This window comes from Oenococcus sp., assembly GCF_047725585.1.
GTDB lineage: Bacteria > Bacillota > Bacilli > Lactobacillales > Lactobacillaceae > Oenococcus > Oenococcus kitaharae_A.
Genome location: NZ_JBDNNF010000005.1, coordinates 57,266 through 108,372 on the forward strand (window position 1 = coordinate 57,266; position 51,107 = coordinate 108,372).

Consider the following 51,107-nt stretch of genomic DNA (forward strand, 5'->3'; position numbering starts at 1 on the left):
CGTGCTGGTCAGTACGGTCGCTGATTGTTATGCTGCTTTAGGCGCTATTCATGCCAAGTGGAAGCCGCTTCCGGGACGTTTCAAAGACTATATTGCGCTGCCCAAGCCTAACGGCTATCAATCTCTGCATACGACGATTATTGGGCCAAACGGCCACCCCTTGGAGGTTCAGATCAGAACCTTTGAGATGCACCGCGTTGCCGAATTCGGAGTTGCCGCGCACTGGGCCTATAAAGAGAATAAAGGTTCCGACAAACGTGCCAAGGTTGCTGATTCCGATCAGCAGCATTTAAACGCTATCCAGGGTATTTTGGAATTACAGGAAGGCACCACGAACGCTGAGCAATTTGTTGATTCGGTCAAGGGCGATTTATTCTCTGATCGTGTCTACGCTTTTACGCCTAAAGGGGATGTTTTTGAGCTGCCGGTCGGGTCCAAACCGATTGATATGGCCTTTGCGATTCACTCTGATGTTGGCCTGCATACGGTCGGCGCTAAAGTGAATGGCAAAATAGTTCCTCTGGATTATGAAATCAATACAGGCGATATTGTTGAAATCATTACAGCGCAGACACCGAAAGTCTCACGTGACTGGCTGAGCTTGGTTGCCAGCCGTCGTGCCCGCAACAAGATTCGTGCCTACTTCAGACAGCAGGATCGTGCTAGCAATATCGAGGGCGGCCGGCAGATGCTGGAGAAATATCTTCAGGACAAGCAATTGCCTGTTGAAGAAGCTATGACCGATGAAAACTTGACCTTAGCTGCATCAAAAATGCATCTTTTTTCCGGCGAGGATCTATTGGCTATGATCGGCTATGGCGAAGTTTCTCTGCAGCAAGCTGGCAATCGGCTGACAGAAGATATTCGTAAGAAAATAGCTGAGAAGAAAGCCGAAGAAGTTCAAGAGGCGTTGCTGGCCGGCAAAGAAGATGCTGCTAAAGGCCTGATCCGCAAGGGCAGTGCACCCGCTAAAAAGAACCGGCCCGAAGAAGATATTACGATTGCCGGAATTGATTCTTTGCTGATCCATCTGTCTAAATGCTGTACACCGATTCCAGGGGATGAGATTACGGGTTATATTACGCGTGGCCGAGGCGTGACAGTGCATCGCGCAAACTGTCCAAATATCAAAAAGACTCTGGAACAGAATGATCGTATTATTGCCATCGATTGGAATAATCCTGATGGTAATCGGCCAAATTATGATGCTGATTTGATTGTGACCGGTTCAGACAGGCCGGGTATTCTCAATGACGTGATTCGTTCGGTCAACGCCAATACTCATTATTTAAATGCTGTTTCGGCTCGCAATGAAAAAGATGGCGCTGTGATTATCAGCCTGACTGTCGGCGTGAAGAATGTTGATCAGCTGCAGCATATTATCGATGCCATTGTTGGTGTCCACGATGTTTACGAAGCAGCTCGCGCATTTCATTAAAAAAGCGATTTCTCTTAGGGGAAGTCGCTTTTTTTACTCGGTTTTCTTCAATTTTGGCTGAACATTATTGAACCAATCTTCTAAGGCAGCTCTCAGATCATTAGCCACTGTTTGCCGGTAGCTGTCGGACTGGATGTACTGGAAATCGCTAGTATTATTTAAGTAACCCATTTCCAATAAGACTGAAGGCAGATAACTTTCTCGAATCACATAGAAATCGCCAAATTGTGCACCGCGATTAGCAATTGGCAAATTGGTCAAATGGTTTTTAATGGTGTTGGCTAATTCATAGGAATTACTTGTATCCCGATGATAGTAATATTCTGTAACACCTGATGCCGCATTTGCCACTTCAAAGTTATCATAATGGATACTGATAAAAGCGTCAGCGTGATATCTTTTAGAGATATCTGTGATTTTGGATAAAGGCCAGAGCAAACGGTCACTGTCGCGTGTCAAAATAACACGAGCACCTGTGGATGCTAGGGCATCTCTAATTTGACGGACGGTTTTTAAAGTATATGTTTTCTCAAAATATCTGGGATCTGTTGTGCCGTCGACAGCCAAAGATCCTGGATCGGATCCGCCATGCCCGGCATCTAGTACAATGGTCGCCTCTGCCATTCGATCAGGTGTGCCACTGGTGTTCTCATTATTTAGGTGCCAGCCAGCGATCCAACCTTTGTCACCTCGGGCGCCAATTCGAACCTGCAGCCAGCCGTGTGCCCGTTGGAGGACCGTCAGCCGCTGATTACGAGGCAGAACGGCCAGCTGATCGTACATGGGTCCAGGGCCGCTTCTTAAGATAGTACGGGTGGCTCGCAAACGGATTGTGTTGGCACTAGAAAAAATTTTAAGGGCTGGCGAATCAGTCGCATACAATGACATGATTAGCAGTGCACAAGCAAAAACGAAGCCGGCAGAGATGAATAATGGCACTGGTTTTTTTAAAATTTGTTTCAGCACATGCAAATTATATCTCAAGCCACCTTTGGCAAATATTATCGCAGTGTTAAAATTCAATATGTATGTCTGAGAAACTTTTTCAAAAACCTAAAGGGACGGCGGACCTGCTTCCGTCTATCCAGCCAGTTTGGCAAAAAATTACAGCTGTTGCACAAGAAATTTTCGAACACCGATATAATTTCGGCCGTATTGATACGCCTTTATTTGAGAATTACGATATTTTTGCGCGAACTTCTGGTGATTCATCTGATGTTGTCAGTAAGGAAATGTATGATTTTTACGATAAGGGCAAACGGCACATGGCTTTGCGCCCGGAAGGGACGGCCGGTGTTGTCCGTGCTTACGTCGAAAATAAATTGTACGGGCCTGAATATGAGAAACCGGTCAATCTATATTATCTGGAATCGATGTTTCGTTATGAACGGCCGCAAGCTGGGAGAATGCGGGAATTTCATCAACTCGGAGCAGAAAGTTTTGGATCGGATTCACCTTTTTTGGATGCACAAGTGATTCAAATGGCGATTGATTTCTTCAAGGCTTTTAAGCTGAATAATTTGCTCGTGAAGATTAATTCGCTGGGGAACGATGCCTCACGTGCAGCTTTTCGCCAAGCATTAGTTGATTATTTAAGTCAATACGAGGAACAGCTGAGCCGGGATTCAAAAATTCGTTTGAAGACCAATCCGCTGAGGATTTTGGACTCAAAGGATGCTAATGATCAAAAGCTGCTCGTTGGCGCGCCAAAGATCTTGGACTATCTGGATCAGGATTCTAAAAACCGTTTCAAACAAGTCACGGATGCGCTGGATGCCTTTGGCGCTAATTATGAAATTGACGAGAAGCTGGTTCGCGGTCTGGATTATTACAACAACACGATTTTTGAGATCGAAACGCAGGATCCAAAACTTAAGTCAGCAGCTACGATTTGCGGCGGTGGCCGTTATTCAGGGATGGTTGAAGAATTTGGCGGACCGGATACACCGGCAATTGGCTTTGGCATTGGTCTGGAACGTTTGATTACTTTAATTGGTGAAGTCAAAGAGCGAGATCAGGTGGATGTTTATATCGTACAGACAGATTCCTCTGTGAGTGCTTTTGCTAATTTATTGGCAAAACATTTGCGTGAGGTTTTCCATTTTTCTGTTTTGCTGGATTATACGAATCGCTCGATGAAATCGCAATTCCGGTCTGCCGATCGGACGCAAGCGCGTTATTCGATTGTGATTGGCGATCAAGAAGTGAAAAGCAAAGAATTGACATTGAAAAAGATGACTGATGGCAGTCAGAGAAAAGTATTATTGGATAATTTAAGAATTGAGGATTTTTCATGACGACAAAACAAAGAACAATTTATGCCGGGCTGGTGGACGAGACGCTTGCTGGCCAGCAGGTCACATTAAAGGGATGGGTACAAAAGCGCCGTGATCTAGGTGGTTTAATTTTCGTCGATTTGCGCGATCGTGAAGGGATTGTTCAACTTACTTTTTCTGATGAATTTTCGGCTCAAGCTCGGCAAACAGCTGAGAAAATCCGCAGCGAATTTGTGATCGCTGTCACTGGTACAGTTTCATTGAGAGCTGATTCGGCTATTAATCCTAAGATGAAGACTGGCAAGATTGAGGTTCTGGTTCACGAGGCAACAATTCTGGCCGAGTCGAAAACACCACCTTTCGATATTGAAGATGGCGTCGATGTGAATGAAGAATTGAAATTGAAATATCGTTATTTGGATTTGCGCCGTCCTGAGATGCAAAAAGGGCTCGTACTTCGTTCGAAGATCATGCTGTCGACGATGCGTTTTATGGAAACAAATGGTTTTTTGAACATCGAGACGCCCTATTTGGCTAAAAGTACGCCCGAAGGTGCCAGAGACTACCTGGTGCCATCTCGTGTGTATCCGGGCAGCTTTTATGCGCTTCCGCAATCTCCACAATTGTTTAAGCAGCTTTTGATGGGTGCTGGTTTTGATCGTTACTTCCAAATTGCACGCTGTTTTCGTGATGAGGATCTGCGTGGTGATCGTCAGCCAGAGTTTACACAGCTGGACATGGAAACCTCTTTCATGAACCAAAGTGAGATCAGGGATTTGGTCAATCGTTGGGTCGCACAGGTCATGTCAGATGTGATTGGCGCCAAAGTTGATCCAACTCAGTTCCCAATCCTTCATTGGCAGGAAGCAATGGACCGTTTTGGGTCTGACAAGCCTGATCTGCGTTTTGGCATTGAATTGCACGATCTTTCCGGCATTATGAAGCAGACTGATTTCTCTGTCTTTACTTCTGCCATCGAACAAGATGGTTTTGTTAAAGCAATTGTGGCACCAAATGGTTCCCAGCATTTTACGCGGAAAATGATCGACGCGCAGACGGATTACATCAAACGATTTAAAGCCAAGGGTTTGGCTTGGGTCAAATATAATAATGGTGAACTGACTGGACCGATTGCTAAATTCCTTACAGCCGTCAAAGATCAGTTGGTGGCTGCATTGTCTCTGAAAGACGGTGATATGGTTTTCTTTGCTGCCGGTACTTGTTCCGTTGTTTCTGATACTTTGGGTTATTTACGTAAGTATGTGGCTGAAGAGCTGCATTTAATCGATGAAAATAAATGGGATTTTGCTTGGATTGTCGATTGGCCGCTATTTGAATATTCAGAAGATTTTGGCCGTTGGATTGCTGCACATCATCCTTTCACAATGCCTAATGAGGAAGACCTTCACTATTTGGACGATGGTGAAGATCCACATAAAGCTCATGCCCAGTCTTATGATTTGGTGCTAAACGGCTACGAGTTAGGGTCGGGATCCATTCGTATTCATACAATGGATATACAAGAAAAGATGTTAAAAGCATTAGGCTTCACGCCTGAAAAAGCCGAACAGGCATTTGGTTTTCTGCTTGAAGCTATGGAGTACGGCTTTCCACCGATGGGGGGCATTGCGTTAGGTTTGGATCGTTTGAGTATGCTGCTGGCGAAAAAAGATAATATTCGTGAAGTCATCGCTTTTCCGAAGAATTCGAATGCGACTGAGCCTATGACAAAAGCACCGTCTCGCGTTTCTGAGAAACAGCTTCAAGAATTAGGCCTGCGTGTTCCGGATTAATTGTTATGTATGTCACATTTGGTTAATAATTGATACTGTTTTGTAAAATTAATGTAATATTAGAATGGTGAGCAGAGAAACAAACAAGACAAGTTTTATTCCTGGAATTGAGGGTCTTCGGACACTTTCTGTTCTTGGGGTAATTCTTTTTCATTTATGGCCGAAAATTTTTGCTGGCGGTTTTTCAGGTGTAACGGTCTTTTTTGTGGTCTCTGGTTTTTTGATGACCAGCATTGTCTTAAAAGATCTTGCAGCATTTGGGCATTTGCGTTTGAAACGCTTTTATTTACGCCGTTTTTGGCGTTTATATCCGGCTTTTATTGTGATGATTTTCTTGACAACGGCGCTTTTATTTTTCTTTTTTCCGGCAGGATTATTCGGTATTCGCGGAACACTGATTAGTAATTTATTTTATGTGAATAATTGGTATCAAATTCTTCATCAAGTCTCATACTTCGCTGCCGGTGCTCACTGGTCTGTTTTCACTCATTTGTGGTCTCTGTCTGTTGAAGCTCAGTTTTATGTGATTTGGCCTCTGTTGGTGACGGCGATTCTCTATCTTGCTGATAAAAAATGGCAGCTCTCTTTGTTGATACCAGCGATTTTGGCGTTAATCTCATCATTTCTCTTGGCCGTGCTGTATTCTCCGGTTTCAACTAATCGTGCTTACTATGGAACGGATTCACGTGTTTTTTCGTTCATCATAGGCGGTATGGTGGCGATTTTAATCACATTGCTTCGTTCTCAAGCCTGCCCTAAAATTCTGAGACGTTTTCAGCAGTTGCTTGCTGAGTACTCGGTGTGGATTATATCAGCAAGTTTTAGCGGTGCATTAATATTGTTCGTGATTGCAAATGGCGTGCAGGCGTGGGTCTATGATTTCGGTATGCTCTTGCTGAGTATTTTTACGGCTTTATTAATTTACTATTTTGTGATGGTACCGGAAAACCATTTTAATCTCATTATGGGAAACCATTTCTTTAGATATATCGGATCTCGTTCGTACTCGATTTATCTCTATCAATTGCCGGTATTTGTCATCTTAGAAGAAATCTTTCGTAATTTTTCGCCTTTGGTTCATTTTTGGGTCTCGCTCTTCAGCATATTACTGATTATGCTTTTAGCCGATTTGTCTTATCGTTGGGTTGAGATGCCATTTCGTCACGGCATGATTCATATGACGCGGCAGTCGTTTATGAGTGTGAAGACTGTGCTTACTTCGCTTTTAATCGTATTGACCTTAACAGGTACCTTTCTCGGCTTTATTTCTAAAGATGCCACACGTTCAAAATCGGCTGACCAGCTGCGTCGGCATTTGCAAAGTGAATCTCAAAAAATTTCGCGGCAAAACAGCCAGGCCGTATCAGCTCGCCAAAGCGCGGTATCCAGCCAATCTGCTAAATCCTCGCAATCTAGTGCGGCTTCAGGTGCCAATCAGCAGTTGGCAGGCATTTTCCAGACGAGTCCTGAGAATATTGCCAAAGTGCGTCAGCTTAGTGTTACAGCAATAGGCGATTCTGTTTTATTGGATGTGGGCCCAGATCTACAGATGGCGATGCCAAAAGCAATTGTTAATGCTAGAATTGGCCGGCATACGCAAGAGGCTATCGACTCTTTGCAGGCTTTGAAAGATGAGAAGAAGTTAGATCCGATTATTTTGATGGTCATTGGCACTAACGGCGAGATTTCCGCTGATAATATCCAGCAGGTACGGCGCATCGCTGGAAACCGCCAAGTTTTCTGGGTTAATTCTTTTTCTGGTGGGAAGCCTTGGGAAGGACCGAATAATAATCTCTTAAGCAGTTTCGACAAACAGGATTCGAACCTGCATGTGATTGATTGGTATAGCGGCGCACATGCGCACCCAGAGTGGTTTGAACCCGATGGGGTGCACCCCCAGCGAGCGGGAAATCGAGCGATGACCACCATGATTATTAATTCAATTGCATCCGGTGTTAAATAAATGTTTACATTTTTATCACAAAAAAGACTGCTGAGCCTTGTTAATTAATTCTTTTGATTTCCTTTTTGTATTCTGCAATTTTACAAAATTATTGCATTGAAATCAGAATAGATTTTTTTTGAAATAATTAAGCAAAGATTAAAAGCCACAATTTGGTTTATATGAGGGAAGCTCGGCGGTTAAAGAGAAAAAGGCAAAGGTGCATTAAAGCACTTTGTGTTCTAGCTTTTTTTGGTTTGATTACCTTCTTTTCACCATCTACGGTGGGATCCGCAGAAAAAAGGTCGCCAGCGGCGGCGCTTTCAGCTGCCAGAGGGTTGGCTCGATCTATTGAACAAACATCCACTACTTTCGCTGCGGAACCGATCCAGCCAGTTAAAGATAAAAAAATATTACTTGATCAGGACTTTACCAAAACTGCCCTCAGCTCCTCTGTACCCGTCAACAGTTCTTCAACGGTGCCTGCTAGCTCGGCCAGCGTTAGTTCGGCTGTATCTGCCAGCGCACCAATTAATACTACTTCTGTTAGTTCTTCAGCCCTTGTATCGAGTTCCCAATCTCAGATTTCAAAAATTCAGACGCCTGCACCTGCTAGGGCGTCCGTACCAGCTAAAGTTTCGGTGCCGGTAAAACCGTCTGGATCAATACAATCATCAGCTGCGAGTCAAAGAAGTACATCTGCCGTTTCTGCTATAACTGATATTAATTGGCTGATTCAGAAAGAATCTTCTGGGAATCCTGATGCTGAAAATGGTAACTATAAAGGTATTGGTCAGTTATCGGAAGCAGCTTATCAGAAGTATTTAAATCGGACCTGGGCACAAGTCAAGGGTAACTATGACTTGCAGCTGCAGGCAATGCAGGCTTACATTCAGGACCGTTATGGTTCTGTAGCACAGGCCATTGTTTTTTGGCAGCAGAATGGCTGGTATTAATTACATATCAAAAAAGTCATGAAAGTCCTTGCCCTGCAGGGGCTTTTACTGTACTATATACAGGTATGCCTTTTACGTTTTAAGGTTTAATACGGCCAAAAACGCCGGTATATCAAGGTTTAGTGATGATATTCAAGGTTGCGACACGCTCGGCACCGTTGCCATGGCGTCAAGATGTCGGTTTTTGAATGGAGCGAGCTGATTTTGAAAATCAACGAAAGGATAAATTATGGCAGAAAGAAAAATTCGAATCCGGTTAAAGGCTTACGAGCATCGTACAATCGATGTCTCAGCAGCCAAGATTGTCGAGACAGCAAAGCGCACTGGCGCACAAGTTGTTGGACCAATTCCTTTGCCAACAGAACGCACACTCTACACGATTCTGCGTTCGCCGCATAAGCATAAGGATTCGCGTGAACAATTCGAAATGCGTACACATAAGCGTTTGATTGATGTTGTTAACCCTACTGATAAGACAGTTGACTCTTTGAGAAAACTTGATCTTCCAGCTGGTGTCGCAATCGAAATCAAATTGTAATTTATAAAAGGAGAAAGTCATGACAAAAGGTATCTTAGGCCGAAAAATCGGTATGACTCAGGTTTTCACCAGCAAAGGTGAATTAGTTCCTGTAACTGTCATTGAAGTCCTGCCTAACACAGTTCTTCAAGTCAAGACTCCAGAGACGGATGGCTATTCAGCTATTCAACTCGGTGTTTTCGACAAGCGCAAGATTGCTGCAAACAAACCTGAACAAGGTCACGCAAAAAAAGCTAACGCGACCCCTAAGCGCTACATTCGCGAAATTCGTGACGCGGAAGGCGATTACAAACAGGGAGATCAAGTTGAAGTCAGCATTTTTGATGCTGGTGAATATGTTGATGTCCAAGGAATTACAAAAGGACATGGTTTCCAAGGGTCTATTAAGCGTTTAGGACAGTCCCGTGGACCTATGGCTCACGGCTCTCGTTATCACCGTCGTCCTGGCTCTATGGGTGCGATTATTAACAAAGTTTTCAAGGGCAAGCTGCTTCCTGGACAGATGGGTGGCGACATTCGTACCGCTCAGAAACTATTAGTTGTTGCTATTGATAAAAGCAGTAACTTAATTTTGATCAAGGGCAATGTTCCTGGTGCTAACAAGAGCTTTGTCACAATTAAGTCCACAGTCAAAGCCTACAAAGCAAGCGATATTAAATTGGCTGGTACTGTTGGCCAAGAGATCAAAGCCAAAGAGGCTGATACACAAAATACTCAAGCAGATGCTAATAATGGCGCTGCTTCCGCGAAATGAGAAAGGAGAACCAAATGACTAAAGTTGCTTTATTTAAACAAGATGGTGCTAAAGCTGGCGAAGTCGAATTAAACGATGCTGTTTTTGCGATCGAGCCTAATGAAGCTGTTGTGACAGATGCCGTTTTGATGCAGCGTGCTTCAATGCGTCAAGGTACTCACTCAGTCAAAAATCGTTCTGCTGTTTCTGGTGGTGGAAGAAAGCCATGGCGTCAGAAGGGGACCGGTAATGCCCGTCAGGGATCTATCCGTGCTCCTCAGTGGCGTGGCGGTGGTATTTCGATGGGCCCTACGCCTCGTTCTTATTCTTATAAGATCAATCGCAAAGCTTATCGCCTCGCACTTAAAAGTGCCTTGTCTGATAAGGTCGCACAACAGAATTTTATCGTTGTTGATAAATTCGATTTCGACGAGCCGTCTACGAAACTTTTCGCAGAGAATTTGTCTAAATTGAATTCGACAAAAAAGACTTTGCTAGTCATTGATCCAGCAGATGAGAATGTCAAATTGTCAGCGAGAAATCTGCCAAACGTGCAGGTTGTGACTGCCCAAGGCGTTAACGTTTATGACTTGGTCCGCGCACAAAAAGTGGTTATCGCAGAATCAGCCGCAAAGCAGGTTGAGGAGGGATTGAGTTAATGCAAGCACGCGATGTTATTTTACGGCCAATTATCACTGAAGCTTCTATGAGCGGTGCTGATAAAAAGGTTTATGTTTTCGAAGTAAACCGCAAAGCAACTAAGACAGATGTTAAAGCTGCTATTGCTGAAATCTTCAATGTCACAGTGAAAAAAGTTAATATTGCCAACGTTCGTGGAAAAAACAAGCGCATGGGACGATATGAAGGACTGACTCGTAACCGCAAAAAAGCTACCGTTAGTTTAACAGCAGATTCACAAGCTATCGAAGTATTTCAAAATAAAGAAGAAAAAAAATAAGAAAGGAGTAACGCATGGCTATCAAGACTTATAAACCAACAACCAACGGTCGTCGTAATATGAGCGGATTTGATTTTTCCGTTATTACAAAGAAGACTCCGGAAAAAAGTTTGTTGGCAAAGAAATCAAAGACCGGAGCGAGAAATGCTGAAGGTCGAATGACCGTTCGCCATCATGGCGGCGGGCATAAGCAGCAATACAGAGTTATTGATTTTAAACGGACCAAAGACAATTCGACTGCCTTAGTTAAAGCGATTGAATATGATCCAAATCGTACCTCTAATATTGCTTTGCTTGTTTATGAAGACGGTGTGAAGAGTTACATCTTGGCGCCTAAGGGTCTAGAAGTTGGCACTAAAATCCAATCTGGTCCCGATGCCGACATTAAGGTCGGTAATGCGTTGCCGTTGAGCAACATTCCCGAAGGAACTTTGATTCACAATATTGAATTAAAGCCTGGAAAAGGAGGCCAGTTAGCTCGTTCTGCTGGTACTTCTGCACAAATCCTTGGTAAAGATGATGCCGGTAAGTATGTGATTGTCCGTTTGTCTTCCGGCGAAGTACGTATGATCTTAGCTACTGCACGAGCTACTATTGGTGAAGTTGGTAATGCCGAACATTCATTGATTAGTTGGGGAAAAGCAGGTCGTTCGCGTTGGCGTGGCAAGACACCGCATGTTCGTGGTTCGGTTATGAACCCGAATGACCATCCACATGGTGGTGGTGAAGGTAAAGCTCCTGTTGGTCATCCAAGTCCTATGAGCCCGTGGGGCAAAAAGTCTTATGGAAATAAGACGCGTGATAAGAAGAAGCCATCTACTAAGTTCATTGTTCGTGGACGGAAGGGTAAGTAATCGGAGGTTTAGATGAGTCGTAGTTTGAAAAAAGGACCTTTTGCTGATCCGTCATTATTAAAAAAGATTGATCAGTTTTCAGGCCAAAATAAAAAACCAGTCATCCGTACTTGGTCACGTCGTTCAACGATTTTTCCAAGCTTTATTGGATTTACAATTGCTGTTTATGACGGGCGTAAGCACGTTCCGGTTTATATCCAAGACGATATGGTTGGCCACAAGCTTGGTGAGTTTGTCCCAACACGTACCTTCCGCGGTCATGCCGGTAGTGATGATAAGAAGACAGGAAAGTAAGGAGTAAGTAATGGCTGATAATGTTACATCTGCAAAAGCCACCGCTTATCAGGTTCGAATCGCAGCTCGCAAAGCGCGATTGGTTCTCGATACAGTTCGTGGAAAGAGTGTCAACGAAGCTTATGCGATCCTGAAATTCCTGCCAAATACAGGAACTGAGCCAGTCTATAAGGTGCTCAATTCAGCGGTTGCTAATGCTGAGAATAACTTTGCCCTTGACCGGGCAGACCTTATTGTGAAAGAAGCTTATGCTAACGAAGGACCAACTTTGAAGCGTTTTCGTCCTCGCGCTAAGGGTGTTGCTTCCAAAATCAATAAACGCACAAGTCATATTACAATCATCGTTGCTGAGAACGATAAGAAAGGAGCTTAAGGATGGGCCAAAAGATTAATCCTATTGGATTCCGTGTTGGAATCATTCGTGATTGGGATGCCAAATGGTATGCCGATAGAAAAGAATATGTTCCAACTTTGCAAGAAGATCTGCGTATTCGCAAGTATCTTGAAAAGAATTTAAAAGATGCTGCTGTTGATCGTGTGATGATCGAACGTACTGAGCCGACTCGCATCAACTTAACGATCCATACTGCAAAACCTGGTATTGTTATTGGTCGCGGCGGTGCAGATGTTGAGCGTCTGCGTAGTGAACTATCAAAGTTGACGACACCTTATAAAGGACAGCCAAAGCGTGTCAATATTAATATTGTTGAGATTCGCAAGCCTGACTTAAATGCTCATCTTGTTGGACAGCAGATTGCTGCTGATTTGGAGCGCCGAGTTGCTTTTCGCCGTGCTATGCGCGGTGCCATTCAAAGAGCACAAAGGGCTGGCGCTAAGGGTATTCGTACCATGGTTTCTGGCCGTTTGAATGGTGCGGACATTGCTCGTAAGGAGCAATATACCGAAGGTACTGTTCCGCTTCATACTCTGCGTGCAGATATTGATTATTCGTGGGATGAGGCTATGACTTCATACGGTAATTTAGGAATTAAGACCTGGATTTATCGTGGTGATGCCGAACATGGCCAGTTTATCAAAGATGAAGATGCAGAAGCTTCGGCCAATAGTCGTGGTTCTCGCAGTGGATCTCGTGGGCGTGGCAATGCAGGTGGCCGCCAAGGCAACCGTCCTCGCCGTCCTCGTTCTGAGCAGTCTACTCAAGCAAGAACACAAGGAGGTAATAACTAATGTTAGTTCCTAAACGTGTTAAATACCGTCGTGTTCACCGTGGTCATATGCGGGGTGAAGCTAAAGGCGGACGTACGGTTGCTTTCGGTGATTATGGTTTGCAGGCAACTGAAAATAATTGGATTACAAATCGCCAAATTGAAGCTGCCCGTGTTGCCATGACTCGTTACATGAAGCGTGGCGGTAAAGTTTGGATCAAGATTTTCCCACAGAAATCTTACACTTCAAAGGGTGTGGGTGTTCGTATGGGTAACGGAAAAGGTGCTCCAGAAGGCTGGGTTGCGCCAACTAAACGGGGAACAATTATGTTCGAAGTTGGTGGTGTGAACGAAGCCACTGCTAAGGAAGCTTTGCGTTTGGCAATGCACAAATTGCCAGTTAAAGCTAAGATCGTTAGCAAAGCTGAAGCAGCAGAGGAGGTAAGCGCATAATGAAAGCTTCAGAACTTAAAGGTCTGTCTCGCGATGATTTGTTGAAGCGTGAAAAAGATGCAAAAACTGAGCTCTTCAATTTGCGTTTCCAACAAGCTGCCGGACAGTTAGAGAACACTGCTCGTCTTTCAACAGTTAAAAAAGACATTGCAAGAATCAAGACAGAGCTTCGTGCTCAAGAAATCGCGGCTGAAAAGGCCAAGGCATAAGGAGGTTATTATGAGTGAAGAACGTAATGCACGTAAAGTTTACCGTGGACGCGTCGTTTCCGATAAGATGGATAAGACGATTTCCGTCGCAGTTGAAACTTATAAGAATCATCCTGTATACGGCAAGCGAGTTAAGTACACGAAAAAGCTTAAGGCACATGATGAGAACAATACCGCTAAGTTGAATGATATTGTTGAAATCATGGAGACCCGTCCACTATCCGCTACTAAACGTTTTCGTTTGGTTCGCGTAGTTGAAGAAGCAGTGATCTTATAATAATTTGAAAGGAGCGGAACTATGATTCAGCAAGAAAGTCGCCTAAAAGTTGCAGATAACTCGGGCGCTCGTGAAATTTTAACAATTAAAGTTCTTGGTGGTTCCGGTAGGAAATTTGCCAACATCGGAGACATGATTGTCGCTACAGTTAAGCAAGCTATTCCGGGCGGTACTGTCAAGAAAGGCGATGTCGTTAAAGCTGTTATTGTTCGTACGGTACGTGGCATTCATCGTATTGACGGATCATATATCAAGTTTGACGAAAATGCCGCGGTCATTGTCAGAGATGACAAGACACCGGTTGGCACACGTATCTTCGGACCAGTAGCTCGTGAACTACGTGATAATGAATACATGCGTATCGTTAGTCTTGCGCCGGAAGTTCTATAAAGGAGGATCACATGAATATTAAAACCGGAGATAAAGTCCGCGTGATCGCTGGCAAGGACAAAGGCAAAGAAGGCACGGTTACCAAGGTTATTTTGAAAACTGATCGTGTTATTGTCGAGGGCGTGAACAAGGTAAAAAAGCACCAAAAGCCGACTCAGGCAGAACCTAAGGGCGGTATTGTTGAGAAAGAAGCCGCTTTGCATGTTTCTAATGTGAAACTGTTAGATGCCTCATCTCAAAAGAATCATCGTGTTAACAAAAACGATGAGGTTAAAAAATAATCGGGAGAAATCATTTTCATGGCAAATGCATTAAAAGAAAAATATGTTAATGAAGTTCAACCGGCTTTGATTTCTAAGTTTAGTTATCGATCATCAATGCAAGCACCAAAACTCGAGAAAATTGTCTTGAATATGGGTGTTGGTGATGCTGTTACTAATTCAAACAACTTAGACGAAGCTGTTTCTGAACTCAGATTAATTGCTGGTCAGCAACCAGTTATCACAAAGGCTAAGAAATCAATTGCTGGTTTTCGCCTTCGTGAAGGTATGAGTATTGGAAGCAAAGTAACATTGCGTGGTGACCGCATGTATGATTTTCTGGATAAACTGATCAACGTTGCATTGCCTCGTGTACGTGATTTTCGTGGAACATCAAAGAAGTCTTTCGATGGTCGTGGGAACTACACGTTAGGTATCAAAGAGCAGCTCATTTTTCCAGAAATTAACTATGATGATGTCAATCGCGTGCGTGGTCTAGATATTGTTATTGTTACCACGGCCAACACTGACGAAGAGGGCTTGGCTTTGCTGAGTCAGCTTGGTTTGCCGTTTGCAAAATAATCATTATGAACAGAAACAAAGTACCGCTATTGGGCAAGAGTGCTTTTTAGATAGATTATCCAAGGATGTTTTGTCTAAAAAGTTATTTGCTACGCGACAACTGTAGGAAGGATAAAAATTATGACAATGACTGATCCCATCGCAGATTTTCTGACTCGTATTCGTAATGCGAACATGGTTCGTCACGAAAACGTTGAAGTACCTGCTTCAAAGATCAAAGCTAGTATGGCTCAAATCCTCAAGGACGAAGGCTTTATTAATGATTACCAAATCGTTGATACACCAAACAAGCAAGGCTTGATTTCGTTAAACTTAAAATATGGTCCCAATCGTGAACGCGTTATCACGGGATTGAAGCGTATTTCGAAACCTGGTCTTCGTTCTTATGTCTCTTCAGATGCTGTTCCTAAAGTTTTAAATGGTCTGGGAATTGCAATCTTATCAACATCGGAAGGTGTTTTAACTGATAAGGCAGCTCGTGCAAAGAAAATTGGCGGCGAAGTTATCGCTTTCGTCTGGTAATTTAATACATGGTTCATTTATCTAGAAAAGGAGAAAACCATGAGTCGTATTGGAAATAAAGAAATCACCGTTCCTGCCGGTGTTGAAGTTAAGCAGGATCAAGAGATTGTAACTGTGAAGGGACCGAAAGGTGAAATTTCTCGGCCGATCGCGAGTGAAATCTCGATGACAATTAATGGCAATGAAATTAAGTTCAGCCGCCCTGATGATTCAAATCGCAACAAGGCTTTGCATGGAACAACTCGAGCAAATGTTGCTAATATGATTGAGGGTGTCTCTAACGGCTTCAAAAAGAATCTTGAGCTTGTTGGTGTGGGATATCGTGCTTCTAAGCAAGGCGACAAACTTGTTTTAACAGTCGGATTCTCGCATCCAGTTGAATTTGCCGCACGTGAGGGATTAACCGTTAACGTGCCTGATTCAGTTCACATTTCAATTGAAGGTATCTCTAAACAAAGAGTAGGAGATTTTGCCGCTGAGATTCGCGGTGTTCGCCCTCCTGAACCCTATAAAGGCAAGGGAATTCGTTACGAAGGTGAAGTTGTACGCCGCAAGGAAGGTAAGACTGGTAAATAACCAGTCTTAAAAATGAAAAGGAAGCATTGCTATGATCACAAAACCAGATAAAAATAAGACGCGTCAAAGGCGTCACGCGCGTGTGCGCGGAAAGATTTCTGGTACTGCACAGCGCCCCCGTTTGAGCGTATTCCGTTCGAATTCAAACATCTACGCACAAGTAATTGATGACGTAGCGGGTGTGACGCTAGCAAGTGCCTCTACTTTGGATCAAGAAAACCAAGGTGGAACAAAATCTGAACAAGCTGCAAAAGTTGGCGAATCCGTCGCTAAAGCAGCTACGAAAAAAAATATCACGGAAGTTGTTTTTGACCGTAGTGGATATCTCTACCATGGTCGCGTTGAAGCATTAGCTGATGGCGCTCGTGAAGCAGGCTTGAAATTCTAAAGGGGAGGAGGATAAGTTATGGCAGAATATATTAACCCAAATGCACTCGGTGATCTTGAAGAGAATGTTGTTTCGATCAACCGTGTTACAAAAGTTGTTAAAGGTGGCCGGCGTTTGCGTTTTGCTGCGCTAGTTATCGTTGGCGATAAAAATGGTCATGTTGGTTATGGCACAGGTAAAGCACAAGAAGTTCCCGAAGCAATTCGAAAAGCAGTTGAAGATGCTAAGCGTCATCTAGTTGAGGTTCCAACTGTTGGAACAACGATTCCTCACGATGTCCTTGGGGTCGACGGTGGCGGAAAAGTGCTCTTAAAGCCAGCCTCTGAAGGTTCTGGAGTTGCTGCAGGTGGCTCTACTCGTCCAATTATGGAGTTAGCCGGTGTTGCTGATGTTACGGCTAAGTCACTTGGTTCATCTACAGCTGTCAACGTTGTTCGCGCAACTTTTGATGCTTTGACCAATTTGAAGGAAGCCAAGGTCGTCGCTGCATTACGCGGTGTTGATCTTGGAGAATAATGGAGGAGAGATGGCTGATTTAAAAATTACTTTAATTAAAAGTATTGCACACCGTGAGCCTAGACAAAGAGTGATCGCAAAGTCCCTTGGCTTGGGTCGCGTGCACTCCTCTGTTGTCCGCCCTGACAATGCCGCAACTCGTGGCATTATTTTCAAGATCGCTCATCTTGTGACGGTTGAGGAGGTTAACTAAATGGATTTATCAACTTTAAAACCAGTAGTTGGTTCAAGAAAAGCAGCTACTCGTAAAGCCCGTGGTTTTGGCGGCAAAGGTAAGACTGCTGGCCGTGGACAAAAGGGTCAAAAGGCTCGTGAAGGTAAGAAACTTCGTTTGAGTTTTGAAGGTGGCCAAATGCCTTTGATGAGGCGTATGCCTAAACGAGGTTTCAATAATTTTTCTCGTAAAGAGTTTGCAATTGTCAACTTGGATATGTTGAATAAGTTTGACGATGGTGACACAGTTTCAGCTGCTTCTTTGGTTGATGCAGGCCTAATTAAAAAAGAGTTGTCAGGCGTAAAAGTTTTGGCGTCTGGTAAACTAGAGAAGAAGCTTACAATTCAGGTAAGTAAAGCCTCTAAGGCTGCTCAAGCTGCCATTGCACAAGCAGGCAGTACACTTGTATTAACAAGTGCTCAGGATGATTCAGAAAACTAACTACATGTTTAATTTATTATCAAAAGCCCTTAAACAAAAGGAAATTCGTGTTCGAATCTATTGGACCTTGTTTATTTTATTCGTCTATAGATTTGGCGCCTACATAACGGTTCCAGGAGTCAATGCAAGTGCCTTGACCAGGTTAATGGATCAAACGTCTTTGCTGTCTATTCTGAATTTGTTTTCAGGTGGCGGTTTGTCGGCGTATTCTTTGTTTGCCCTGGGTGTTAGTCCTTACGTTACAGCTCAAATTGTTATTCAACTGTTACAAATGGATATTGTACCGAAATTGGTTGAGTGGTCGAAGCAAGGTGAAACAGGCAGACGCAAGACAAATCAGATTACAAGGTATTTAACGATCGTTTTGGCCTTTTTTCAATCGATTGGTATAACCGCTGGTTTGAATGCTCTTGGACAGCCCATTGGTGTAACATTGCTGAAGGATAGTTCGTTTAATTCCTATTTCGTGATCGCTATTATCATGACTATTGGTTCGATGTTTTCGGTATGGCTTGGTGAGCAGATCCAAGATAAGGGTATTGGTAACGGCGTATCCATGATCATCTTCGCCGGAATTGTCGCTCAGCTTTTTCCTAGTCTGTGGCAGCTTTTCCAAGCTGACGTGATAGAGGGCCCAGGCATAAATGGATGGATCAGTTTTGGTGTTCTTTTCCTGGCTCTATTGATTGTGATTACATTGGTTACATGGTTTTATGGTGCTGTTCGCCGTCTGCCAATGCAATATACGCGATCTGAACGAGACTATGGTGATGAAAGTTATTTGCCGTTGCGCGTTAATGTTTCTGGCGTTATTCCCGTTATTTTTGCTTCGTCCCTAATCACGACTCCTCAAACGATTTTGCAGGCTTTTGTTGGGTCATGGGGCAATCAGCCTTGGTATCGTGTTGCATCCAATATTTTTAGTTTGCAAACTTGGCAGGGTACGTTTGCATACGGTATTATGATTGTTCTATTTACCTTCTTCTATGCTTTTGTCCAGGTTAACCCGGAAAAAGTGTCTGAGAATTTACAGAAGCAGGGTTCATATATCATTGGTGTCCGACCGGGTGAGGAGACCAAAAAGTTCTTAAGTCGTTTGTTGAATCGTTTATCTGGCCCAGGCTCTGTATTCCTCGCTGTTGTCGCTGTTGTGCCGTTGCTTGCACAGAACTTTGGATTTTTGGATGCAAACTCTGGCATTGGTCTTGGCGGTACCAGCCTTTTGATTGTTATCGGGGTGGCCGTTGATCTGATGCGTCAGATCGAAGGACTTACCGAAAAGAAAAATTATATTGGTTTAATCCGTTCTCATCCTTATTTTGATAAGGAAATTTCGGAAGGAAGAATTTGAGATGTCAAAGAATATTGTAATGCTGGGCCTCCCTGGGGTTGGTAAAGGAACTAATGCCGAAGTATTGGCGAAAGACTTTAAACTGCCACATATCTCCACGGGCGATATTTTTCGTGCAGCTATGTCCCAGCATACTGAATTAGGTGATAAAGCTAAGTCTTTCATCGATGCAGGCAATCTGGTTCCTGATGATGTGACTAACGGCATCGTTAACCAACGCTTAGACGAAGCTGATGTCTTGTCTGCTTCAGGCTTTATTCTTGATGGCTACCCTCGGAATCCCGAACAGGCTGATTCGCTGGCAGCTTTTTTGAAAAAAAAGAATCAAGAGGTTGATGCGGTTATTTATCTTCAGGCATCACAGGAACTTGTGACTGCAAGGATGCTTGCCCGTGGACGGGCAGACGACTTGCCTGAAGTTATTGCGCATCGCATTGAGGTCGCTAAATCGGAAACTATGCCTCTTGTTGACTATTATCGCCATCAGGGTAACTTGTTTGTTGTAGAAGCAGCTGGTGAAGTTAAGGACGTTTATGCTAAAGTAGAAGAAGTTGTTTCAAATCTATAAAAGGTTTGATTTTTTTTCTGTTCGCTGATATAATTTGAAGGTTGACCGTATAAAATTTGGAGGTAAGAGTGGCAGGTAACGATGTTATTGAGATTGAAGGAGTAATTAAGGAGACGAAGCCGAATGCTAACTTCATTGTTGAGTTGGAGAACGGTGCACAAATACAGGCCGGGGTTTCTGGCAAGATTCGAAAGAATTACATCCGTATTCTCGTTGGAGATCGTGTTACGGTTGAAATGTCGCCATATGATTTGACTAAGGGTCGAATCACTTATCGTCACAAATAAGACGAGACAACAATCAGTTAACCGAATAGGAGGAATAGATTGTGAAAGTACGTCCATCTGTAAAGCCGATGTGTGACCAGTGCCGTGTCATTAAGCGGAATGGTCGTGTTATGGTCATTTGTTCAGCAAATCCAAAGCACAAGCAGCGCCAAGGCAAGTAATTTTTTTTGGCAGGCCGGTGGCATAAAGAACCGACATACATAGAAAGGAGGAATTGTTATGGCTCGTATTGCAGGAATAGATTTACCACGTGATAAAAGACTCGTGATTGGTCTTACTTATATATATGGAATCGGTAATACAACTGCTGAGAAAATTTTAGCAGAAGCTGGTGTCAGTGAAGATGTTCGTGTACGCGACCTTAGCCCTGAAGATGAGGATAAGGTTCGTGCCACGGTTGACAAGCTTAACTTGACATTAGAGGGCGATCTTCGTAGAGAAGTCAGTTTGAATATCAAAGGACTTCAAGAAATCGCTTCATACCGAGGCATTCGTCATCGTCGTGGCTTGCCCGTTCGCGGACAGCATACGAAGAATAATGCGCGTACACGCAAAGGCCCAGCTAAAGCAATTGCTGGCAAGAAGAAGTAACTAATTAAGAAAGGAGATTTTTCAATATGGCAAGTCGTACAAGTCGTACAAGTAGTCGTAAGCGCCGTGTTAAAAAGAATATCGAAAAGGGTGTTGCACATATCCATTCGACTTTTAATAACACGATCGTTATGATTACTGATGAAGTTGGAAACGCCGTTTCCTGGTCATCAGCCGGTTCGCTGGGCTTTAAGGGTTCTCGTAAGTCTACTCCTTTTGCTGCTCAACTTGCTGGTGAAGCTGCTGCAAAGGCTGCAATCGAACAAAATATGCATAGCGTTGCAATCAGTGTGAAGGGACCTGGTCCCGGACGTGAATCTGCAATTCGTGCCGTTGCTGCTGCTGGTCTTGAAATAACTGCGATCAGTGACGTAACCCCAGTTCCTCATAACGGTTCTCGTCCACCGAAACAGCGTCGAGCATAATAAATATATAGGAGAGGCAAATATATGATCGAATTTCAAAAGCCAACAATTTCGACCGTCGAAGAATCAGAAAAATATGGGAAGTTTGTTGCCGAACCTCTTGAGCGTGGCTATGGTACGACTCTCGGTAATTCTTTGAGAAGAGTTTTGCTTTCCAGCCTCCCGGGTGCAGCAATTAATTCCGTACAGATCGATGGCGTACTTCATGAATTCACAACGATTGATGGTGTAACTGAAGATGTTACGCAAATCATTTTGAATCTTAAGAAGGTCGCTTTAAGGATTGATTCTGATGAACAGAAGACGCTTGAAGTTGACTTTAGTGGCGCTGGAGATTTAACTGCCGGTGATATCAAGGGTGATGGTGACGTTGAAATTCTGAATCCTGACTTGCATCTAGCAACTGTTTCGGCCGGTAAAAGTCTGCATATGACTTTGACTGCCGTTCGTGGCCGTGGATATGATTCGGCGGAAGAAAACAAGGCCAAAATGGAACTTGGTATTGGTGTGCTCGCAATTGATTCTATTTACACGCCAATTTCTAAGGTTAACTACACTGTCGAGAAGACACGTGTTGGTCATCGTGATGATTATGATAAGCTTACTCTAGAGGTTTGGACTGATGGGTCTGTTACGCCTAGTGAAGCTTTGAGTCTTGGATCCAAGATCTTGACAGAACATCTTTCTCTGTTCATTGACCTTAGTAATGCTGGGCAAAAAGAGATGATGTTAGATCCTGACGCGGTTGAGACCGTTATGGAGAAAAAGGAACCGATTGAAGAGCTTGAACTCTCAGTTCGTTCTTTCAATTGCCTAAAGCGTGCTGGAATTAATACGATCGAGGATCTGACGAACAAGACCCTTCACGATATGGGCGAAGTTCGAAACTTGGGCCGTAAATCTCTTGAAGAGATCATTCAAAAGCTCGCCGAACGGGGACATTCATTTAAGCAGGATGTTGAAAACCAATAATTGAAGTAGTTCAGAAAGGAGTAATCATGGGATATCGTAAATTACAAAGAACCAAATCTCAGCGAAAAGCACTTTTACGTGATTTGACGACTAATTTAATTCTTAATGGACGAATTCAGACAACTGAAGCTCGTGCTAAAGAAGTTCGTCGTCAAGCTGAAAAAATGATTACGCTTGGAAAACGTGGCGATCTTGCTGCTCGACGTTTAGCTGCAGCATATCTTCGCGATGTTGAAGATGAAAATAAAATCAAGAATGCGACTAGCGCAGAAGATGTCGTTGAACAAAAAGCTGTAAAAACTTTGTTCGGCGATGTTGCGCCCCGTTTCCAGAGCAGAAATGGTGGTTACACTAGGATTTATAAGCTCGGACAGCGTCGCGGTGATGCTGCTCCAATGGCTTTATTGGAATTGGTTGATTAAAATCATAAGCGTAATTCAAAAGGCTTCTAAATGGAGGCCTTTTTATTACGCCATTTTTGTTTTTTTACGCTGGGCTTTGTTAAAATTCTAGTGATGGCCTCAGCAATTGCAATTTATAATTTATCTTTTACATTTGAAGATGGGTTGCCACTCTTCCGCAACCTCTCACTGACAATTAAAAAAGGTGAATGGCTTTCGGTTGTAGGCAGAAATGGTTCTGGGAAAACAACGCTGATGCGTTTGATCTTAGGACTGGAAACGGCTCAGGCGGGAACGATTGAAATTAATGGCAGGCTGGGTGCCGTTTTTCAGAATCCGGATGATCAATTTATTGGAGCGACAGTCGAGGATGAATTAGCATTTGGATTGGAAAACCAAGAACTGAATCCGGATTTGATGCCCGAGAAAATTAAGCGTGTTTTAAATGAAGTTGGTATGCCGGGATATGATAAAAGCTTGCCGGATCAATTATCTGGTGGCCAAAAACAAAGAATTGCAATTGGATCAGCTCTAATTATTAATGCCGATATTTTAATCTTCGATGAAGCGACTAGCATGCTAGATCCCGTAGGCAGAAAGTCTATTCTGCATTTGTTGTCTGATTTGCATAGGCAAAATCCAAATCTCACCATCATTAATATTACCCACGATGCAGATGAAATCGTTTCAGGCAAACGTATTTTGGTACTTGAAGACGGGAAAATTATTGCAGATAGACCCACAGCTGCCTTGATGACTGATAGACCCTTTTTAAGGGAACATCACTTGGCTGAGACGTTTGCCTCAAAATTGGCAGAGCGGCTAAACGAAAATCGACCGAATCAAACCCAAATTCCAAAGAATGTGATTTCAAACGATCAATTAATCTCATGGCTATTGAATTCCAACAAGTAAATTACCATTACAGAACGCTTCCGCAAGAGAAGGTTTTTTCGTTAGAAAAATTATCTCTGCGCATTAATGAGGGTGATTTTATTCTTGTTGCCGGTTCAACCGGTTCTGGCAAAACAACTTTCTTGAAATTATTGGATACGTTAATTCTACCCAGCGAGGGTCAAATTATTTTTCAAGATCAGGTCATCAATCATAGAAGCCCTGAGAAAGCTTTGATGAAAATTCGCCGTCTTTTTGCCTTCGTTTTGCAGTTTCCCCAACGCCAACTTTTTGCAAATACGGTTTTAGAAGATGTTGCCTTCTCTTCTCTTAATTTTGGGGATAGCAAAGTGGTCGCTGAAAAAAAAGCTGCTGAAATCTTAGAACGAGTTGGATTAGAACAAGCACTTTGGCAACGGCCAGTCTTTAATTTATCAGTGGGACAGATGCGCAAAGCTGCTATTGCAGGTTCTTTAGTAAATCACCCACAATATTTATTATTAGATGAGCCGACTGCTGGAATGGATGAATACGCTAAAAAGGATTTGCTGGAACTTTTGGAACAGCTTCATAAAGATGGTTCGACCATTATTGTTGTGAGCCACGACTTGGATATTTTTGTGCCTTTTGCTAACAGGATGTTGTTCTTTTCTGATGGTCAATTGCTTTTCGACCAAAGCCCTGCGCAGCTATATTCCCAAAAAAATATTCAAGGTCTTCAATTGCCGACTGCTGTTTATTATGCGCGCCGGCTGGGATTAAAAAAAACACCTTTGTCATTGAAGGAGTTAGCTGAGGCGATTAATGAATAGCTTGTTTGGACGCTTTATTCCAACTGATTCTTTTATTGCCCGCCTAGATCCTCGGACAAAAATTATTATTGACTTTTTCTTCGTGCTTATTTTATTTTTAACCCAGTCTTGGTTAGACTATGGCGTATTAGCTTTATTTGTTATCTGCGCGATTATTTTTTCCAAAATTCCCCTCAAAATTTTTTTGTCGGGCTTAAAATCTATTATTTTTCTAGTTACGTTTATGATTTTGGTTCAATTTTTGTTGACACCAGCGATTAATCAGGCAGACATTCTTTTTAGCTTTGGCTGGTTTAAAATTTCATTATCTGCCTTAAGCAATGCGGTCATATTCGCACTGAGATTCTTTTTTATGATTTTGGTAACAACATTGATGACAGCTACCACTGCGCCAACGGCCATCGCTGATGGTATTGCGAGTCTCTTAAAACCACTTGGTAAATTAGGATTGGATACAAAAACGTTTGCACTTTTAATTTCCATGTCTTTGAGGTTTGTACCGATTTTATCTGACGAATTTGCGACCATTGTCGATGCGCAGCGTTCTCGAGGCCTTAGTCTTCGAGCAGGCGGGCTTATTAAAAGAGTTAAAGCACTTATCCCTATGATAATCCCCTTGATCAGTGTTGCTTTTAACAAAGCTCTGGCTCTAGCCGATACAATGGAGGTACGTGGCTTTGTCAATGCAAAAAATCGAACCAGTTTTCATCATTTGCATTTTCAGAGTTTGGATTGGTTAATTTTAGTCATTTTCTTCGTTATTGTTCTTTGGATCGTCATTTAATGCAATGCAAAATTATAAGGTTACAATTTCATATGATGGGCATGCTTTTGAAGGCTTTCAAAGTCAGAATCGTCCTGGTAGTCGGACTGTTCAGGATGAATTGAATAAAGTTGTGTCCAAAATGGCCAAACGGTCAATGAAAGTTATTGGTGCCAGCCGAACTGATGCTGGTGTGCATGCCAATGGTCAAGTAATTAACTTTATTTTTCCCTTCAACTTAAGTGAGCAGGCAATACTAATGGGGATGAACAGTCAATTGCCGACGGACATTCTTGTTCGGAAGGTTGAATATGCACCGCTAACCTTTAATGCTCGCCGGAGCAGCCACGAAAAACGTTACCTCTACCGTGTATCAACGAGTAAATTCATTGATCCCTTCAAAAGATTTTATACTGGCCACTATTTTTGGCATTTGGATCTAGATAGAATTAATCAAGCGCTTCCTGATCTATTGGGTGAACATGATTTCGCTTCCTTTGCAGCTTCGGGCAACCAAACCGCGACGACGATTAGGCGGATAACATCTGCTCGTTTGCAAGCCGCTCCAGATCGAGATGAGCTATTATTTATCTTCCAAGGAAATGCATTTTTGTATAACCAAATTAGAATTATGGTCGGTGTATTATTAGAAATTGGTAATAAAACGCGTCCGGTCCATGATATTCGACGTTTAATCGAAGTAAAAGACCGCCAACAAGCGCGTTTTACCGCTCCGGCATCTGGGTTATACTTAGATGAGGTTTACTATGAGCCAATGGATTAAAACAATCGAATATTTTGTTGGTCAAGACGATCAAACGCCTAATATTGCTGTTATCGAGATTAATCATCCTGAAGATGATCCCGATGGTCGCCAACTTGATAAGTTGCTGGAAGACTCACAATTATTTTCACCTTTCAATGACGAAACAAAAAAATATGATCGCTTTTTGACCATGACAATGGCGGAAGATTTTTTTGCACAAGTAGGTTTAGAAGTATTTAGCCGTTTGAGTTCCGACCCCGTTTACGATGTTGTCATATTTTTCGATACGACAATTAAAGGTTTCTTGCCTGTACCCACAGCACAATTAGCACAATTTGTCCAGCAGGCCATGGCAAAGGATCAAGAAAATTCGGATTTAACTGTTCAGCAGCCCAGTCATGAAGCCTTGAATCGTTTTTACAAACTGCAGACCAAGGATACTGAAAAAATTGAAAATCCAGCCTTGCAAACAACACTAGATGCTGATCAATTGGATGACACAAATATTAATAGTCTTCTTTCAAATGCTGTTTTCCTGATGCCGACACGTATCAAAAAAAGAAGAATCCGACAGGAAAAAATAGACTTTTTCTTATTGTCACAGCAAGATCAGCCTCAGGTCAGTTATCTGCCGATTTTTTCTGATTGGGATCATTTAGCACAGTGGTATTTCTCTGCAAGTGCCAATGGTTACAACGAAGATGATAATGCCGAAATTATTGCAGTTCCTGCTGAGGGTTTGAAGGAAATTCGTGGTAACATAGGAGATGCTGTTTCGAATATCGTTTTGAATCCGACAACGAACGATTTTATTTTGGATTTGTCTGATTCGAATCAGAAGGATGACGCCTGAGGCTTGACATTAGGGGACAAAGACTAGTATCATATTTATCGGTCTTATTTACTCCAAGCCCTGGTACGGATGTAGTGAAAAGGATAAAAAATTATGCGTAGTACATTTTTAGCAAAACCACAAGAAATTAAACGCGATTGGTATATCGTTGACGCTACTGACGTGCCTTTGGGTCGCCTGAGCAGTGTTGTTGCGACCGTTCTTCGCGGCAAGAACAAACCCACTTTTACGCCTTCGGTTGATACCGGTGATTATGTCATTGTTGTCAATGCTGATTTGGTTCGTTTGACTGGAAAAAAGGTGACGGATAAATATTATTATCATCACTCTGGTTTTCCTGGTGGACTTAAAGCGCGTCAAGCTGGTGATCTTCGTGAGAATAATCCAAAGAAGCTTATCGAACTTGCTGTTCAAGGCATGTTGCCAAAGAATACCTTGGGGCGTGCTCAAGGATTGAAACTGCATGTTTATGCAAGTGGCGAAAAGGTTGGTCAGACAGCCCAGAAACCTCGCGAATTAGATATCAAGGATTTACTCTAAGAAAGGAACTGGTAAATAATGGCAAATAATCAATATGCAGGAACTGGCCGACGTAAGAACTCTGTTGCACGTGTGCGTTTAACACCTGGCAGCGGTAAAATTACGATTAATGATCGATCATTTGAGGAATATATCCCAGCCGCTAACCTCAGAGCTGTCGTGACTCAACCCTTTGCAGTCACATCTACGGATGGTACTTATGATGTCAATGTTAATGTGATCGGCGGTGGCTTTGCTGGTCAAGCTGGCGCAACTCGTCATGGTATTGCACGAGCATTGCTTCAAGTTGATCCGGATTTCCGTCCAGCGTTGAAGTCAGCAGGTTTGCTGACTCGTGATTCTCGGATGGTTGAACGTAAGAAGCCTGGTCTTAAAAAGGCTCGTCGTGCTTCTCAGTTCAGTAAGCGTTAATATATACAGATATTACTCGGCCTTTGCCGAGTTTTTTTGTGCTTAAAAATATGACAATTAATTAAAAATTCTTTATACTTGTAATCATCTGAATTTATTTGGACTAGGGGATTAATTAATGACTGAAGAAACAAAGCAACCATTGATTGAATTTAAAGACGTCAGCTTGGATTATGGCGAGACCAAGGTTTTAAAAAAGGTCGATCTTGAGATTGAAGAGGGTAAATTTTACACACTTCTAGGTCCATCGGGTTCAGGAAAATCGACGATTTTGAGTCTAATCGCCGGCCGTTTACAGCCGACTGACGGGAATATCCTAATTGAAGGCCAAAACGTTAATGGTTTACCGTCTGATCAAAGAAAGGTCAATACCGTTTTTCAAAACTATGCACTTTTTCCGAATATGAACGTCTACGATAATGTGGCTTTTGGTCCGTCAATTAAAGGATTTTCAAAAAAGAAGATCGATGATTTAGTCGAGTCAATGTTAAAACTTGTGAAAATGGATGATTTGGCCGATCGAGAAATCTCAGAGATTTCAGGCGGACAGCAGCAGCGTGTCGCAATTGCAAGGGCTTTGGCAAATGAGCCGAAAGTTCTTTTATTGGATGAGCCTTTGTCGGCCTTGGACTACAAATTACGCAAAGAAATGCAGTATGAATTACGTGAACTACAGCAGCGTCTAGGGATCACATTTATTTTTGTGACACATGACCAAGAAGAAGCTTTGGCAATGTCGGACTGGATTTTTGTCATTGATGATGGCCGCATACAGCAGTCAGGTTCGCCTGTGGACATTTATGATGAGCCCATCAATCATTTTGTGGCTGACTTTATTGGCGAGGCTAATATTGTCCCTGGCATTATGAAAGAAGACAATCTAGTTAGTTTCGCAGGAAAAGATTTCAAGAATGTGGATGCTGGTATGCGCCCCAACGAACGTGTTGAAGTCGTGATTCGTCCTGAAGATTTGGACATCGTTGTTCCGAGTCGTGGCAAACTTCAGGTCACGATTGATGATCAATCATTCAGAGGAGATTTTTATGAAATCACGGCGATTGATGATGCTGGTAACGAGTGGGCCGTTCAGGCGACAAATCCGGCTAAAATAGGCCAGAGACGCGGGCTTAAGTTTGACCCTGAGGATATACACATTATGCGTCTGAATGAGTCAGAAGAGGATTTTGACGCTCGTTTGGAATCTTATGAGGGCGAAGATCAATGAAAAAAGAAAAACTGCTTTTTTCAATCCCATATACCTTATGGCTGGCATTTTTTGTGGTTATTCCGCTACTGCTTTTATTTTTTCAGGCCATGACCAATGCCTCAGGTCATTTGACTTTGGCTAATTTTGCTGCCTACTTTGCTTCTGGTACCTATCTGAGAATGACCTTGAATTCGGTTGTTTATGCATTTTTGATTACGGTTATTACGCTGGTAATTTCGTATCCAACAGCTTATTTTCTGGCAAACTTAAAAAATCGCCAATTTTGGCTTTTACTGGTTATTTTGCCTACTTGGATTAATCTGTTATTGAAGGCATATGCTTTTATCGGCATTTTATCGCGGGATGGCACGGCCAATTCGTTCATTTCGTTATTTGGAATTGCCCCACAGCAATTACTGTTTACAAACGCCAGTTTCATCCTGGTCTCGAGCTATATTGAAATTCCCTTTATGATTTTGCCTATTTTTAACGTTTTAAATGATATGGATAAAGACCTGATACAGGCTAGTCGTGATTTAGGAGCTAATTCATGGCAGACTTTGTGGCGCCTTATTGTGCCTTTGTCGATGCCAGGCGTTAAATCTGGTGTGCAGTCCGTGTTTATTCCATCGCTGAGTCTTTTCATGATTACACGCTTAATTGGCGGCAATCGTGTGATCACGCTAGGCACGGCGATTGAGGAGCATTTTTTAACCACCCAGAATTGGCATATGGGTTCTACCATTGGTGTGATTCTGATTATTGCTATGGTTGCAACCATGATATTGACACGTGACCGTAAAAAGACCATTCTGCGTCGGGGAGGCCGCTTATGAGAAAATTCAAATTCAGCCACCTTTATCTTTTTATTATCTTCGTCCTGCTTTATGCACCGATTTTCTATCTTATTTTGTATTCCTTTAATTCAGGCAAATACATGACTGGCTGGAATGGCTTTTCATTGGTTCATTACAATCAGCTTTGGGGCGATACCCGCATGATTGAAATTCTGGTCGATACACTGATTGTCGCCTTTTTATCCTCTTTATTGGCGACAGCGATTGGTACACTTGGTGCCTTGTGGATCAAGTATGCTAAAAAGCAGTTCAGTAAAAACATTTTACTGAACTTGAATTCTGTCTTATTAGTGAGCCCAGACGTTATCATTGGCGCTAGTTTCCTCATCTTTTTTACAGCTATCGGCTTATCTTTGGGCTTTATTTCAGTGCTGTTAAGCCATATTGCTTTTAGTATTCCAATTGTTGTTCTAATGGTCTTGCCGAGGCTCCAAGAAATGCCGCCAGCATTAGCTGAAGCTGCTGAGGATTTGGGAGCAAGTCCGATGCAGGTCCTTAGCAAGATTACATTGCCATATATTTCTTCCGGTATTATGGCTGGTTTTTTTATGGCTTTAACCTACTCTTTAGACGATTTTGCGGTCACTTTCTTTGTCACCGGTAATGGCTTTTCAACTCTGTCGGTCGAAATCTATTCGCGTGCTCGAGAGGGAATTAGTTTGGAAATCAATGCCTTATCGGCACTCATGTTTCTTGTCAGCCTGGTTCTGGTTCTGATTTATTATTTTATTTCCAGATCTGGCAATAAAAAAAGGACGCCTGATTTGGAGGTCACGAAATGAAAAAAATTTTATCGGCCTTTTTTGCTTTAATTTTGGTCATTTTGGCACTTTTTGCTTTTCAGCGCTATCTGGTAGCTAAAGAAAACGCTGCAGCTGGATCATCCAACAAAACAAAAGTTTTAAATGTATACAATTGGGGCGACTATATTGATCCAGCTTTGATTAAGAAATTTACGAAAGAAACTGGTTATCAAGTCAACTACGAGACTTTCGATTCCAATGAAGCGATGTATACAAAGGTTCGTCAAGGCGGTACAGCCTACGATATCATCGTTCCTTCTGAATATATGATTGAAAAGATGCGTAAGGAACATTTGTTAGATCCGATTGATAAAAAACGTTTTACAGGTTTTAAGTATTATGATCCGCGTTTCTTAAATGATGCTTTTGATCCGCATAATAGATACTCAATTCCATATTTTTGGGGGACCTTGGGTATCATTTACAACGATAAATTTGTCAAAAAATCGGAGGTATCGCATTGGGACCAATTATGGTCAAGCCGTTTTAGAAACAAAATCCTGTTAGTTGATTCGGCACGTGATGCTTTTGGCTTATCTTTGATTTCAATGAACAAGTCGGTCAATAGCAAGCGCATGCCGGACGTTTTAGCTGCAAAAGCGAAATTAGATGCTTTAATGCCGAATGTCAAAGCTATTTTGGCTGATGAAATGGTCATGTATTTGGCTCAAGAAGAAGCGCCTATCGGTATTAGCTGGTCTGGACAGGCTGCTGAGATGATCGCTCAAAATAAGCATTTGCATTATGTCGTCCCTAGCGAAGGATCGAATTTGTGGTTTGATAATCTTGCAATCCCTAAGACTGCTAAGCACTTCACAGCTATCTATAAATTCTTGAATTTCATGTCTGAGCCAAAAAACGCAGCTCAAAACGCTGAATATGTCGAATATGCTACCCCGAATAAAGGTGCTGTCAAACTATTACCTAAATCAGTTACGAGTGATCGGCAGTTTTACCCGGACGATCAGACGATCAAACACTTGGAAGTTTATTCAGATTTGGGTTCGCGCTGGACTCAGATTTATAATGACTTGTTCTTGGAATTCAAGATGACGAATCGCTGATGGTAAATAGTCGGAAGCGATTGGGTTTGTTTTACGCCGTGTTGGGACCTTTCTTATGGGGCCTGAATGGTGTTGTTACACAATATTTGTTTAACCAGGTTGGATTGGATGTCAATTGGGTTTTGTCCGTTCGTCTGTTTTTTGCCGGGCTGGCTCTATTTATCTATGTGCTGGTCTTTGATCGTCAGAATTTATTTAACTTAATTAAAGACAGAAGCGTTCGCTGGCGTTTGATTATCTTTATGATTTTCGGTGACTTCATGTCGCAATACAGCTACATTGTTGCCATTTCTGAATCAAATGCGGCATTGGCAACCATTTTAACTTCTCTAAGCCCATTATTTGTCATTTTCTTTTATGTGATCGTTCAGCGTCATTTGCCGCAAAGAATTGATTCGCTTTCACTCATTGTTGCGTTAGCGGGCACATTTTTGTTGGTTACCCATGGTCATATCGGTCATTTGCAGTTATCGCTGGCAGGCTTGTTTTGGGGGCTTTTTGCAGCCTTGGTCTATGCTTTTGGCACCATCTATCCGATTAAGCTGGTTAGCAAATATGGACCGCTGCCTGTCACAGCGTTGTCCTTGTTTGTCTCGGGAATCTTATTCAACTGTTATCGGCCTTTTTTTGAACAGGTACCCAAAATGTCGGGAATCAATTGGTTTTTGCTGATTTTCTTTACGATTGTTAGTACAGCTTTTGGAACAGCGATGTGGTTTTTGAGCCTGCATTTAGTCGGAGCTACAACCATGAGCTTATTATCGGCAGTCGAGCCATTGACAGCAGCGATTTTAAGTATCACCCTGCTGCATTTATCCGTCCAAGGGATTGATGTATTGGGAGCCAGCCTAATTCTTTTGATGATGTGTCTGCAGGCATTTAAGCATCAACATGTTCGATAATGGCCTATACCAATGTTCCTTGATGTTCCATGTTTTCTGATTTCTTTATTTTTTTCCGTTATCCTAAAAGGCGGTATTCGAAAGAAATTTTTATTTAGGAGTGAAAAATATGTGCGGAATCATTGGATATACAGGCATTAATGAAGCGTTGCCTTTTTTACTAAGTGGGCTGGAAAAGCTTGAATATCGCGGTTATGATTCGGCTGGCGTTTACGTCCATACTGATGATGGCCGGGATATGCTGGTTAAAGAAAAGGGCCGCGTCAAAGATCTGGAAGAGAAGACAAAGAGCTACGATTTAAGCGGAAAATCCGGTATAGCACACACACGCTGGGCGACTCACGGTGAGCCGAGTGTTGCTAATGCACATCCTCACGTTAGTGATGACGGCAGATATTACTTAGTTCATAATGGCGTGATTGAAAACTACAAGGAACTCAAACAAACTTATTTGTCGGGTGTGGTTTTCAAATCTCAGACCGATACAGAGGTTGCAGTACAGCTGGTCGGCAAATTCGCGGCAGAAGGGTTGTCGACATTAGCTGCTTTTCGCAAAATGATTAACCTGTTAAATGATAATTCGTCATATGCTTTTTTGCTGGTTGATACGAAAACACCCGATTTGCTGTACACGGCAAAATCTAAAAGTCCTTTATTGGTTGGTGTTTCGAAGAGCGCAAATGTCGTGACATCAGATGCAACGGCAATGCTAAATCTGACAAAAGATTTTATTGAACTGCAGGATGGCGAAATCGCAATTGTTTCAAAAACAGATGTCAAATTATATAACGAACAAGGCGAATCCTTCACTCGCCAACCTTTCCATTTGAATATTGATCCCCAGGCGGCTGAAAAGGGTGCCTATCCTTTTTTTATGCTAAAAGAGATTGATGAGCAGGCAATCGTGGCACGTCATCTGATTCAGCATTATTTTGTTGATGGCCTGCCCCACATTGATGATGCAATTTTAAATAGTATTAAACAGGCAGATCGGCTATATATCATTGCTGCCGGTACCAGCTATCATGCCGGATTGATTGGCAGGCGCTTCTTTGAAAAATGGGCTGGTATCCCGACTGAAGTTCATATTGCCTCTGAATTTGCTTATGATCATCCTTTGATTTCTCAAAAACCATTCTTCATTTTTATCAGCCAGTCCGGTGAAACTGCTGACAGTATTCAAGTGCTGGAACTGGTTAAAAGGGCGCATTATGCCAGTCTGACTTTGGCTAATGTCATGAATTCGACTTTGACGCGCGATGTGGACTTTGCGCTGCCTTTGTTGGCCGGACCTGAAATTGCTGTGGCTTCGACTAAGGCCTATACTGCTCAGATTATTACTCAAATTATTTTAGCTGCAGCTGTAGCAGGCGGCCATACCGAATTGCAGGGGCAGCTGAGCCGATTAGCTGTTGATATGCAGGCGGTGATTGATGGCAAGGACCATATTAAAGTTTTAGCAGATGATTATTTAGTTAATACCGATCGGGCTTTTTATATTGGACGAGGTGCAGATGCCGATGTAACTTTGGAAGCTGCGTTAAAACTGAAAGAAATATCCTATACTTTAGTTGAGGGTTTTGCAGCCGGAGAGTTAAAGCACGGAACGATTTCCCTGATTGAACATGGTACGCCCGTGATCGGCCTGATTTCGCAATCGAAAATGGCCGGTTTGACGCGGTCTAATCTTGAAGAGACAATAGCTCGCGGTGCGAAAACGATGACGATTGTAACCAAAAATCTCGCTAACGCGACTGATGAAATTGTTTTGCCAGAGTTAACTGGTGAGATGGAAATGTTCGGTCCGATTTTGGAAGCGATTCCAATTCAGCTTTTGGCTTATTACACATCGTTAGGCCGGAAGTTGGATGTTGATCATCCGCGCAACCTAGCAAAATCCGTAACTGTACAGTGAGGATAAATTTATGAAAGTTACTTTCAAGAAAGATTATTTAAAAGGGTTTGTCGATGATTCTGAAGTCGAGCTGTTAAAGCCTGCTGCCGGTCTGGCCCGGGACACGCTATTGGCTCGTAGCGGCGTTGGCAACGAGATGGAAGATTGGCTGACGCTCCCAACAGATTATGATCAAGATGAGTTTGCCAGAATCCTGACAGCTGCAGAAAAAATAAAGTCTGATTCCAAAGTTCTCGTTGTGATCGGGATTGGCGGTTCTTATTTAGGGGCGCGTGCCGTCATTGAATTTTTGAAATCCGAGTTTCATAACGAGCAGGCGGCTAAAGCTGGTTTACCTGAGATTTATTTTGTTGGAACCTCGGCCTCTGGTAGATATATAGATGATGTCATTGATTTGATTGGGGATCGCGATTTTTCCATCAATGTTATTTCTAAGTCAGGTACAACAACCGAGCCTGCGATCGCTTTTCGTGTTTTCAAGGCTTTAATCGAAAAGAAGTATGGTAGGGATGCTGCTGCAAAACGAATTTTTGCGACAACTGACGCACATAAAGGCGCTTTATTGGATGTGGCCAAGGAAAACGGTTATGAACGCTTTGTCGTGCCTGATGGTATTGGCGGACGTTATTCCGTTCTCAGTGCTGTTGGTCTTTTGCCAATTGCTGTTGCCGGGATTGATATCAAAAAATTGATGGATGGCGCCAAATCCGCTCAAGAAGATTTCGCAAAAGATGAAGACATCTTGGCCAAGCCTTCTATTTTGTATGCGATTTACCGTAACATCCTTTATCGCAAGGGCTTTGACGTTGAGACGATCGTTGGTTACGAGCCGCAATTCAGATACTTGTTTGAATGGTGGAAACAATTGATGGCTGAGTCCGAAGGTAAAGACAATAAGGGCATTTATCCAACTTCAGCTATTTTCTCGACTGATCTTCATTCGATCGGTCAGTATATTCAAGATGGCAAGAAGATTCTTTTTGAGACAATTTTGGATATCACAAAGCCAATCAGTGATCGTGTTGTGCCACAAGCTGATGATAATACAGACCATTTGGATTACATTCTGAATAAGCCAATGAAAGATGTGAATGAAGCTGCTTTGACGGCAACAGCTCAGGCACATACTTCGGCTGGTGTTCCCAATATCCTGCTGCAATTGGATGATTTGGACGAGTTTAATTTGGGAAATCTTATCTACTTCTTTGAAGCGGCCGTTGCAGTTTCTGGCTATTTGAATGCTATTAACCCATTTAATCAGCCTGGAGTCGAAGTCTACAAGACGAATATGTTCAGAATTTTGGGCAAACCTGGTTATACCGACTGAGATTTTTGACAAATTTAAAACACCTGGAGGGTGCGATGATTGTTGCTACTACTGAAAATATTGCTGGTTACCAGATTGATGAAACTTTGGGCGAAGTCTTCGGGCTAACTACAAGGAGCAGAAATATTGTTCGGACATTTGGCGCCGGCCTGAAAACGTTAGTTGGCGGTGAGGTCGTAACTTGGACGCAGTTGCAGGACCAAGCGCGCGAAGAATCGATTGGACGTTTAAAAGATAATGCGGCTTCAATGGGTGCAGATGCAGTTACGATGATGCGTTTTGATTCCAATGAGGCCAACGGTATTATGAGCGTTGTCGCCTATGGGACAGCGGTGAAAATGTCAAAATTGTAATTATCAGTAAATTTAATTTGAAAAGGCTCCTAGGATATAGGAGCCATTTTTCTAAGCGCCTTTTTCCGTTTTTGATTATGGTAGCGCTGCACAATCTATTAGCGCGATTTTTCGTAAAAGTTTCTGAATTGTGAGTTTTTACACTATAATAGTAAGAGTATGTAAGGAGGCCAAATGGCAAAATTAACTGTAAAAGACCTTGATTTAAAAGGTAAAAAAGTTCTAATGCGCGTCGATTTTAACGTGCCGATCAAAGATGGTGTAATTGGTAATGACAATCGTGTTGTGGCTGCACTGCCAACAATTAAGTATGTTCTGGAACAGGGCGGTAAGGCTATTTTGTTCAGTCACCTTGGCCGTGTGAAGAAGGCTGAAGATAAGCCTGGACTGAGTTTGGCTCCAGTTGCTAAGCACTTGGGTGATCTGCTTGGGCAGGAAGTTGTTTTTCCTGGAAAAACTGAAGGCAGCGAACTTGAAGATGCTGTTAACGCTTTAAAAGAAGGCCAGGTCCTTATGGTCGAAAATACACGTTACGAAGATGTTGATGCCGATGGCAACTATGTCAAACGCGAATCTGGCAATGCACCTGAGTTAGGTAAATATTGGGCTAGTTTGGGTGATGATTTGTTTATTAATGATGCTTTTGGTACAGCTCACCGTTCACATGCTTCCAATGTTGGTATTGCTTCAAATGTTTCAAAAACGGCTGCAGGTTTCTTAATGGAAAAAGAGATTAAATACCTCGATGTTGCCGTTAATCAGCCAAAGCGTCCTTTTGTAGCTGTTTTGGGCGGTGCCAAGGTTTCAGATAAAATTGAAGTCATCAAGAATTTGCTGGCGAAAGCCGACAAAGTGATTGTTGGCGGCGGCATGAGTTATACTTTCTCAGCTGCCCGCGGGGTTTCCATTGGGAATTCTTTGTTCGAAGCAGATAAGGTTGATTTAGCCAAAGAAATCATGGCAGAGGCTGGCGACAAGCTTGTACTGCCTGAAGATTCTGTTTCCGCTGAAGGTTTTGCTAATGATGTGCCAACCAAGGTATTTGAGAATGGCATTGCAGATGGTTGGATGGGTCTTGATATTGGACCTAAGACGATTAAAAAATTTGAAAACACGTTAAAGGGCGCCAAAACAGTTGTTTGGAATGGGCCTATGGGCGTTTTTGAAATGAGCCACTTTGCAAACGGCACATTGGAATTAGGTAAGTTTATTGGTTCCTTAACTTCTGAGGGGGCAACGACTATTGTCGGTGGTGGTGATTCAACTGCTGCTGTTGCACAGTTGGGTATTGCCGATCAGTTTACTCATATTTCGACTGGTGGTGGTGCTAGCTTGGAATATCTGGAAGGTAAGACACTTCCTGGAATTGCTGCGATTTCAGATAAATAATAATTTAAAACCCGTGCGAGCTATGCTTCACACGGGTTTTTATTTGCCATCATTTTAGTTAAAGAAGAGAATAATGCCGAATAGAGCGGCTAAGAAAAATAATACCGCAATCAGAGTTAAGAAAATAATACCAGGACGGCGCTTTAACTTGTTGGCTAAGGTAATCTCTAGTAAGGCCACAAAAGCGAGCACAATTGCTATTTTTAAAATTGTCATAACTGGTTGCGTGTGGACGGTTCGAAATGCCAATATTAATCCTGTAATGAAGAGCGGCAGATAAATGATTCTGCTGGTCAAAATGGCCGTGTGGTCTTTCTCAAGTGGCAGAATTAGTGAAGCGGTTGCAAAAACTGCAATCGCAAGAGCAGAAAGAATATGAATCCCAAGTATTGTTTGCATCATAATAAGTCAATTCTAACCCTTTATTAGTGACTATTGGCCAAATAAAAAGCATCCGCGAAAAACGGATGCTAAAGCGATGAGAAAATTCTTCAGTTGTTGTTAGGCAAATCTGCTGATATATTTTTCACCGAAGCCGCGGATTTCTCTGCTTTTAAAACGATTTCACCATTCTTATCAAGAATTGCTTTCAAATTATGTGCATCTTGATGATCCAAGTAAAAGTCAGCAACTTTATCCTCGATTTGTTCCTCAACAACACGGCGTAGTGGGCGAGCTCCCATTTCTGGATTATATCCAAGCTCAACTATCTTGTCTTTTGCCGCAGGTTCAACATCAACGTGCAGTTTGTTCTCAGCCAGCATTGCGTTCATATTTGCCAGCATCAAATCGGCAATTTTATTTAACTGCGACTTGCCTAATTCTTTAAATTCAACGATGGCATCGAAACGATTCAAGAATTCTGGCTTGAAGTAGTTCTTCAATTTTTCCACTAATTGGTGTTCGGCGGAGATACTTTGAGTCTCGGCGGCGAAACCAACAGTGTTGTTGCCAACATCGCCCGTTCCGGCGTTGGATGTTGCGATGACAATTGTATCTTTGAAACTAACCACGTGTCCTTGAGAATCAGTCAAGCGGCCATCATCGAGAATCTGCAAAAACATATTCATCACATCTCGATGTGCTTTTTCGATTTCATCCAGCAGAATGAGTGAATAGGGATGGCGACGAACCTGTTCAGTTAATTGTCCAGCTTCTTCGTAACCAACATAACCAGCCGGCGCACCAATTAATTTTGAGATACTCTGAGGTTCCATGTATTCTGACATATCGAAACGAATCATGGCATCGGTCGAGCCAAACATTTCTTTAGCTAGTTGTTTGGCCGTCTCGGTCTTGCCAACGCCAGTTGGTCCAACAAACAAGAAAGAACCAATTGGGCGGCCGGATTTTGTCAAGCCGATTCGATTGCGTCTGACAGCTCTAGCAACGCGTGCGACAGCTTCGTCTTGTCCAATGACATGTGCTTTTAAGTGAGCATCCAAGTCTTTGAGTTGTCCGGCTTCATTCTTTTTAAGATCACCTACCGGAATGTGTGTTTTTTCTTCGATAATTTTTGTGATGTCGCTAACTTGAACACTTGCTGCATTCGCAACATTTTCGGGATTCGCCTCAGCTGCAATCTTCTGCTTTTGTAACGTGTCCACTTGATCACGCCAATAACTAGCTTTCTCGTAATCTTCCTTTTCAATCGCCTGCTGTTTCATTGCTTCGGCATTATTGATTTTCTGTTGAATTTCTTCAGGATTCACAAATTCCAGATGAAGATTTTTTCGCGAACCTGCTTCATCAATTAAATCAATGGCTTTATCTGGCAAAAAACGCTCAGGAATATATCGGTCAGACAAGTCAACGGCAGCCTTGAGAACTTCATCTGAATATTTAACATGATGAAAATCCTCGTATTTAGAGCGCAGGCCCTTTAAAATTTCAAAAGTCTCATCTTTGCTTGGCTCTTCAACCATGACTTCTTGGAAACGACGCGCAATTGCGCCATCTTTTTCGATATTGCGATATTCCTTCAATGTTGTTGCACCGATTAACTGAAATTCACCACGAGCCAAAGCAGGCTTCAAGATGTTTCCGGCGTCCATACCGCCTTCAGCATTTCCGGCACCCATGATTTCGTGAATCTCGTCTATGAATAAGATGATTTCATCGCGAGACTCGACTTCCTTCATTAGTTGCTGCATTCTAGCTTCAAATTGGCCACGCATGCTGGTGCCTTGCACCAAAGAAACCATATCAAGCCGAATGACTTCTTTATTTAGGAGTTTTTCAGGTACTTTCTTTGCCACGATGGCTTCAGCTAAACCTTCAACAACGGAAGTCTTGCCGACACCTGGTTCGCCAATTAGAACCGGATTATTTTTTGTACGACGATTCAAGATCTCTATCAGACGTTCTACTTCTAGATCACGGCCAATCACTGGATCTAATTTGCCCTTGCGGGCTTGATCCGTGATATTGATACCATATTGTTCAAGTAAACCATGTTTCTTATTATTATTGTTCCCGCCGGAATGGCTTGGAGCAGCTGTCGGATTTTGATTTCCGGGCTGCTGCATATTGGCCATTTGGCCATTCAATTGACGAAAAATATCATCCACGTTCATGTTTCCAAAAACGAAGGGATTTTCATTGTAATCAGCCATTTTTCCTCCGTCTAATAAAGGTTGATTTTCAAACATTTTTTGATTCTAAATGTTTGACCTTTATTGACCTTTGCAATAAATTATACACCATCATTTTTAATAGTCAATAAAGGTCAGAGTGTGTCGAACGAGCGGTAGTTCTACTTTTATCTTGGTTTCAGTTATAATTCAATCAAGATGAAAAAGTTTTTTATTTTTCTCGGACTGCTGCTGATTATTGCTTCTGGTGTGTACTTATATGCTAATTATTTGACACGATCCCGGTCCGATAGGTTTCAACAATTACAGTCTCAAGCAAGGCGAGACGTGACTAACGCGCGGTATCCGGAAGCGAAGCGGGCATTAACGGATTCACTGGATTTTGTGGTTAAACAGGCGCCAATAGAAAAACGCATTAGGCAGATTAGCAGTTTTCAATTGGGTTTGAATTTTTTGCGTGTTCAAAATTATAGTGATGCAATTACCACTTTTCAAAAGGTTGCGTCATATCGAAACGGTTATCAGGTTCTGGCTGATCGGTCCAATGACAATATCAAGCAGGCTAACGTGGCCATTGATAAGCAAAAAGCAGCCGCCGCGGCAGCTGAGCAGGCTCAAAAAGATGCAGCCGCCGCTGTATCATCAGCGGCTGCAAGCAGCGAAGCAGCCGCTAAAGCAGCCGCCGCCAATATCTGGACACGTCAGTATACGGATCCGGCAAGCATCCCAACCGTTGTTGTCGATCAGGCTCGTAAAAATCTCCAAGCAGCGGGTGCTGATATGACTGGTATGTCAGATGAAAATATTCGGAAGCTGATTGTCGCCGCTGCTGGCAAACATGAAAATATCGTTACTTATGTTAAGGAGAATCAAGACAAGAAGAAATGACTACTGATTTTAAGAACAAGTTAGAAGCTCTACGAAAAGGCGAGATCGACGAGTTTGAGGTTGATCGTAATACTTTTTCAGATTTTTATAAAATCTGGAATGTTTATAATTATCAATCCGGTGTCAAAGGTTTTGCACAAAAAGGCGGAAAAGTTATTTATCGGCGCAAAGAAAAGGTAAAATAATGTCAGAGCGTTTTTAAAGCTTTGTTCTGAACTTGGTCTGGAGAGCTTTCGTGTAAGCGCTTGCATATTATAAGATTACTGATAGACTTAGAATAGAGGATATGGAGGAATTATGGTTTCAAAAGAATTTACGATTACCGCTGATTCAGGCTTACACGCACGCCCAGCGACGATGCTTGTTCAAAAGGCTTCTGAGTTTGATTCAAAGTTGACCCTGAAATATGATGGCAAAGAAGTTAACTTGAAGTCCATCATGGGTGTGATGAGTTTGGGTGCCGGCAAGGGTGCTAAGATCGAAATCGTTGCAGAAGGCGGCGATGATCAGGCTGCACTTGATGGTGTTGAAGGTACACTCAAGAGCGAATCTTTAATTTAAGATCCTATCTTTGCTAGCAGCGCTTTGGCGCTGTTTTTTATTTTTCGGTTAACAGATAATTCTGTAGAAAGATGATCTTTTAGGGGCGAATATAAAAAGCGCTAAGGAAACGGCCTTAACGCTTTTTATGATTTTAATTCACTTTTTTCAATAGGGAAGCCGCAGCTGGATCTAAAATAACGATCACATTGGGGTGTTTTTGCAAGATTGAAGCTGGAACCGCTTCAGTTACCGGGCCTTGAATAAAGTCCTTCACGGCTTTGGCTTTATTTTGGCCATATGCTGCGATTAAAATCTCTTTCGCTCGCAAAATTGATGCTATACCCATAGAGATAGCTTGCTTGGGGACTTGATCTTCCGATTCGAAGAATCGAGAATTTGCGCGAATCGTGTTTTCTGTCAAATTGACGATATGTGTTTTGGAAGCAAAGGAAGTTCCTGGTTCGTTGAAACCAATATGGCCGTTTTGTCCTAAGCCTAATAACTGTAAATCAATTGGATTTTCATTGATAATTTCATCGTAGCGTTCGATCTCGGATTTTAGGTCAACAGCTTCGCCATTAGGAACAAATGAATGAGCGAAGGGCTTCTTGCCAAAAAGGTGTTCGCGCATAAAATAGTGGTAACTTTCCGGATGATTTGAAGATATACCGACATATTCGTCCAAATTGATCGAAACAGCTTTTGAAAAATCAAGATTTGATTCCGATATTGCTTTGTAAATACTGATTGGGGTTGAACCTGTAGCTAGCCCAAAGCTTTTCGCACCATTTAAAAGAGCTTCTTTAAATAACTGAAGGCCAATTTCGCCACCCTCTGCTTGTGACTGAACTAATTTAATTTCCATTATTTGATCACCTCGACTTTTAAATTATAACTTTTAGTTTTGTCAAGTTCAAGATGTTAATTGGTATATGAATTGGTATATTAGCGATTGTTTAATGAACTTTCACAGGTCAAAAGTAGATGACATTTGTTCTTGCTGATAAAACTTCTGTGGTAAACGAGATTCTTTCCTGAGCTATATAATAAAAAGCGACATGAGATTTGTCCGTTATATTAACAAATATTTGTACCAATGTGATGAATGAGTTGACTGAATAAATATTTTTTGCTAACTAGATAAGGAGATTACCATTGACGATTAAATTAGTTGCACTAGATTTGGATAATACGTTATTAAACGGACAGAGTCGTATCAGCCCGAGAAATGAGCGTGTTTTAAAACAATTACACGCAAACGGAATGAAAGTTGTCTTGACAACTGGGCGGCCTATCAAGGGAATATTACCATTTATTAAACAATTAGAGCTGACGGATGATCAAGATTATTCGATTAATTTTAATGGTGGGTTAGTTGAACGAAATTCTGATCGGAAGGTGATTTTCAGTCGTTATATTACGAAGGATGATATTCGTCCCATTAATCAGTTAGCACAGGAAATGCGTTTTCCCTTAGATGGCATTACGATTGATCGTGCATTTTCTGTCATTGATATCAGAAAGTCGGGTTATCAGTCCTTTATAGGAGATTTGATGCCTTTTACCGATGTCACATTTGCTGCTTTGCCAGAGAAGAAATTTTTCAAATTTGTCAGTCAGACCGACGCCGCACAAGTGCAAGCGATTCAGAACGCGACTCAAAGTAATTTAGATCTGACTATTGTTAAAAGCCGGCCTAATTTGCTTGAATTTCTGCCGAATGGTGTGAATAAGAGCCTTGGTTTAGGAAAATTGTTGGATCATTTTGGTTGGACCTTTGAAAATGTGATGTCTTTTGGGGATGAAGAAAACGATTTGCCAATGATCAAGGCTGCCGGTGTGGGAGTCGCGATGGAAAATGCAATTCCTTCTGTTAAAGCTGTTTCTAATGCTACGACCAAAAATAATTTGGAAGATGGTGTGGCAGTGTTTCTGGAACATTATTTTAATTTATGATGCAGTTGGCAGTACACCGTTCAAACATTCCGATTATTTAACTGCAATTAATGAAAACGGTTACGTTACAAATGTTAAACTAATAGTTGATGAGATTCATGGTGATGACTTGACTGGTTTGTCGGCATTTGTCTGATGTATTTGAATCATACCTAGTCAAACAAGCCATTTGTGAAAGTAGGACAGGTCTCATGTTAATAGTTGGGGGTAACAATGACTGAAACAGAGAAATTAAGTGGTATTGCCGCATCAGATGGTGTTGGGATTGCGAAAAGTTATTTGTTGGTTGATCCAGATTTAGCTTTTCCCTACAATCAGACGATCACCGACGTGGAGGCTGAACAGGCGCGGTTGAGTCGAGCACTGGACGCTTCTAAAAGTGATTTGGAAAAGATTAAAAACAAGGCTGAAGAGACTTTAGGCAAAGAGGAAGCTGAGGTTTTTGAGGCGCATATTACGATGCTTTCTGATCCTGAACTGGTATCGGCAATTAAAGGTCAAATTCACGATAAAAAGATTAACGCGGAATCTGCTTTAAAAAATGTGACTGATAGTTATATCGCGACTTTTGAGGCTATGACTGATAATGCCTATATGCAGGAACGCGCAGCTGATATTCGAGATATTGCAAAAAGAGTGACAAGCCACCTTTTGGGTGTTGAATTACCAAACCCAGCCTTGATCGATGACGATGTGATTGTCGTTGCACATGATTTGACGCCTTCCGATACCGCTCAGTTGGACCCAAAATTCGTTAAGGGCATCGTAACTGATCTTGGTGGTCGCACAGCCCATGCTTCGATTATGGCGCGTTCTTTGGAAATTCCGGCCGTTGTTGGTACTGGTAACGCGATTGCTGAAATCGCGAATCACGTTAATTTAATTGTTGATGGCGACGCCGGCCAGGTCTTAATTTCTCCCAATGAAGACGAAGAAGTTGCTTACGCAAAAAAAGTTGGTGAATATTTTGCCAGAAAGCGTGAGCAGGCACAACTCCGCGATGAGAGAACCGCTTCAGCTGATGGTGTTCATTTTGACATATCAGCTAATATCGGTTCTCCTAAAGACCTAGATGCAGTTGTTGCTAATGGTGCCGAAGGTATCGGCCTATTTCGAACAGAATTCTTATTTATTGATTCAGACCATCTTCCAACAGAAGACGAGCAGTTTGAATCCTATAAAGCTGCTTTACAGGCTTTGAAAGGCAAACCAGTAACGGTTCGGACGATGGATATTGGCGGTGATAAACAGTTGAGCTACTGGAAACTGCCAAAGGAAGCCAACCCATTTCTAGGTTATCGTGCTATTCGAATTTCTCTGAAACAAGATAATATTTTTCGGACACAATTGAGGGCTCTGTTACGGGCTTCTGTTTACGGGGATTTGTGGATCATGTTTCCAATGATTGCCACCCTCCAAGAATTCCGTGCTGCGAAGAAAATATATGAAGAGGAACGGTCGAAGCTTATTGAGGCGGGCACCAAAATTTCGGATCATATCAAATTAGGCATTATGGTTGAGATTCCTGCCTCAGCTGTTTTAGCTGATAAATTTGCTAAAGAGGTTGATTTCTTCTCAATTGGCACCAACGATCTGATTCAATATACGATGGCTGCCGACCGTGGCAATGATAGTGTTTCTTATTTGTATCAGCCCTACAATCCATCTATTTTGCGCTTGATTCACAATGTGATTGATGCAGCACATCATGAAGGCAAATTCGTTGCCATGTGCGGTGAAATGGCCGGCGACCCAATCGCAGTACCAATCTTGGCCGGACTAGGACTGGATGAATTCTCCATGTCCGCTTCGTCTGTACTGCCGACGCGGTCATTGATCAAGCATTTAAAGGTTTCCGATTTGAAGACACTGGCAAAAACAGCATTGGATCAAGACAGTAATCAGCAAGTTATTGATTTAGTCAAGAGTTCAACGAAATAATACTTGTTAAAAAGGCCGCTAGGTCTTTTTTTGTCATACCAGTATAATGTAGACATGAATATAGGACTTTTTACTGATACTTATTTTCCTCAGGTGTCCGGTGTTAGTACCAGCACGCAGATTTTAGCTCAGCAGCTGGAAGCCCAAGGCAACAACGTGTACATCTTTACCACCACCGATCCTAAGGTCAAAAGATCCCAGTATGGCCGAGGCCCGGAGAAAAATATTTATCGTTTCTCATCTATTCCATATACAGGATTTAAAGATCGCCGAATCACTTTTCGAGGTTTTTTTGAAGCGATTGAAATTGCCAGAACGCTCCGTTTGGATATTGTTCACACACAAACAGAATTCAGTCTTGGTTTAATGGGTAGAATTACGGCTCGAGAATTAAAAATCCCGCTTGTTCACACTTATCATACGATGTATCAGGACTACACGCATTACGTGATGAATGGCCGTCTCATCAAAGCTGGAGGCGTCGAGGTCATTATTCGAGCATTTCTCAAATCTGTTAATGGCGTGATCGCACCAAGTCAGCGAGTCTATGATACCTTGCGTGGATATGGTGTGTCAGCCCCGATGCCGATCATTCCGACTGGCGTCAGTTTCCCTAAAAACCAACTGGACCGATCTGCTGAGTTGCGCAAAGAACTAGGTATTAGGCCCAAACAGCCGGTCATTTTATCCCTGGGCCGAGTTGCTTTTGAAAAAAATTTAGAGGAACTCATCAATATATTGCCGGATGTTATTGACCGTTTTCATAATGTTATTTTGGTTGTTGCCGGGGACGGGCCGGCTCGCGAAGAATTGACAGAACATGCTAAAGCACTTGGGCTTGCCAAACATGTTAAATTTGTCGGCATGGTTGACCACAAAAATGTTTATTCATATTACCGAATGGCCGATGTTTTTGCCAGCCCGTCAACTTCTGAATCACAAGGCTTAACCTTTATTGAGGCAGTCAATGCTAATCGGCCTTTTGTCGCTATGCCAAATCTCTATCTGCAGCAGATTACAAAATCCAAGATGATTGGCACGATCGTTGAGAATAATGAGGAGATGGCTCAAGCAATCGAATATTATCTGGCAGATGCAAAGAATAAAAATAAGGATCACGATTGTCAAGAGGTATTGCGAGAAGTTGGGGCTGAAAAATTTGGCGAAGATGTTTTGCATTTTTACACGCAGGTCATTGCTGAGTACCGGCCGCCGCACGCTAAGGACACAGATGAACCAACTGATGATGAGATTGGTTATGCACGCCAATTATTGGGTCGTTTGCCCTTGCCTAAAGTGGCGAAACGCAGAATTTTGAAGGGCAAAAAAGAAGTCGACAGCAATAAATAGTAGAATTAACAGAATGAAAGTTTTGCAGTATTTTGAAAACCCGGGACTTATTAGCCGGTCTGGTATCGGACACGCACAGAGATTACAGCAAGAGGAACTGTCTTATACAGATGTTGTTCTTGATACAAACCCTTTTTCTAAGGACTATGATTTGATTGATGTCAACACCTATGGGCCCAAGTCAGCAGCGATGGTGGCAAAAGCGCGTTTGCAGAGTAAAACAATTGTTTATCATGCTCATTCGACCTATGAAGATTTTCGAAATTCTTTTATCGGTTCTAATTTAATTGCCAAACCCTTTAAAAAGTATTTAGTTAATGCCTACAAACAGGCTGATCTGATTATTACGCCTACGCCCTATGCTAAATCGCTTCTACGAGGATATGGCCTGACACAACCGATTATTCCGATATCAAATGGTGTAAAGGTAGCTTCCTACCGAAAGAACCAAGCCAAAATTACTAAATTTCGTCAATTTTTAAACCTAGAGCCCAAGGACACTCGCAAAATAATCATTTCAGTTGGTCTCTATTTTGAAAGAAAAGGGATTGCAGATTTTGTTGAGTTGGCCAGGCGGAATCCGGATTATCTATTTGTTTGGTTTGGTTATACAGATTTACGCATTATTCCCCGAAAAATTCGTAATATTATTCGAAACGATCATCCGGAAAATTGTCTTTTTGCTGGGTATATCACAGGCGATGTATTACAAGGCGCCTATTCAGGCGCGGATTTATTCTTATATCCAAGTTTTGAAGAAACAGAAGGTATTGTTGTCCTTGAGGCCCTGGCAAGTTCACAGAAAGTTCTAGTTAGAGATATTCCGGTATATGCTGATTGGCTCAAAGATGGTGTGAATTGTTACAAAGCGCAGAATTTGGATGATTTTGACGATAAATTGCATCTTATTTTATCCGGCCAGGTGAAAGACGTTTCTAAGGCAGGCCATCGTGTAGCACTAGCACGTGACATCAGTAAGATCGGCCAAGAGCTGAGAAATGCGTACGAACAGGCCTTAACACTGCCTAGTAAGGAGAGCAAATGACAACGAGACAACGGATTTTTTGGATTTTATTTACTCTCTTCATCGGTGCGGTTGTTTTTATTTACAGCTTTCATCAGGTTAATTTAAAGCAATTTTGCCAGCAAATTTCCAAAACGAATTATGGCTGGCTACTATTTGCTTTTGTATTAGTCATTTTCTATTACTTGACTATGGCTTGGATCCTAAAAGTTTTAATTGCTCCTCACAAGGCGAGCCTTTGGGGAATTATGCGCACGCCATGGATGGAACAATTTGGGAATGGTATCACACCTTTTTCCGTTGGCGGCCAGCCAATGCAAATCTTGGGTCTGCGCCAAGCGGGTATCTCAGTTGGGGAAGGGACCTCTGTATCACTGATGAAGTTTGTGATTTATCAGGGAATGATTGTCGTAGCTTTCTTGATTTGCCTGCTTTTTGGTTATCAATATGTTGCCAATCATATGTTATCAATGACAAGCCTAGTTATTTTTGGCATTGCTATTCATGTATTGGTTCTCTTGGGCCTCATTTTTATTATGTTTTTTCCGCCGATAACAGAAAAAATAGCCAATCTTGTTTTGGCACCTTTTCATTGGTTTCTTTCTGAACAACAAACAGCTGATATTGCCAAGAAACTGGATCAGCGAATTTTAGAATTTCACGAAGTATCTAACAAATTAGCTAAAAATCCAAGAAAATTGTTTGCCGCTTCACTGTTGACCTTGCTGCAACTGTTTATATACTATGCAATTCCTTACTTTATTTTGTTAGCCGTAGGTGCCCATAATGCTGATTTTATTTTCATAGTGGCGCTAAATGTTATCCTAACTTTGGCAATATCGATTTTTCCGGTTCCTGGGGGTAGCGGCGGCGCTGAAATTGGCTTTTCGTTGCTGTTCTCGAGTTTTTTAGCCAATCATACTGTGACAATTTTTGCGATGCTGATTTGGCGGATTCTGACCTACTATTTCGGTATTTTTGCTGGATTGATAGCGTATAATTTAGTACCGAGTCATTACGATGGAAAAAATAATGTCGAAAACTGAATCCGAAATTCTACCAATTATCAATCGTTTGGAAGCAATGGTTAAGGATGAAAGCAAACGTATCCAGGTTCGAAATTTTGACTTGTATGGATTGAATTTGGCGCGTGTAACCTTTGATCATGAGACTCGAATATTTACTTTGAAGGAATTTCGTGGCAACCAGCTTTTCGAATTTGATAATATTGATTTAGCCGCAATTGATATTTATGAGACACTTCGTGATTTGAAATTGACTTTTTAATGATTAAACAGTTACTGATTAAAACTAAATATTTTTTTTCTAAGCGACAGATTAGGCCTTTGGTTGCGTTTTTTTTGATAAATCTTTTTTTTATTGAACTTAAGACTGTGATCGAGTATTTTATTAGTTTCAACTTAGGTATTAAAGGTATGATGCAACTGCTGATTGCTTTGCTTAATCCGCTTCCAACGGCCATTATTCTGCTCAGCCTTGCTTTATATTTTCGTGGTTATCTGGCTTATTGGATTATGATCATTATGAATTTGATTCAGACGATCTGGCTTTTTGCCAATATGCTGTATTATCGAGAATTTAGTGATTTTCTTTCATTATCGATTATGTCCTCCGGGTCATCAGTTGGCGAAAATTTGAGTAAGTCTATTGCTGGGATCGTCCATCTTAGTGATTTCTTGGTCTTCTTAGATATTTTGGTATTAATTCTGCTACTGTTTTTTCGCCAAATTGTTTCTGATAAAAAAGGTTTGCGTAGGCGGTTTGCCGTTTTAACCTCAACACTTGGCTTTGTCTTGGTGTTTTTGGTTTTTGGTCTTGCAAGTGCCAATCGATCAGGTTTGTTGACACGATCTTTTGACAATAACTATATTGTGAAATATCTAGGTTTGAATGAGTACGCAGCATTTAATGCCCTGCAGACCCATAACCAAGCGGTAAGTAGAGAAAGGGCTAATGCATCGGAGCTCAAGCCGATTGTTAAATGGATTAACAAGCATCGTTCGCCAGTCAATGTTAAATATTTTGGCATTGATAAGGGCCGTAATGTCATTGTTTTCCATCTTGAGTCTTTTCAGCAGTTTTTAATTGATTATCGTGTGAATGGTAGGGAAGTCACACCGAATTTAAATAAATTTTTCCATGATCAGCACACGCTTTCGTTTGATAACTTTTACAATCAGGTTGGCCAAGGGAAAACCTCGGATGCCGAAACGATGCTTGATAATTCACTTTTTGGTTTGCCATCTGGTTCAGCCATGGTGAAATATGGTACCAGTAATGTTTTTCAAGCGGCTCCAGCAATTTTAAATCAAATGGGTTATACGACAGCGGCTTTTCACGGTGACGTACCAACTTTTTGGAACCGAAATAATACATATAAATCTTGGGGATACAATTATTTTTTCAGTAAGCAATTTTACCCGCAATCAACGAAATCTCAGAATAATGTTGGATATGGTATGCTGGATAAAATATTTTTACGCGACTCGGCTAGGTATATTCAACAGTTGCCACAACCTTTCTATGCAAAAATAATTACCGTTACCAATCATTATCCTTATGAAACTAATAAAGAAATTGCTAATCAATTTCCCGCTACAACCACAGGGGATAGAACAGTGGATCACTATGTCCAGACGGCTCATTATTTAGATTCGGCCTTTGGTGAATTTATGGACTGGTTAAAGGCAACGGGTTTGTACAATAATAGTCTCATTTACGTCTATGGGGATCATTATGGTATCTCAGAAAACCATCAGCCAGCTATTGGACAGCTTCTCCAAAAAGACCGGATTACCAATTACGATCTCGCACAATTTCAAAAGGTACCGTTTATGATTCATGCCAGTAATTTACCCGGTGGAATCAATCATACTTATGGCGGTGAAATTGATGTGCTGCCGACATTGTTTGATCTCCTCGGCGTTCCTAACGACGGCACCGTTCAATTCGGAGATGACCTGTTGTCGGACCAAAATCGCCAAGTTGTCAGTTTTAGAAACGGTGATTTCGTTACCCCCACTGTCATTAAGATGAATGGCACTTATTGGCGGACCGATAATGGACGAGCAATTAGTTACAAGAGTGCGTCTAAAAAGACCAAACGATTTATTGATCAGACTCAAAATTTCGTTGATCAGCAATTGGCATACTCTGACCAAGTTGTTTCCGGCGACTTGTTACGTTTTGACAAGCAAAATAATTTTAAAAAAGTTGATAAAAAAAGTTACGACTATACACTTGGCACTAGCTTAGCATCCTTGAAGCGAGCACAAATCACTAATCCTAGTTCATTACGTACCAAAAACGGCGGAAAATCACTTTTGAAATTGTATAAAAGTTCTGAAGTCATGCTTTGGTCTCCTTCCAAAATTAAAAAATATTTCCAAAAACTGGAGGAGGAAAAAACAACATCTCAAGAGAGTGACGCTAATAGTAGTTCCTCAGCTTCGGTGCAACCTGCATCATCCAGTAGTAGTTCCTCAGCCCCTGCCAAGTAACACCCTTCCTTCCCCCGTTTTTCAGCCTTTTGACTCGCTGAGAAGCGGGTTTTTTATTTTTTT

Annotated in this window: 63 protein-coding genes (1 of these 63 cut by a window edge); 59 read left to right on the forward strand and 4 right to left on the reverse strand. The window is 42.0% G+C overall.

What is annotated here, in order from left to right:
- On the forward strand, positions 1 to 1,438 hold the 3' portion of the coding sequence (locus tag ABF487_RS07130; protein WP_263780053.1) for a RelA/SpoT family protein. Its footprint begins 809 nt before the window's first position; only the last 1,438 of its 2,247 coding nucleotides appear in the window; its start codon lies off the left edge, out of view; its stop codon occupies positions 1,436 to 1,438.
- A gap of 33 nt (positions 1,439 to 1,471) precedes the next feature.
- Here the strand turns inward: ABF487_RS07130 and ABF487_RS07135 are convergent, their stop codons facing one another.
- Positions 1,472 to 2,404 carry an N-acetylmuramoyl-L-alanine amidase gene (locus tag ABF487_RS07135; RefSeq protein WP_415634919.1) on the reverse strand — a complete coding sequence of 311 codons (933 nt, stop codon included), beginning with the start codon at positions 2,402 to 2,404 and terminating at the stop codon, positions 1,472 to 1,474.
- 62 nt (positions 2,405 to 2,466) lie between these two features.
- Between ABF487_RS07135 and hisS the strand changes: the two genes are divergently transcribed.
- The 48 genes from hisS to ABF487_RS07375 all read left to right on the forward strand — a co-directional run bounded on the left by hisS (position 2,467) and on the right by ABF487_RS07375 (position 37,227).
- Positions 2,467 to 3,735 (forward strand): histidine--tRNA ligase, encoded by a 1,269-nt coding sequence (gene hisS, locus ABF487_RS07140; protein WP_415624826.1) that lies wholly within the window; start codon positions 2,467 to 2,469, stop codon positions 3,733 to 3,735.
- Positions 3,732 to 5,507 (forward strand): aspartate--tRNA ligase, encoded by a 1,776-nt coding sequence (gene aspS, locus ABF487_RS07145; RefSeq protein WP_415634920.1) that lies wholly within the window; start codon positions 3,732 to 3,734, stop codon positions 5,505 to 5,507. Before hisS ends, aspS begins: the two co-directional genes overlap by 4 nt.
- Before the next feature lie 64 nt (positions 5,508 to 5,571).
- Complete coding sequence (locus ABF487_RS07150; RefSeq protein WP_415634921.1) at positions 5,572 to 7,470, forward strand: acyltransferase family protein; 1,899 nt, start codon at positions 5,572 to 5,574, stop codon at positions 7,468 to 7,470.
- Positions 7,471 to 7,631: 161 nt separating this feature from the next.
- Complete coding sequence (locus ABF487_RS07155; RefSeq protein ID WP_415634922.1) at positions 7,632 to 8,405, forward strand: hypothetical protein; 774 nt, start codon at positions 7,632 to 7,634, stop codon at positions 8,403 to 8,405.
- A gap of 229 nt (positions 8,406 to 8,634) precedes the next feature.
- Positions 8,635 to 8,943, forward strand: a complete 309-nt coding sequence (gene rpsJ / locus ABF487_RS07160) for a 30S ribosomal protein S10 (protein ID WP_007745858.1) — start codon at positions 8,635 to 8,637, stop codon at positions 8,941 to 8,943.
- A 19-nt stretch (positions 8,944 to 8,962) separates the two neighbouring features.
- Positions 8,963 to 9,697, forward strand: a complete 735-nt coding sequence (gene rplC, locus ABF487_RS07165; RefSeq protein ID WP_263780003.1) for a 50S ribosomal protein L3 — start codon at positions 8,963 to 8,965, stop codon at positions 9,695 to 9,697.
- A gap of 14 nt (positions 9,698 to 9,711) precedes the next feature.
- Positions 9,712 to 10,335 (forward strand): 50S ribosomal protein L4, encoded by a 624-nt coding sequence (gene rplD, locus ABF487_RS07170; protein WP_415634923.1) that lies wholly within the window; start codon positions 9,712 to 9,714, stop codon positions 10,333 to 10,335.
- The gene (gene rplW, locus ABF487_RS07175) at positions 10,335 to 10,634 is read left to right on the forward strand and encodes a 50S ribosomal protein L23 (RefSeq protein WP_263780005.1); all 300 of its coding nucleotides are present in this window, start codon (positions 10,335 to 10,337) and stop codon (positions 10,632 to 10,634) included. Before rplD ends, rplW begins: the two co-directional genes overlap by 1 nt.
- A gap of 14 nt (positions 10,635 to 10,648) precedes the next feature.
- Positions 10,649 to 11,488, forward strand: a complete 840-nt coding sequence (rplB, locus tag ABF487_RS07180) for a 50S ribosomal protein L2 (protein ID WP_263780006.1) — start codon at positions 10,649 to 10,651, stop codon at positions 11,486 to 11,488.
- Positions 11,489 to 11,500: 12 nt separating this feature from the next.
- Positions 11,501 to 11,782: a 30S ribosomal protein S19 gene (gene rpsS, locus ABF487_RS07185; RefSeq protein WP_007745865.1), complete on the forward strand. Its 282-nt coding sequence runs from the start codon at positions 11,501 to 11,503 to the stop codon at positions 11,780 to 11,782.
- 10 nt (positions 11,783 to 11,792) lie between these two features.
- Positions 11,793 to 12,155: a 50S ribosomal protein L22 gene (gene rplV, locus ABF487_RS07190; protein WP_007745867.1), complete on the forward strand. Its 363-nt coding sequence runs from the start codon at positions 11,793 to 11,795 to the stop codon at positions 12,153 to 12,155.
- A gap of 2 nt (positions 12,156 to 12,157) precedes the next feature.
- Entirely contained in the window at positions 12,158 to 12,970 is an 813-nt protein-coding gene (gene rpsC, locus ABF487_RS07195) for a 30S ribosomal protein S3 (protein ID WP_263780007.1), read from the forward strand.
- Positions 12,970 to 13,401, forward strand: coding sequence for a 50S ribosomal protein L16 (gene rplP / locus ABF487_RS07200; protein ID WP_263780008.1), 432 nt, complete (start codon positions 12,970 to 12,972; stop codon positions 13,399 to 13,401). Before rpsC ends, rplP begins: the two co-directional genes overlap by 1 nt.
- The gene (gene rpmC / locus ABF487_RS07205; RefSeq protein ID WP_263780009.1) at positions 13,401 to 13,610 is read left to right on the forward strand and encodes a 50S ribosomal protein L29; all 210 of its coding nucleotides are present in this window, start codon (positions 13,401 to 13,403) and stop codon (positions 13,608 to 13,610) included. The genes rplP and rpmC overlap by 1 nt, the downstream gene beginning before the upstream one ends.
- Positions 13,611 to 13,620: 10 nt before the next feature.
- Positions 13,621 to 13,887 carry a 30S ribosomal protein S17 gene (gene rpsQ, locus ABF487_RS07210; protein ID WP_007745875.1) on the forward strand — a complete coding sequence of 89 codons (267 nt, stop codon included), beginning with the start codon at positions 13,621 to 13,623 and terminating at the stop codon, positions 13,885 to 13,887.
- A gap of 21 nt (positions 13,888 to 13,908) precedes the next feature.
- Positions 13,909 to 14,277, forward strand: coding sequence for a 50S ribosomal protein L14 (rplN, locus tag ABF487_RS07215; RefSeq protein WP_007745876.1), 369 nt, complete (start codon positions 13,909 to 13,911; stop codon positions 14,275 to 14,277).
- Positions 14,278 to 14,288: 11 nt separating this feature from the next.
- Complete coding sequence (gene rplX / locus ABF487_RS07220; protein ID WP_263780010.1) at positions 14,289 to 14,558, forward strand: 50S ribosomal protein L24; 270 nt, start codon at positions 14,289 to 14,291, stop codon at positions 14,556 to 14,558.
- 18 nt (positions 14,559 to 14,576) lie between these two features.
- Positions 14,577 to 15,119 carry a 50S ribosomal protein L5 gene (gene rplE, locus ABF487_RS07225; protein WP_263780011.1) on the forward strand — a complete coding sequence of 181 codons (543 nt, stop codon included), beginning with the start codon at positions 14,577 to 14,579 and terminating at the stop codon, positions 15,117 to 15,119.
- A gap of 120 nt (positions 15,120 to 15,239) precedes the next feature.
- Entirely contained in the window at positions 15,240 to 15,641 is a 402-nt protein-coding gene (gene rpsH, locus ABF487_RS07230; RefSeq protein ID WP_415634924.1) for a 30S ribosomal protein S8, read from the forward strand.
- Between the two features lie 39 nt (positions 15,642 to 15,680).
- A complete protein-coding gene (gene rplF, locus ABF487_RS07235) occupies positions 15,681 to 16,217 on the forward strand; it encodes a 50S ribosomal protein L6 (protein ID WP_415624822.1) in 537 nt (178 codons plus the stop codon).
- Between the two features lie 31 nt (positions 16,218 to 16,248).
- A complete protein-coding gene (gene rplR / locus ABF487_RS07240) occupies positions 16,249 to 16,605 on the forward strand; it encodes a 50S ribosomal protein L18 (RefSeq protein ID WP_263780013.1) in 357 nt (118 codons plus the stop codon).
- An 18-nt stretch (positions 16,606 to 16,623) separates the two neighbouring features.
- Positions 16,624 to 17,121, forward strand: a complete 498-nt coding sequence (rpsE, locus tag ABF487_RS07245) for a 30S ribosomal protein S5 (protein WP_263780014.1) — start codon at positions 16,624 to 16,626, stop codon at positions 17,119 to 17,121.
- 10 nt (positions 17,122 to 17,131) lie between these two features.
- On the forward strand, positions 17,132 to 17,314 hold the full coding sequence (gene rpmD, locus ABF487_RS07250; protein ID WP_007745886.1) for a 50S ribosomal protein L30: 183 nt from the start codon (positions 17,132 to 17,134) through the stop codon (positions 17,312 to 17,314).
- Positions 17,315 to 17,776 carry a 50S ribosomal protein L15 gene (gene rplO, locus ABF487_RS07255; RefSeq protein ID WP_263780015.1) on the forward strand — a complete coding sequence of 154 codons (462 nt, stop codon included), beginning with the start codon at positions 17,315 to 17,317 and terminating at the stop codon, positions 17,774 to 17,776. It abuts the gene before it with no gap.
- 4 nt (positions 17,777 to 17,780) lie between these two features.
- Positions 17,781 to 19,127 carry a preprotein translocase subunit SecY gene (gene secY, locus ABF487_RS07260; protein ID WP_263780016.1) on the forward strand — a complete coding sequence of 449 codons (1,347 nt, stop codon included), beginning with the start codon at positions 17,781 to 17,783 and terminating at the stop codon, positions 19,125 to 19,127.
- A 1-nt stretch (position 19,128) separates the two neighbouring features.
- Positions 19,129 to 19,695, forward strand: a complete 567-nt coding sequence (locus ABF487_RS07265; RefSeq protein WP_263780017.1) for an adenylate kinase — start codon at positions 19,129 to 19,131, stop codon at positions 19,693 to 19,695.
- A gap of 68 nt (positions 19,696 to 19,763) precedes the next feature.
- A complete protein-coding gene (infA, locus tag ABF487_RS07270; protein ID WP_007745892.1) occupies positions 19,764 to 19,982 on the forward strand; it encodes a translation initiation factor IF-1 in 219 nt (72 codons plus the stop codon).
- A gap of 41 nt (positions 19,983 to 20,023) precedes the next feature.
- Positions 20,024 to 20,143 carry a 50S ribosomal protein L36 gene (rpmJ, locus tag ABF487_RS07275; protein WP_011677525.1) on the forward strand — a complete coding sequence of 40 codons (120 nt, stop codon included), beginning with the start codon at positions 20,024 to 20,026 and terminating at the stop codon, positions 20,141 to 20,143.
- Positions 20,144 to 20,201: 58 nt separating this feature from the next.
- A complete protein-coding gene (gene rpsM, locus ABF487_RS07280) occupies positions 20,202 to 20,573 on the forward strand; it encodes a 30S ribosomal protein S13 (protein ID WP_007745894.1) in 372 nt (123 codons plus the stop codon).
- 26 nt (positions 20,574 to 20,599) lie between these two features.
- On the forward strand, positions 20,600 to 20,998 hold the full coding sequence (rpsK, locus tag ABF487_RS07285; protein ID WP_007745896.1) for a 30S ribosomal protein S11: 399 nt from the start codon (positions 20,600 to 20,602) through the stop codon (positions 20,996 to 20,998).
- A 24-nt stretch (positions 20,999 to 21,022) separates the two neighbouring features.
- Entirely contained in the window at positions 21,023 to 21,970 is a 948-nt protein-coding gene (locus ABF487_RS07290; protein ID WP_415624820.1) for a DNA-directed RNA polymerase subunit alpha, read from the forward strand.
- A 26-nt stretch (positions 21,971 to 21,996) separates the two neighbouring features.
- A complete protein-coding gene (gene rplQ, locus ABF487_RS07295; RefSeq protein ID WP_007745900.1) occupies positions 21,997 to 22,392 on the forward strand; it encodes a 50S ribosomal protein L17 in 396 nt (131 codons plus the stop codon).
- A 93-nt stretch (positions 22,393 to 22,485) separates the two neighbouring features.
- Positions 22,486 to 23,286 carry an ATP-binding cassette domain-containing protein gene (locus tag ABF487_RS07300; RefSeq protein ID WP_415624819.1) on the forward strand — a complete coding sequence of 267 codons (801 nt, stop codon included), beginning with the start codon at positions 22,486 to 22,488 and terminating at the stop codon, positions 23,284 to 23,286.
- Positions 23,262 to 24,077, forward strand: a complete 816-nt coding sequence (locus ABF487_RS07305) for an energy-coupling factor ABC transporter ATP-binding protein (RefSeq protein ID WP_415634925.1) — start codon at positions 23,262 to 23,264, stop codon at positions 24,075 to 24,077. Before ABF487_RS07300 ends, ABF487_RS07305 begins: the two co-directional genes overlap by 25 nt.
- On the forward strand, positions 24,070 to 24,861 hold the full coding sequence (locus tag ABF487_RS07310) for an energy-coupling factor transporter transmembrane component T family protein (protein ID WP_415634926.1): 792 nt from the start codon (positions 24,070 to 24,072) through the stop codon (positions 24,859 to 24,861). The genes ABF487_RS07305 and ABF487_RS07310 overlap by 8 nt, the downstream gene beginning before the upstream one ends.
- Positions 24,862 to 24,865: 4 nt before the next feature.
- Positions 24,866 to 25,624, forward strand: coding sequence for a tRNA pseudouridine(38-40) synthase TruA (gene truA, locus ABF487_RS07315; RefSeq protein ID WP_415632734.1), 759 nt, complete (start codon positions 24,866 to 24,868; stop codon positions 25,622 to 25,624).
- The gene (locus ABF487_RS07320; protein WP_415624815.1) at positions 25,608 to 26,459 is read left to right on the forward strand and encodes an SseB family protein; all 852 of its coding nucleotides are present in this window, start codon (positions 25,608 to 25,610) and stop codon (positions 26,457 to 26,459) included. The genes truA and ABF487_RS07320 overlap by 17 nt, the downstream gene beginning before the upstream one ends.
- A 93-nt stretch (positions 26,460 to 26,552) precedes the next feature.
- Entirely contained in the window at positions 26,553 to 26,999 is a 447-nt protein-coding gene (gene rplM, locus ABF487_RS07325; protein WP_007745909.1) for a 50S ribosomal protein L13, read from the forward strand.
- A gap of 18 nt (positions 27,000 to 27,017) precedes the next feature.
- Entirely contained in the window at positions 27,018 to 27,410 is a 393-nt protein-coding gene (rpsI, locus tag ABF487_RS07330; protein ID WP_007745910.1) for a 30S ribosomal protein S9, read from the forward strand.
- A 118-nt stretch (positions 27,411 to 27,528) separates the two neighbouring features.
- Positions 27,529 to 28,635: an ABC transporter ATP-binding protein gene (locus ABF487_RS07335; RefSeq protein WP_263780024.1), complete on the forward strand. Its 1,107-nt coding sequence runs from the start codon at positions 27,529 to 27,531 to the stop codon at positions 28,633 to 28,635.
- Complete coding sequence (locus ABF487_RS07340) at positions 28,632 to 29,453, forward strand: ABC transporter permease (protein WP_263780025.1); 822 nt, start codon at positions 28,632 to 28,634, stop codon at positions 29,451 to 29,453. The genes ABF487_RS07335 and ABF487_RS07340 overlap by 4 nt, the downstream gene beginning before the upstream one ends.
- Positions 29,450 to 30,256: an ABC transporter permease gene (locus ABF487_RS07345; protein WP_415626186.1), complete on the forward strand. Its 807-nt coding sequence runs from the start codon at positions 29,450 to 29,452 to the stop codon at positions 30,254 to 30,256. The genes ABF487_RS07340 and ABF487_RS07345 overlap by 4 nt, the downstream gene beginning before the upstream one ends.
- Positions 30,253 to 31,341, forward strand: coding sequence for an ABC transporter substrate-binding protein (locus ABF487_RS07350; RefSeq protein WP_415626185.1), 1,089 nt, complete (start codon positions 30,253 to 30,255; stop codon positions 31,339 to 31,341). The genes ABF487_RS07345 and ABF487_RS07350 overlap by 4 nt, the downstream gene beginning before the upstream one ends.
- Positions 31,341 to 32,243 (forward strand): DMT family transporter, encoded by a 903-nt coding sequence (locus tag ABF487_RS07355; protein ID WP_263780028.1) that lies wholly within the window; start codon positions 31,341 to 31,343, stop codon positions 32,241 to 32,243. The genes ABF487_RS07350 and ABF487_RS07355 overlap by 1 nt, the downstream gene beginning before the upstream one ends.
- Before the next feature lie 109 nt (positions 32,244 to 32,352).
- Positions 32,353 to 34,158 (forward strand): glutamine--fructose-6-phosphate transaminase (isomerizing), encoded by a 1,806-nt coding sequence (gene glmS / locus ABF487_RS07360; RefSeq protein WP_415624811.1) that lies wholly within the window; start codon positions 32,353 to 32,355, stop codon positions 34,156 to 34,158.
- A 10-nt stretch (positions 34,159 to 34,168) separates the two neighbouring features.
- Positions 34,169 to 35,485 carry a glucose-6-phosphate isomerase gene (locus ABF487_RS07365; RefSeq protein ID WP_415634927.1) on the forward strand — a complete coding sequence of 439 codons (1,317 nt, stop codon included), beginning with the start codon at positions 34,169 to 34,171 and terminating at the stop codon, positions 35,483 to 35,485.
- A 35-nt stretch (positions 35,486 to 35,520) separates the two neighbouring features.
- Complete coding sequence (locus tag ABF487_RS07370) at positions 35,521 to 35,838, forward strand: heavy metal-binding domain-containing protein (RefSeq protein WP_415624808.1); 318 nt, start codon at positions 35,521 to 35,523, stop codon at positions 35,836 to 35,838.
- Between the two features lie 174 nt (positions 35,839 to 36,012).
- The gene (locus tag ABF487_RS07375; protein ID WP_415634928.1) at positions 36,013 to 37,227 is read left to right on the forward strand and encodes a phosphoglycerate kinase; all 1,215 of its coding nucleotides are present in this window, start codon (positions 36,013 to 36,015) and stop codon (positions 37,225 to 37,227) included.
- Between the two features lie 54 nt (positions 37,228 to 37,281).
- On the opposite strand, the gene ABF487_RS07380 is transcribed toward ABF487_RS07375, so the two are convergent.
- Both ABF487_RS07380 and ABF487_RS07385 read right to left on the reverse strand, forming a co-directional pair.
- Entirely contained in the window at positions 37,282 to 37,629 is a 348-nt protein-coding gene (locus tag ABF487_RS07380; protein WP_415634929.1) for a DUF1516 family protein, read from the reverse strand.
- Positions 37,630 to 37,718: 89 nt separating this feature from the next.
- Positions 37,719 to 39,842, reverse strand: a complete 2,124-nt coding sequence (locus ABF487_RS07385) for an ATP-dependent Clp protease ATP-binding subunit (protein WP_415634932.1) — start codon at positions 39,840 to 39,842, stop codon at positions 37,719 to 37,721.
- Positions 39,843 to 40,019: 177 nt separating this feature from the next.
- Between ABF487_RS07385 and ABF487_RS07390 the strand changes: the two genes are divergently transcribed.
- The 3 genes from ABF487_RS07390 (at position 40,020) to ABF487_RS07400 (ending at position 41,270) form a co-directional block, all read left to right on the forward strand.
- On the forward strand, positions 40,020 to 40,709 hold the full coding sequence (locus ABF487_RS07390; RefSeq protein ID WP_263780034.1) for a hypothetical protein: 690 nt from the start codon (positions 40,020 to 40,022) through the stop codon (positions 40,707 to 40,709).
- Positions 40,706 to 40,894 (forward strand): hypothetical protein, encoded by a 189-nt coding sequence (locus ABF487_RS07395; protein ID WP_263780035.1) that lies wholly within the window; start codon positions 40,706 to 40,708, stop codon positions 40,892 to 40,894. The genes ABF487_RS07390 and ABF487_RS07395 overlap by 4 nt, the downstream gene beginning before the upstream one ends.
- A 112-nt stretch (positions 40,895 to 41,006) precedes the next feature.
- Complete coding sequence (locus ABF487_RS07400) at positions 41,007 to 41,270, forward strand: phosphocarrier protein HPr (RefSeq protein ID WP_007745935.1); 264 nt, start codon at positions 41,007 to 41,009, stop codon at positions 41,268 to 41,270.
- A gap of 133 nt (positions 41,271 to 41,403) precedes the next feature.
- Here the strand turns inward: ABF487_RS07400 and nagB are convergent, their stop codons facing one another.
- On the reverse strand, positions 41,404 to 42,117 hold the full coding sequence (nagB, locus tag ABF487_RS07405; protein ID WP_415624804.1) for a glucosamine-6-phosphate deaminase: 714 nt from the start codon (positions 42,115 to 42,117) through the stop codon (positions 41,404 to 41,406).
- Between the two features lie 290 nt (positions 42,118 to 42,407).
- On the opposite strand from nagB, the gene ABF487_RS07410 reads away from it, so the two are divergent.
- The 7 genes from ABF487_RS07410 to ABF487_RS07440 all read left to right on the forward strand — a co-directional run bounded on the left by ABF487_RS07410 (position 42,408) and on the right by ABF487_RS07440 (position 51,044).
- Complete coding sequence (locus tag ABF487_RS07410; protein ID WP_415634930.1) at positions 42,408 to 43,208, forward strand: Cof-type HAD-IIB family hydrolase; 801 nt, start codon at positions 42,408 to 42,410, stop codon at positions 43,206 to 43,208.
- A 213-nt stretch (positions 43,209 to 43,421) separates the two neighbouring features.
- Complete coding sequence (gene ptsP, locus ABF487_RS07415) at positions 43,422 to 45,149, forward strand: phosphoenolpyruvate--protein phosphotransferase (RefSeq protein ID WP_263780038.1); 1,728 nt, start codon at positions 43,422 to 43,424, stop codon at positions 45,147 to 45,149.
- Between the two features lie 54 nt (positions 45,150 to 45,203).
- A complete protein-coding gene (locus ABF487_RS07420; protein ID WP_263780039.1) occupies positions 45,204 to 46,499 on the forward strand; it encodes a glycosyltransferase in 1,296 nt (431 codons plus the stop codon).
- 13 nt (positions 46,500 to 46,512) lie between these two features.
- Positions 46,513 to 47,544, forward strand: coding sequence for a glycosyltransferase (locus ABF487_RS07425; RefSeq protein WP_415634931.1), 1,032 nt, complete (start codon positions 46,513 to 46,515; stop codon positions 47,542 to 47,544).
- Positions 47,541 to 48,569 (forward strand): lysylphosphatidylglycerol synthase transmembrane domain-containing protein, encoded by a 1,029-nt coding sequence (locus tag ABF487_RS07430; protein ID WP_415624800.1) that lies wholly within the window; start codon positions 47,541 to 47,543, stop codon positions 48,567 to 48,569. The genes ABF487_RS07425 and ABF487_RS07430 overlap by 4 nt, the downstream gene beginning before the upstream one ends.
- Positions 48,556 to 48,810 (forward strand): YkuJ family protein, encoded by a 255-nt coding sequence (locus ABF487_RS07435; RefSeq protein WP_263780042.1) that lies wholly within the window; start codon positions 48,556 to 48,558, stop codon positions 48,808 to 48,810. The genes ABF487_RS07430 and ABF487_RS07435 overlap by 14 nt, the downstream gene beginning before the upstream one ends.
- The gene (locus tag ABF487_RS07440; protein WP_415626175.1) at positions 48,810 to 51,044 is read left to right on the forward strand and encodes an LTA synthase family protein; all 2,235 of its coding nucleotides are present in this window, start codon (positions 48,810 to 48,812) and stop codon (positions 51,042 to 51,044) included. Before ABF487_RS07435 ends, ABF487_RS07440 begins: the two co-directional genes overlap by 1 nt.
- The last annotated feature ends 63 nt before the right edge of the window (positions 51,045 to 51,107 follow it).

Coding starts and splice junctions, on each gene's coding strand:
- ABF487_RS07265 (WP_263780017.1), top strand. CDS start 19,129: ATGTCAAAGAATATTGTAATGCTGGGCCTCCCTGGGGTTGGTAAAGGA.
- ABF487_RS07300 (WP_415624819.1), top strand. CDS start 22,486: ATGGCCTCAGCAATTGCAATTTATAATTTATCTTTTACATTTGAAGAT.
- ABF487_RS07380 (WP_415634929.1), bottom strand. CDS start 37,629: ATGATGCAAACAATACTTGGGATTCATATTCTTTCTGCTCTTGCGATT.
- truA (WP_415632734.1), top strand. CDS start 24,866: ATGCAAAATTATAAGGTTACAATTTCATATGATGGGCATGCTTTTGAA.
- rplP (WP_263780008.1), top strand. CDS start 12,970: ATGTTAGTTCCTAAACGTGTTAAATACCGTCGTGTTCACCGTGGTCAT.
- nagB (WP_415624804.1), bottom strand. CDS start 42,117: ATGGAAATTAAATTAGTTCAGTCACAAGCAGAGGGTGGCGAAATTGGC.
- rplQ (WP_007745900.1), top strand. CDS start 21,997: ATGGGATATCGTAAATTACAAAGAACCAAATCTCAGCGAAAAGCACTT.
- rplF (WP_415624822.1), top strand. CDS start 15,681: ATGAGTCGTATTGGAAATAAAGAAATCACCGTTCCTGCCGGTGTTGAA.
- ABF487_RS07350 (WP_415626185.1), top strand. CDS start 30,253: ATGAAAAAAATTTTATCGGCCTTTTTTGCTTTAATTTTGGTCATTTTG.
- ABF487_RS07375 (WP_415634928.1), top strand. CDS start 36,013: ATGGCAAAATTAACTGTAAAAGACCTTGATTTAAAAGGTAAAAAAGTT.
- rpsJ (WP_007745858.1), top strand. CDS start 8,635: ATGGCAGAAAGAAAAATTCGAATCCGGTTAAAGGCTTACGAGCATCGT.
- ABF487_RS07155 (WP_415634922.1), top strand. CDS start 7,632: ATGAGGGAAGCTCGGCGGTTAAAGAGAAAAAGGCAAAGGTGCATTAAA.
- ABF487_RS07355 (WP_263780028.1), top strand. CDS start 31,341: ATGGTAAATAGTCGGAAGCGATTGGGTTTGTTTTACGCCGTGTTGGGA.
- ABF487_RS07365 (WP_415634927.1), top strand. CDS start 34,169: ATGAAAGTTACTTTCAAGAAAGATTATTTAAAAGGGTTTGTCGATGAT.
- rplW (WP_263780005.1), top strand. CDS start 10,335: ATGCAAGCACGCGATGTTATTTTACGGCCAATTATCACTGAAGCTTCT.
- rpmD (WP_007745886.1), top strand. CDS start 17,132: ATGGCTGATTTAAAAATTACTTTAATTAAAAGTATTGCACACCGTGAG.
- rplO (WP_263780015.1), top strand. CDS start 17,315: ATGGATTTATCAACTTTAAAACCAGTAGTTGGTTCAAGAAAAGCAGCT.
- rplE (WP_263780011.1), top strand. CDS start 14,577: ATGGCAAATGCATTAAAAGAAAAATATGTTAATGAAGTTCAACCGGCT.
- ABF487_RS07290 (WP_415624820.1), top strand. CDS start 21,023: ATGATCGAATTTCAAAAGCCAACAATTTCGACCGTCGAAGAATCAGAA.
- ABF487_RS07430 (WP_415624800.1), top strand. CDS start 47,541: ATGACAACGAGACAACGGATTTTTTGGATTTTATTTACTCTCTTCATC.
- rpsK (WP_007745896.1), top strand. CDS start 20,600: ATGGCAAGTCGTACAAGTCGTACAAGTAGTCGTAAGCGCCGTGTTAAA.
- ABF487_RS07310 (WP_415634926.1), top strand. CDS start 24,070: ATGAATAGCTTGTTTGGACGCTTTATTCCAACTGATTCTTTTATTGCC.
- rplB (WP_263780006.1), top strand. CDS start 10,649: ATGGCTATCAAGACTTATAAACCAACAACCAACGGTCGTCGTAATATG.
- ABF487_RS07395 (WP_263780035.1), top strand. CDS start 40,706: ATGACTACTGATTTTAAGAACAAGTTAGAAGCTCTACGAAAAGGCGAG.
- rplD (WP_415634923.1), top strand. CDS start 9,712: ATGACTAAAGTTGCTTTATTTAAACAAGATGGTGCTAAAGCTGGCGAA.
- ABF487_RS07425 (WP_415634931.1), top strand. CDS start 46,513: ATGAAAGTTTTGCAGTATTTTGAAAACCCGGGACTTATTAGCCGGTCT.
- ABF487_RS07400 (WP_007745935.1), top strand. CDS start 41,007: ATGGTTTCAAAAGAATTTACGATTACCGCTGATTCAGGCTTACACGCA.
- rpsQ (WP_007745875.1), top strand. CDS start 13,621: ATGAGTGAAGAACGTAATGCACGTAAAGTTTACCGTGGACGCGTCGTT.
- ABF487_RS07440 (WP_415626175.1), top strand. CDS start 48,810: ATGATTAAACAGTTACTGATTAAAACTAAATATTTTTTTTCTAAGCGA.
- rpsM (WP_007745894.1), top strand. CDS start 20,202: ATGGCTCGTATTGCAGGAATAGATTTACCACGTGATAAAAGACTCGTG.
- ABF487_RS07435 (WP_263780042.1), top strand. CDS start 48,556: ATGTCGAAAACTGAATCCGAAATTCTACCAATTATCAATCGTTTGGAA.
- ABF487_RS07320 (WP_415624815.1), top strand. CDS start 25,608: ATGAGCCAATGGATTAAAACAATCGAATATTTTGTTGGTCAAGACGAT.
- rpmC (WP_263780009.1), top strand. CDS start 13,401: ATGAAAGCTTCAGAACTTAAAGGTCTGTCTCGCGATGATTTGTTGAAG.
- ABF487_RS07340 (WP_263780025.1), top strand. CDS start 28,632: ATGAAAAAAGAAAAACTGCTTTTTTCAATCCCATATACCTTATGGCTG.
- rpsI (WP_007745910.1), top strand. CDS start 27,018: ATGGCAAATAATCAATATGCAGGAACTGGCCGACGTAAGAACTCTGTT.
- glmS (WP_415624811.1), top strand. CDS start 32,353: ATGTGCGGAATCATTGGATATACAGGCATTAATGAAGCGTTGCCTTTT.
- ABF487_RS07345 (WP_415626186.1), top strand. CDS start 29,450: ATGAGAAAATTCAAATTCAGCCACCTTTATCTTTTTATTATCTTCGTC.
- rplV (WP_007745867.1), top strand. CDS start 11,793: ATGGCTGATAATGTTACATCTGCAAAAGCCACCGCTTATCAGGTTCGA.
- ABF487_RS07385 (WP_415634932.1), bottom strand. CDS start 39,842: ATGGCTGATTACAATGAAAATCCCTTCGTTTTTGGAAACATGAACGTG.
- rpsS (WP_007745865.1), top strand. CDS start 11,501: ATGAGTCGTAGTTTGAAAAAAGGACCTTTTGCTGATCCGTCATTATTA.
- rplM (WP_007745909.1), top strand. CDS start 26,553: ATGCGTAGTACATTTTTAGCAAAACCACAAGAAATTAAACGCGATTGG.
- rplX (WP_263780010.1), top strand. CDS start 14,289: ATGAATATTAAAACCGGAGATAAAGTCCGCGTGATCGCTGGCAAGGAC.
- ABF487_RS07420 (WP_263780039.1), top strand. CDS start 45,204: ATGAATATAGGACTTTTTACTGATACTTATTTTCCTCAGGTGTCCGGT.
- rplC (WP_263780003.1), top strand. CDS start 8,963: ATGACAAAAGGTATCTTAGGCCGAAAAATCGGTATGACTCAGGTTTTC.
- rpsC (WP_263780007.1), top strand. CDS start 12,158: ATGGGCCAAAAGATTAATCCTATTGGATTCCGTGTTGGAATCATTCGT.
- rplN (WP_007745876.1), top strand. CDS start 13,909: ATGATTCAGCAAGAAAGTCGCCTAAAAGTTGCAGATAACTCGGGCGCT.
- hisS (WP_415624826.1), top strand. CDS start 2,467: ATGTCTGAGAAACTTTTTCAAAAACCTAAAGGGACGGCGGACCTGCTT.
- rplR (WP_263780013.1), top strand. CDS start 16,249: ATGATCACAAAACCAGATAAAAATAAGACGCGTCAAAGGCGTCACGCG.
- ABF487_RS07305 (WP_415634925.1), top strand. CDS start 23,262: ATGGCTATTGAATTCCAACAAGTAAATTACCATTACAGAACGCTTCCG.
- ptsP (WP_263780038.1), top strand. CDS start 43,422: ATGACTGAAACAGAGAAATTAAGTGGTATTGCCGCATCAGATGGTGTT.
- rpsH (WP_415634924.1), top strand. CDS start 15,240: ATGACAATGACTGATCCCATCGCAGATTTTCTGACTCGTATTCGTAAT.
- secY (WP_263780016.1), top strand. CDS start 17,781: ATGTTTAATTTATTATCAAAAGCCCTTAAACAAAAGGAAATTCGTGTT.
- ABF487_RS07370 (WP_415624808.1), top strand. CDS start 35,521: ATGATTGTTGCTACTACTGAAAATATTGCTGGTTACCAGATTGATGAA.
- aspS (WP_415634920.1), top strand. CDS start 3,732: ATGACGACAAAACAAAGAACAATTTATGCCGGGCTGGTGGACGAGACG.
- rpsE (WP_263780014.1), top strand. CDS start 16,624: ATGGCAGAATATATTAACCCAAATGCACTCGGTGATCTTGAAGAGAAT.
- ABF487_RS07150 (WP_415634921.1), top strand. CDS start 5,572: ATGGTGAGCAGAGAAACAAACAAGACAAGTTTTATTCCTGGAATTGAG.
- ABF487_RS07390 (WP_263780034.1), top strand. CDS start 40,020: ATGAAAAAGTTTTTTATTTTTCTCGGACTGCTGCTGATTATTGCTTCT.
- ABF487_RS07335 (WP_263780024.1), top strand. CDS start 27,529: ATGACTGAAGAAACAAAGCAACCATTGATTGAATTTAAAGACGTCAGC.